This is a genomic window from uncultured Psychroserpens sp., assembly GCF_947492715.1.
Taxonomy (GTDB): domain Bacteria; phylum Bacteroidota; class Bacteroidia; order Flavobacteriales; family Flavobacteriaceae; genus Psychroserpens.
On sequence record NZ_CANLNS010000009.1, the window covers coordinates 1 to 57,671 of the forward strand.

Genomic DNA, 57,671 nt, shown 5'->3' on the forward strand with positions numbered 1-57,671 from the left:
ATGAGCAAACGAAAGTTTGCCTATGCAATGTATTACCAGCATATCCAATTGGGATCAGCGCAGCTAATCCTTCAAGGTTGTCGAAGCTTGCTTCAGTAAATTTGTACGATAGTATTATAATTTCTTTATAAGAAAATGTAATAATAGTGATGTTAAATGCGTTAATTTTATGAGATTTTTGATTCTTCAAACAACAAATCCAAAACATTTTATTTAAATTCGTCATTGTAAAGATTTCAAATTGAGTTAAACAACGTTAAACCTCACGACTCAATTGGGATTTTTATTTTTTAATTACAATTTTTTTATATCTTTAACACTTTAACTAATAAAAATTAAGAACAAGAACGATGAAAAGACTATTTTCTATCTTAGCCATAGCATGTATCATGGCTTTCGGTACTGTTAACGCAAGTACAAATGCTTACACAGTAGAAGCTGCAACTACAGCAGTTACCACTTCATTTCAAGACGAAACTCCAGCAGCAGCTGACGAAGAAAAATCTTTTACGCAAGAAGTAAAAGAACGTTTTATTGAAGGTGGTCCATTTTTTATGGGAATTGTATTGCTATGTTTAATTCTAGGATTAGCTATTGCTATTGAAAGAATTATCTATTTAAATCTTGCAACTACAAATTCGAAGAAATTAACTGCTAATGTTGAAGACGCTCTTAATTCGGGTGGAATTGAAGCAGCAAAAGAAGTTTGTAGAAACACAAAAGGTCCTGTTGCATCTATATTCTATCAAGGATTAGACAGAGCAGATGAAGATATTGATGCTGCTGAAAAAGCTGTTGTAGCTTATGGTGGTGTTCAAATGGGACAATTAGAAAAGAATGTATCTTGGATTTCATTATTTATCGCATTAGCACCAATGCTTGGTTTCATGGGAACTGTACTTGGTATGATTGATGCCTTTGATAAAATTGAAGCTGCAGGTGACATGAACCCTTCATTAGTAGCAGGTGGTATTAAAGTAGCCTTATTAACAACAGTATTTGGTCTGATTGTTGCTATTATATTACAAATCTTTTACAATTACATTATCTCGAAAATTGATAGCATCGTTAACGATATGGAAGATGCATCTATCTCACTAATGGATTTATTAGTAAGACATAAGAAATAAGAAACCAATTATTAAATCGAACATAATATGAATATTCAAAAAATAATCAAAATTGTTGCTTTAGTAATAGGTCTAATCGCAGTATTCTTCCTAGTAAGAATTATGATGTTAGGTGATGAAGCTATTGAAACAGTGCCAGATAACCAAGCTGTATTAGGTTGGTTTGCAAATTTGGCCTATGTAGTTTTAGGAATTGCGACAGTATCTGCAGTTGTATTTAGTTTAGTAAACTTAGTAAGTAGTCCAGATAAACTTAAAAAATCTTTAATCTCTGTAGGCGTTTTTGTAGCTGTTTTGGCAGTTGCATGGTTTGCGTCATCTGGAGTTGAAAGAGCATTGGACGACGGTAAAATATTAACTGCTGGTGAATCTCAAATGATTGAAGCAGGAATCAAGGCATTTTATATTTTAATTCTATTAGCAGCAGGCTTAATGTTGTTCTTTGGAGTTAAAAAGATGCTAAGTAAATAAAACAAATTATGGCAAAACGATCAGCACCAGAAGTTAATGCAGGATCTATGGCAGATATTGCATTCTTACTTCTTATATTTTTCTTGGTAACGACAACGATTCCTAAAGATTCTGGAATTAATCGTAAGCTCCCTCCAATTGAGGAAAACGATGAAGATGTTATTATTAAGCAAAAGAATATTTTTACTGTTTTAATTAATGGTAAAGATCAATTATTAGTTGAAGATGAACTAATGGAGCTTAAAGATTTAAGAGCAGCGGCTATTGAGTTTTTAGATAATGGAGGTGATGGTTCTTGTGATTACTGTAATGGAAAGAAAGATCCAGCATCATCAGATAATCCAGATAAGGCCATTATTTCATTAAAGAACGAGAGAGAAACGTCGTATAAACAGTATATTTCGGTTCAAAATGAATTGGTAGCGGCTTATAATGAATTACGTAACAGAAGAGCAAAATTAATAGGACCTAGAAGAGGATTTCCAGATATGGATTTTGTGAAGATGGAAGAGAATTTTAAAGACGCTAAGTTCACTGGTAATAGAGAGAAACTAAAAGAGATTATTGAGGAAATTAGAACAGAATATCCAGAAAAGCTCTCTGAAGTTTACACTAAATAAAACACAAGAAAATGTCTAAATTTAAAAATAAAAAAGACGATGCTTTACCAGCGGTAAACACAGCATCTTTGCCAGATATTGTTTTTATGTTGTTATTTTTCTTCATGGTTGTAACAGTTATGAGAGAAGATACATTACTCATTGAAAACAAATTGCCATTGGCCGATCAGGTAGAAAAATTGGAAAAGAAATATCCAATTAGTTATATCTATGCAGGTAGCCCAACAGCCTCTTTTCAAGAACGATATGGAAAAGAAGCGCGTTTACAACTTAACGATAAATTTGCTGAAATTGGCGAAATAGAATCTTTTATTAATGCCGAAAGATTGGCTATAAGAGAGGAGTTGAGAGATTACTTAACGGTATCATTAAAAGTTGATAGCGAAGCAAATATGGGTATTGTTGGTGATATTAAGCAAGAACTTAGAGAGGCTAATGCCCTTAAAATTAATTATGCAACAGGTTCTGGTAGTGCATTAGACAACTAACTACGAGCCTATTAATTATAAAAAAAAGCATCCATTTAATGGATGCTTTTTTTATTCCATCTACTCAAAATTTTTTACAGACTATTGAGTTATATTTGTATCATGAAGCAGGTTTTATATTTAATAATTTTACTAATGTGTATGCAGTCACTGGACGCTCAAGAAGTGATTTCAAGTGAAAACGCATCAGACTCTATCGTCGATAAGAAATACAGAGAGGATCAATTTTATATTTCTGTAACCTACAACCTGCTTGGAAAAAAACTCGATGGTGTTTCTCAAAATGGATTTTCGAGCGGATTTCACTTTGGGTTTATTAGGGATATGCCCATTAATGTAAAGCGTAACAAGGCCATAGGTTTGGGCTTAGGTTTATCAACAAACTCCTATAATCAAACCCTACTTATTGCTGAAAATAATGGCAGCTTTAATTATTCTATATTAGATGATGACGAGACATCGTTTAGTAAGAATAAATTCACAACCTATCTCATTGAAGTGCCTTTAGAATTTAGATGGCGAACGTCAACACCAACCAATTACGATTTTTGGAGAATATATGCAGGTATTAAATTTGGCTATGTTGTATATAGTTCCTCTAAATTTAATGGAGAACCTAATGATATTCAATTGACTAATATTGATGATTTTAATAGGATTCAATATGGTCTAACACTGAGTGCTGGATATTCTAATGTGAGTTTTCATTTGTATTACTTACTCAATCCCATTTTTGATTCTAATGCTAAACTCAGCACTACTGGTCAGTCCATTGAGATGAATGCCATTAAGATTGGACTTATATTTTATATTCTTTAAAAATGTAAAGTTAAATCCAATAATTTAACAAGAGTAATTGTGGTAATAAGCCCACAAAAAAACCTACAATTAATTCTGAAGGTGTATGAGCTTTTAGATGTAATCTTGAGGTTGCAATTGCCCCTAAAATGATACACATTAAAGCAATAGTGCCATTAATGTTTATCTTGAAATGAATGGCTACAGCAATGGCGAACATAAAAAAACCTGCGGAGGCTATCATATGAATACTAGCTTTGAATTTCAATAAAACAAGAACAAGACAAGTGATTGTTGAAATAAGAATACCCATAAAAAAGAAGTATAATTCGGGTAATTCATCAAGAGGTAATACTCTAATCAGAACAAGTGCAATGATAAAACTATTAATGATAAGCGGAATTCTACGTTCTGAAACATGCTCTAAGTGAAAAGATTCTACCTTCCTGAGTGTTTTTAAGAGGTAAAATAATAGAATAGGTAAAACAATGGTGAGAATAGTAATAGAAAATACTTTCGCCTTCATTCTAGGTTCAGGAACAAAGCGTGGTGTTTTTGAGAAATAAAATACAACACCCAATAACGGCATCAATAATGGATGAAAAATATAAGATATACTTTTTAGAAATTGATCTGAAATGCGTGTCGTAAGCTGTTTACCTTCAATCATATTTTCTTACGTAATCTCGCTACTGGAATATCTAACTGCTCGCGATATTTAGCAACAGTTCGGCGAGCTATCGGATAGCCTTTTTCCTTAAGAATAGTTGCTAATTTTTCATCGGTTAATGGCTTTTTCTTGTCTTCCTCTTCAATAACTGTTTCTAGTATTTTTTTAATCTCACGAGTTGATACCTCTTCACCTTGATCATTGGTCATAGATTCACTAAAAAATTCTTTAATGAGTTTTGTTCCATAAGGTGTATCTACATATTTACTATTGGCGACACGCGAAACTGTAGATACGTCCATATCAATCTCATCGGCAATGTCTTTTAAAATCATTGGCTTTAACTTGCGTTCATCGCCTGTAAGGAAGTATTCTTTTTGATAATGCATGATAGCACTCATCGTAACAAAAAGAGTCTGTTGACGCTGTTTAATAGCTTCAATAAACCATTTAGCAGCATCCAGTTTTTGTTTGATAAATAATACGGCGTCTTTTTGAGATTTACTTTTGTCTTTAGATTCTTTATAGCCTTTCATCATGTTGCTATACTCTCGAGACACATGCAGTTCTGGCGCATTTCTGCCATTAAGCGTTAATTCTAGTTCGCCATCTACAATTTTAATTGCAAAATCAGGAACGACATGCTCAACTATCTTATTGTTTCCAGCGTAAGAACCACCTGGTTTTGGGTTAAGGCGCTCTATTTCTTCTATTGCATCTCTTAATTGAACTTCAGTGATGTCAAATTTTTGAAGTAATTTTTTATAATGCTTCTTTGTAAATTGATCAAAGGCTTTATCGATAATAGCGATAGCAAGCTCAACATCTGGATGTTTATCTTTTCGGTGTAATTGAATACTTAAACACTCTTGGAGGTTTCTAGCACCAACACCAGCTGGATCTAATTGATGGACCTTAAGCAATACTTTTTCAATAGTTTCTTCGGTAGTAAATACATTTTGAGTAAAGGCCAAATCATCCATAATATCGCTCAATGAACGTCTTATATAACCACTTTCATCAACACTTCCAACCAAAAACTCTGCTATTTCTCGCTGCTCATCACTAAGCCTAAATGTATTTAGTTGATTTCTCAAATGCTGCGTAAATGATGTTCCTGCAGCATAAGGGACATTTTTTTCTTCATCATCAACGCTATAATTATTGGCCTGTGTACGATACTCAGGAATGTCATCATCACTCAAATATTCGTCAATGTTGATGTCTTCTGTGTTGATGGTTTCGTTGTCATCATACTCATCGCCTGAGTTGTCAAATTCATCAAACTTGTCTTCATCTTTAGAATCTTTCCCTGTATCCAAGGCAGGATTCTCTTCTAATTCTTGTTTTATACGTTGCTCAAATGCTTGTGTAGGCAGCTGTATCAACTTCATAAGCTGAATTTGTTGTGGGGACAACTTTTGAGATAATTTAAATTGTAAATATTGTTTGAGCATAATCTAAATTTGGTACAAAGTAAAGTTAAAAAAACTATTGATAATTGCTTGCAAAAACAGTGCCCTTTTATAATAATTTAAAAGACCTACCAGATTTTAAATCTAATAGGTCTTATAAATAAATTTATATACTGTGATTTAATTAAAACTCGGCATTTTGAGGAGTTCTAGGATAAGGAATAACATCTCTAATATTTCCCATTCCGGTAGTGAACATAACCAAACGCTCAAAACCTAATCCAAATCCAGAATGAACAGCTGTTCCGTATTTACGCAAGTCTAAATACCACCACAATTCTTCTTCTGGAATATCTAGTGCTTTCATTTTTTCTTTTAAAACCTCCAAACGTTCTTCTCGTTGTGAACCTCCAACCATTTCTCCAATCCCTGGGAATAAGATATCCATAGCACGAACCGTTTTTCCATCTTCATTTAAGCGCATATAAAATGCTTTTATATTAGCTGGATAATCAAACAAAATTACTGGACATTTGAAGTGTTTTTCAACTAAGAAACGTTCATGCTCACTCTGTAAATCTGCACCCCATTCTTCAATAATATATTTGAATTTCTTTTTCTTATTGGGTTTACAGTTTCTTAATATATCAATAGCTTCCGTATAGCTAACACGTTTAAAATTATTGTCTACAACAAACTTTATTTTTTCAATCAAACTCATTTCTGAGCGTTCGGCCTGAGGTTTGGTTTTTTCTTCGTTGAGTAAACGTGTTTCTAAAAACTCAAGGTCTTCTCGATTGTGTTCTAAAACATAACTCAATACCGATTTCATGAAATCTTCAGCCAAATCCATATTTCCAGCTAAATCCATAAAAGCCACTTCTGGCTCAATCATCCAAAATTCTGCTAAATGACGAGTAGTATTAGAGTTTTCAGCTCTAAACGTTGGTCCAAAAGTATATACCTTTCCAAGAGACATAGCATAAGTTTCTGCTTCTAATTGCCCAGAAACTGTTAAGTTAGTTTCCTTTCCAAAGAAATCTTGCTTGTAATCAACATGGCCTTCATCATCCAAAGGAGGATTTTTAGCATCGAGACTGGATACGCTAAACATTTCACCAGCACCTTCGGCGTCACTTCCAGTAATAATTGGTGTATGCATGTAGTAGAACCCATTCTCATTAAAGTACTTATGTACGGCAAAAGACAATGAAGAACGCAAACGCATAACAGCGCTAAATGTATTGGTTCTTGTACGTAAATGTGCATTTTCTCTTAAGAATTCGAAGGTGTGTTTCTTGGGTTGAATTGGGTATTCATCAGGATCAGAATCACCTAAAATAACAATAGACGACACTTGTATTTCTACTTTTTGCCCTTTTCCTTGACTTTCAACTAGGTCACCTTTAATATGAACTGCAGCGCCTGTTGTAATGCGCTTTAATAAGGCTTCATCGGTATTTTCAAAATCAACTACACACTGTATATTATTTATCGTCGAACCGTCATTTAAAGCAATAAAACGATTGGCTCTAAATGTTCTAACCCAACCTTTAATTTCTATAGGCTGAAATGTAATATCTTGTGTTAATAGTTGTGAAACTGTATAGCTCATTATTCTGAAATTTTATGCAAATATAATTGTTATAGGTTTAATTCTCTTCGGAAGTTTCATCTTCCTCTGGGATAATATTTATTGAAGGCTTTCGCATCACTTCCTTATTAGCAATGCTACGTTCAAGAGATAATAGTAATGACGGAAGTAAAAGTAAATTGGATAGCATAGCAAACAATAAGGTCGCAGATACTAAGGCGCCCAGAGCCACAGTGCCTCCAAAACTTGATGTTGTAAATACGATAAAACCAAAGAACAATACTATAGAGGTGTAGAACATGCTCACACCTGTTTCACGTAATGCTCTATAGACCGATTTGCGTATTTTCCAATGGTTTGCTTGAAGTTCTTGTCTGTACTTCGCTAAAAAATGAATGGTATCATCAACAGATATACCAAAGGCAATACTAAATACTAAGATTGTCGATGGTTTAATAGGAACGCCTAAATACCCCATTAATCCAGCTGTTATGACTAGTGGCAGTACGTTAGGGATTAATGAAACGATAATCATTCTAACAGATCTAAACATATAAGCCATGAATATTGAAATCAAAATAATGGCAAGCGACAACGATATGGCTAGGTTTTTCACTAAGTATTTTGTGCCTTTCTGAAATACTAAAGCCTTTCCAGTCATGGTTACATTATAACGATCTTTGGGCTGAAATACCTTATCAATTTTATTCTGAAGATCTTCCTGAATACGCTCCATTTTATCAGTGCCAATATCTTTCATGAACGTCGTAATTCTGGCATATTGCCCAGTACTGTCTACAAAGTTTTTTAAGAGATCAACATCTGAAGATGAGTTTTTAATATAGGAAGAAATAAAAAGTTGTTCTTGACTAGTAGGTAACTGATAGTATTTAGGGTTACCATTAGTGTAAGCTTGTTTGCTATATTTTACAAGGCTAACTACAGAAATTGGTCGAGATAGTTCTGGAGTTTCATCAATGAGGTCTTCAATTTGCTCCATTTTTTTCAGCGTACTCAATTTCATAACCCCTTTTTTACGCTTGGTATCTATCATAATTTCAAGAGGCATAATTCCATTAAATTCCTCTTCAAAAAATCTAATGTCTTTAAAAAAAGCCTCTTCTTTTGGCATGTCTTCTATAAGACTACCCGAGATTTCTATTTTATATATTCCAATAATACTGGCAATAATAAGTACTAAAGACGTCACATAAATGGCAATTTTTTGCTCTCTTACCATACGCTCAATCCAATTTACAAAACCACCAATCCAGCGTTTATTTAAATGTTCGAGGTGACGATCTTTTGGATAAGGTAAAAACGTATAAATTATTGGAATTACTAAGAGGCATAGTATAAAAATTGCAAGAATACTTAACGATGCAACAATACCAAACTCTTTCAAAAGTTTACTTTCAGTTAAAATAAAGGTTGCAAATCCAGATGCTGTAGTGACATTAGTCATGAGCGTTGCATTACCAATTTTCGTAATTACACGCTGTAAAGATTTTACCTTATTACCATGGAGTTTTACTTCATGCTGATATTTGTTAATAAGAAATATACAGTTAGGAATTCCAATAACGATAATTAATGGAGGTATTAATGCAGTAAGTACTGTAATCTCATAGTTTAGCAATCCTAAAATTCCAAATGTCCACATGACGCCCACGCAAACAACAATTAGCGAAATGAATGTTGCTCTAAAAGATCTAAAAAAGAAAAAGAAAATAAGTGAGGTAACACCTAACGCAAGCCCAATAAAAAGCCCGATTTCATCTACAATATTTTGAGAATTTAACGTACGTATGTAGGGCATACCTGAAATTCTTACATCCAGGTCGTTGGCATCTCTAAAGGCTTTGATTTTTTTATCTAGCGTGAGCATGATAAAATCTTTCCTTGCAGCCGTATTTACGATGTCTTTTTTTAGATAAATAGCTGTTCTAATGGTTCCAGTCTCAGTATTAAAGAGGAAGTTGTCATAGAACGGATATTTTTCAAAAAGCTCAGTTTTTAATAGGTTAATTTGTTCTTGAGACGAAACAGAATCTTTGATAAAAGGAACAAGGTCAAACTTTTCGGCCTCATTATTTTTCAGAAGTTTTTGAAGGTCTTTAATAGACACTACGGTCTCTACTTCGTCATAGGCTTTAAAATCTTCAGAAAGTTGGTTCCAAGCATTTAACTTTTCAACGGTGAAAAGCGTAGAATCTTTAACCCCCAGAACAATTAAGTTTCCTTCTTCTCCGAACACATCAAGAAACTTGTTGTAGGTTATATTAACCTCATGGTCATCAGGAAGTAAATTAGCTTCGGTATAGGTAAAACGCATGTTATTCCACTGCGAACTAAAGAAAATAGTAGCCAGAATAATGGTAATAAGAATACCAATTTTGTTTCGCAAAATTAGTCGCGCAACAACTTCCCAAAAATCCTTCGTAAACAATTTAAACATGTGCTTTATAAAAGAAGCGCAAAGTTAGGAAAAACCTAGTGATTGTGTGTAAAAAATAAGATTTATTAACACTCCTTTTTTTTTTGAAAATATCTAGAAATATTATTCTGGATTTAACATTTCGATATTAGAATAATAGTGTAAATATCTATAACTTGAAATAAAAATTAAATTGTATAGGGTTTACTTTTATAAATCACGGATTTTAGTGTTGTTTTTACTGTTGCTCACAACGAATTTGTTGGCGCAAACCAGTAAATCATACACGCATAATTCGTTGGCAGAAAAAGTTTACTTACAACTAGATAATACCGTTTACACCACTGACAAAACCATATGGTTTAAAGCTATTCTCATTAATGCTGGAACTCATCAGACAGCTTATTCCAGTGGTGTTTTATACGTTGACTTAATAGATTCAAAACAGCACATTGTTAATTCTAAACTCATTAAAATTAAAGATGGTATAGGTAATGGTCATTTTGAATTAGATAGAAGCTATAAGCCAGGAATGTATTTGATTAGAGCTTATACCGAATGGAATAAAAATTTCAATTCAGATTTTATTTATGAAAGGGAAATTCAAATATTTTCTGAAAATAAAAACGATAAGTATCATAAGCCAATTGAAAATATTAGACGAGTAGATAGTCATGCCATCACTCAAAGGTTTAAAGCCAATTTGTATCCAAAGCTAATTGACCCAGAGCATAAGAAAAATTTAATGGTTTTTGTAGCTCAAGATGGTCAAGTAGATACGCTTGTTTCAAAGAGAGGTAAAGACGATAGCTATGTTTTAGAATATGAAATTTCAAATCAATCCAAGCATGTAGAGTTAAGTTTTTTAACTGATAATAAACGTTCATATACAACGACGTTTTCAACACAATTAGGCTTTATAGATTTACAATTTTTTCCTGAAAGTGGAAACCTTATAAGTGGTTTGTCCAATAGAGTAGGTTTCAAGGCAATTGGAGCAGACGGTAGAGGTGTTTTTGTTGAAGGACATGTTTTGAATGAAACTAATGAAATTATAACATCCTTTAAGAGCAACACGTTGGGAATGGGAAGTTTTATGTTGGACAACGTAGATAGCGCTACACAATATAAGGTGCAACTCAAGTCCGATAATAATGTTTTAGAAAACGTATATTATTTACCACCAGCTGTGCAATTAGGTTATCTGATAAACGTGATTTCTAAAAACGATAAAATCTATGTAGCCGCTAAAACTAACATTAAAGGCAACAATTCAATAGTTTTGAAAGGAATGTCTCGCGGGTTTGAGTATTTGAAACAAGAGGCTACTTTAATTAATGGTAGTTTTATTTATGTATTTCCAAAGGCATTATTTCCTGAAGGTATTATTGCTTTTACATTGTTTGATAATACAAATGTACCTGTGGCAGAACGTTTGTTTTTCAATCATGATATAAGTAAACGGCTAATGGTTAATGCGACATTTGAACAAAAAAGTAGATACCAGAGAGATAAAATAGATTTAAGTATTTCCACTCAAATACCAGATAAAATTTCTGTTGGTGCCAATGTCTCGGTGTTAGTTTTAAATAAAGAAAACCTAGATAGTAACCATCAAAATATACGATCTTATTTTTTATTGAGTTCTGATTTGAAAGGCCCTATAGAAAATCCAGGATTCTATTTTCAGGATGGGCACATTGAAGATATTGATTTTTTGATGTTAACTCAGGGCTGGCGCAGATACAAATACCATGACGCTATAAGGAAATTGAATTATAAACTCGAAAAAAACTTAAATGTTTCTGGAATAGTAACGCCTAAAAACTCCAAAAATAAAAACAGTCCTATTGAATTGATGTTAATGACTTTTGATAAACAACGCTCGGTTTATACAACAGATGTTGTGGCTCCTGGAAGTTTTGAGTTTCAACTAAATGATATATACGGAAAGGAGCAGGAAATTGTAATTCAAGCTCTTGATAATACCGAAACAGATAAGAGTGATTATAATATAACTTTAAATAAGAAAACAGAACTTCCAGTTGACTTTGTTATAAATACTATAAGTGGAGTCAAGGATAGTTTAGTGCAAAAGATTGTAGAAAAAAATAGAGAATTTAAAAGCAAACAAGAACAATACTACTTTAATACGTTTGGCACAACCAAATTAGATGAAATTGTTATCAATGGCTATAAGATGACACCCATGAGAAAAAAGATGGCTGACAATTATGGAAACCCAAATGCGGTAATTGACGGCAAAGCTCTAAGAGCAGCAGAAAGCGAACTATCAACAGGTCTTTTTAGTGTGCTTTTTAGTAGTAGTTTCAGAGATAAGATTATTATCACCAGAGGCGTTACAGGAGATCTCAGTGCAAAAACAGCTAAAGGAGGAAGAGGTCATGTGACCTTATTTGTTGTAGATGGAGAGCCAGTGACCGAAGTCAATATGCCAATGCTTCAATATTTGTTGGTAGATGAGATTACGAGTGTTGAGGTTATTAATAATGCAAAAAAATTAAAAAAATTATACAGCATTGTCATGTCTGCACCTCCTCCACAAGGTCGTTTTGAGGGCAGTATTATAGCCATTTATACGCGTTCTGGTAGAGGTTTATTTGGTGCTATTAGAACTTCAGAAGAGAAATTAGAGTTAAATGCGATACCTGTGTTTTCTATTGAAAAAGAATTTTATGTGCCTAAACACGATTCTAATCATGTCTATGATTTGTCTGTTCCTGATTTTCGATCTACGATATTCTGGGAACCACAGTTAATAATAGATGATAAAGGAGTCCAAAATCTTAGTTATTATCATTCAGATAATGTAGGAACATTTCAAATTATTATCGAAGCCATTTCTAAAACAGGCGAAATAGGATATCAGGTCCTTAGTTATACTGTCGAAGAGCGCACTAATTGATCTATAGACTCACATTAAAGGTGAACTTGGCTGCAAAATTATCGGCCCATGATGGCAGGTGATATCCGCCATAACGATACGCGAAACTTAAACCAAAACCAAAGAGTAGTTTGTTAAGTTCTATTCCTGCTTCAGAGTATCCTTTAGATAACGTATTAAATTCGATACTTTCATGACGATTAATGTTTTTCATGTCACCAATAGCAAATCTAGAAATAAGGACGAGTTGTGGTCTATAGCGTTCAGTAATTTTAAAAGGCCGGACAAAGTGTTTTAGTTGCAGTGTGGTAAAACGATCAGAAAAGAACTCATTAAAATACATCGTTTCAAAACTGTTGATTCCTGCTACCGAAAAGCGTTGTAGAACGGTTTCTTTGGTAATATTATTTGGGTAGGCATGATATAGATGTGTTAAAGGTGTGTTGCCTAAAGCAAGTCCAGATGTTAAAATAGCTTCGGTAAATACCTTGTCGTTAAAAATAAAGCGATGTACTGTTCTAAAATCGGTTTTAAAAAAATTAAAATCTCCTTTAAGAACATTCCTAAAACCTTGAGTGAATTGAAGTGAAAATTTCGGATAGCCACTTTTAACTTCTTTTACTTGACCATTGTCTTTTTCAAAATCACTAAATGGGCTCCATTGTAAGGATACTTTCGCTGTACTTAAATCAAAGGTCTCATAAGATGTATCGTCAATTGTATAGAAATAGTTGTAGGTTGGGTTTATTTTACTAATTGCAAATTGGGTTTCAGATAACAAATGATTTGAGAACTGATGTTCAACAGAAATAGATTTTGTTATGTGCTTATGGAAGAGGTCAATATTAAGTAATCTTGGTTCAAAAAAGGAGAAAAAACGTTTATCGGTTAAAAACGTAGAACTGCCCGTTTCTTGAAGGTCATCGATATATGTTAAGTTAATCCATGTATTTGTCGCTTCATTTACTCTAAATCCGCCACCAATTTTATACTTGAAACGATGATCTCTAAAACCATAAACAACATAGCTGTTTATGCGATATTTTTTAGAAAAGCCACTATTTGTTTCACCACCTAAACCAGTTCTAAATCCTTCATATTGATTAAATTTTATAAGATATTTTAGATCTATGTTGAGGAATTTAGTTGGAAAAAATCCGTTACCTAGTTGCTTTAAGAATTCTCTTTTATTTAAAGAATCATTTTGAACCTTGGTCGAATCGTTTTCTGGAATTGGATGTTGTGAATATAATGCACAAGTAAAGAGCATAAATAAAATTAAGCAATAAGTCTTATGCATGTAATGATGAATAAATTTAAATTAATAAAAAAAGCGACGTTAGGTTAGTCGCTTTTTGAGTTTTATACTGTCATGATTTCATTTTCCTTGACTTCAAACGTATTGTCTGCTTGTTTAACGAATTTGTCTGTCATTTGTTGTATATCAATTTCGGCATTTTTTTTCTGATCTTCAGAAACATCATCAAGTCCCTTAATCTCATTATTGGCATCTTTACGCGCATTTCTAATACCTACTTTTGCATCTTCAGCTTCTGCTTTTGCTTGTTTTGATAATTCACGTCTACGCTCCTCTGTTAAAGGAGGAACATTGATAATGATACTTTCACCATTACTCATTGGGTTAAATCCTAAGTTGGCGATCATAATGCCACGTTCAATTTCTTGAAGCATACTTTTCTCCCAAGGTTGAACAGTAATTGTTCTACCATCGGGTGTATTAACATTAGCCACCTGACTTAAAGGTGTTTGTGCACCATAATAATCTACTGTAACACTTCCCAACATGGCAGGACTTGCTTTTCCAGCTCGAATATTACCAAATTGCTTTTCCAGATGCTTAATAGCATTATCCATAGCTTCTTGAGCCGTATCTAATATAAATTTTATGTCTTCGTTCATAATTTAAAAACTTTAATCTGTAAAAGGCTTAACAAAAAATGAGCCAAAATTATAAATTAACTTTAGTACCAATATTTTCTCCAGAAACTACTTTAAGTAAATTCCCTTTTTTATTCATATCAAAAACGATGATCGGTAATTTGTTTTCCTGACTTAATGTAAAAGCTGTTGTGTCCATAACTTTAAGTCCTTTTCTCAATACATCATCAAAGGTAATGTGATCAAACTTTATTGCATCTGCATTTTTTTCTGGATCGTCATTATAAATACCATCTACGCGAGTTCCTTTTAAAATAACATCAGCTTCAATTTCAATTGCGCGTAAAACAGCTGCCGAATCTGTCGTAAAATATGGATTTCCTGTTCCTCCACCAAAAATCACAACACGACCTTTATTGAGGTGACTCATTGCTTTTCTTCTAATAAAAGGCTCAGCAACCTCGTTGATTTTAATAGCCGTTTGTAGGCGTGTTTTTACGCCAGCATCCTCCAATGCATTTTGTAAAGCCAAACCATTAATAACGGTAGCAAGCATTCCCATATGATCACCTTGAACGCGATCCATGCCATTCATTGCGCCAGCAACACCTCTAAAAATATTTCCACCACCAATAACAATGGCAACTTCAACATCTAAGTCTGTTATTTCTTTGATATCTTTGGCATATTCTGCTAAGCGTTCGGGGTCAATACCATATTGACGAGAGCCCATAAGAGCTTCACCAGATAATTTAAGTAGGATTCTTTTGTACTTCATTATTTACATTGAAAGTTTAGCAAATATAATCATTATCTTTTTTTAGTAAAGTAGAAACTTATAAATAAAAAAAACCACTACTCTGTGTTAAAGTGTAGTGGTTTTTTTATGAGGTTCTTGTTTTTCTAGGAATAAATTATCCTACTGTAGCACGTTTAAATCCAGTAACAGAAACGTCACCATAAGATTCAACATACTGAGCAACAGTTTTCTTTTCGTCTTTAATAAACTTTTGATCTAATAAACATTGTTCTTGATCTAAAGTCGTGTTATCAGAAATAAAACGCTCCATTTTACCTGGTAAGATTCTATCCCAGATTTGTTCTGGTTTACCTTCTGCTTTCAATTCTGCTTTTGCAGCTTCTTCAGCTTGTGCTAAAACTTCAGGAGTTAACTGAGCCATAGAGATGTACTGTGGTACATTCTTTAAAGTCTTACCTAAACGTCCTAATTCAATATTATCTTTTTCGATAACAGCAATTCTAGCTTCAGTTTCAGAAGCAACATATGCAGGATCAAAATCTTTATAAGATAATGTTGTAGCTCCCATTGAAGCAACTTGCATAGCAACATCTTTAACTAATACCTCTACATTGTCAACCTTTGCAGATAATCCTACTAAGGCAGCAATCTTGTTGATATGAACATACTGTCCAACGTAAGGTGCATCTAATTTTTCAAATGCTGTAATGTCTAATTTCTCTCCAATAACTCCAGTTTGTTCTGTTAACTTTTCTGCAACAGTCATTCCTCCAAAGTCAGCAGCTAAAAATTCTTCTTTAGTATTGTAGTTTAATGCAACATCTGCCAATTCGTTAGCTAATGCTACGAAATTTTCGTTTTTTCCAACGAAATCAGTTTCACATCCTAATACGATAGCAACACCTGATGTGTTGTCTGCATTAATTTTTGCGATTGCAGCACCTTCAGATGAATCTCTATCAGCTCTTTTTTCTGCAACTTTTTGTCCTTTTTTACGAAGTACTTCAATGGCTTTGTCAAAATCGCCTCCAGCTTCAACTAAGGCTTTTTTACAATCCATCATACCAGCTCCGGTAGCTTGTCTTAATTTATTTACTTCTGCAGCTGTAATTTTTACAGTATTTTCCATTGTTTATAAAAATTTAAAAAAGTCGTTTAATTTATATTTCCTAATGAAAACAATTAAACGACTTAATTATATTGTGTAATTGTTTTATTTATTCTTCTTCGTTAGCGGCAACTGGTGCAGCTACTTTTGGTTCGGCTTTTTTCTCAGCCTTTTTCTCAACTTTTACTTCTTTTTTTGCTGCTGGTGCTTTGTCGTTTTTAGCAGCATCTCTTTCTGCTTTGTCAGATTTTCTTTCAGCTAAACCATCTGCAACTGCCGACGTTACTACTGATAAAATTTTGTTGATTGACTTTGACGCATCATCATTAGCAGGAATCAAGTAATCTACTTCACGAGGATCAGAGTTTGTATCTACCATTGCGAAGATTGGAATGTTTAATTTCTGTGCTTCTTTGATAGCAATGTGCTCACGCTTGATATCTACAACAAATAAAGCACCTGGTAAACGTGTCATGTCAGAGATAGAACCTAAGTTCTTTTCTAATTTTGCTCTTTGACGATCTACTTGTAAACGCTCTTTTTTAGATAATGAGTTGAATGTTCCATCTTTCTTCATACGATCAATCATAGCCATTTTTTTAACGGCTTTTCTAATTGTAACGAAGTTAGTTAACATTCCACCTGGCCATCTTTCTGTAATGTAAGGCATGTTTACAGCGCCTGCTTTTTCAGCAACGATGTCTTTAGCTTGCTTTTTTGTAGCAACAAATAAGATTTTCTTTCCAGAAGCTGCAATCTTGTGAAGGGCTTCAGAAGTTTCTTCAATTTTTGCTGCTGTTTTGTAAAGGTTGATGATATGGATACCGTTACGTTCCATATAAATGTAAGGAGCCATGTTTGGATCCCATTTTCTTGTCAAGTGACCAAAGTGTACACCTGCTTCAAGTAAGTCTTTTACTTCTACTTTTTCCATTTTGTAATAGTTTACGTTCTGTTAAATTAGCAATGGTTGAGTGGTTGCTTTTCGCTCGCCTTAACCATTTAGATGCTAAACTGTACCTGAACTCGTTTCAGGATTTTTTTAATTGTTACTGAATAAAAATTCAGCGGTTTTAATTTAAAGCTGTTCTGACGATTAACCATCAGAACAGCTTTGAGATTTTTATATTCCGAAGAAAATTCAGAATAATAAAAAAGGATAGGATTAACGTTTCGAGAATTGGAACTTTTTCCTTGCTTTCTTCTGACCGAACTTCTTACGTTCAACCATACGAGGATCTCTAGTTAATAATCCTTCTGGCTTTAATATTAGTCTGTTTTCTGCATCAAGTTCGCACATTGCACGAGATAATGCTAAACGGATCGCTTCGGCTTGACCTGTAATGCCACCACCATAAACGTTTACTGTAATATCAAAGTTGCCATCGTTGTTAGTCATAGCTAAAGGTTGGTTTACTTTATACTGCAATGTTGCAGTAGGAAAATAAACCGCCATGTCTTTTTTGTTTACCGTGATCTTGCCTTTTCCTTTAGCAAGGTACACACGAGCAACAGCCGTCTTTCTACGACCGATTTTGTGAATTACTTCCATTAGTTAACTTTGTTTAAGTCGATTGCTTTTGGCTTTTGAGCTTCATGTTTGTGCTCAGAACCAACAACAACATTTAAATTACGGAATAAATCTGCACCTAATTTGTTTTTAGGGAGCATTCCTTTTACTGATTTTTCCACGATTCTTGCAGGATCTTTTCCAAACAATTCATTCGCAGTTAAACTTCTTTGACCACCTGGATACCCTGTGTGACGAATGTACGTTTTGTCATTCCACTTGTTTCCTGATAAGTTGATTTTTTCAGCGTTGATAACAATTACGTTATCTCCACAATCAACATGTGGTGTGAAGTTAGGCTTGTGTTTACCTCTTAAAAGTATTGCTACTTTAGAAGCTAAACGACCTAGCGTTTGATTCTCAGCGTCAACTAAAACCCACTCTTTATTAACAGTAGCTTTGTTTGCTGAAATCGTTTTGTAGCTTAATGTGTCCACACTTATTAATTTTGTTATTAAACATTCCTCTCTTAAAAAAGAGTTTGCAAATTTACGATTAAATATTTGATTACCAAATCCTATTTAGCCAATATTTTGAGAGGGATTAAAAATAGTTTTATTTTTGTATTGGCTTGATAGATACCTTATTCGTTAAAATTTTCTGAAACCTGATGATTTAATGCAACAAAGGCTTTAAATTGAAGTCTTTAGAATAAAGACTAATCAATCAAATCAATGAAAATCTCTACACTAATCACTGCATGTTTCATTTGCAGTTCACTAACCATTTTTGCTCAAAACGAACCATCCAATACCAAAAGAGTCTATACAACCTCGGCTATTAAAGATTTAGACGCACCTACTATTGATGGTGTTTTAGATGAAGACGCTTGGAATATTGTAGAATGGACTTCAGACTATACAGAATTTCAGCCCGATGTTGGAACACCACCAACAGAGCAAACAAAAATGAAAATCATTTATGATGATAAAAACCTCTATGTCGCATTTAAATGCTATCAAGCCGATCCTAGTACCATAGAAAAACGTATGGGACGCCGTGATGATTTCCCAGGAGATTGGGTTGAAATCAATCTTGGAAGTTATAATGATGATCGAACGGGTTTTTCGTTTACCATTTCAGCATCTGGGGTAAAAGGTGATGAATTTATATCTGATAATGGAAATTTTGATGGCAGTTGGAATCCTATATGGTATGCTGATACAAAAATTGATGATGATGGTTGGACTGCCGAAATACGAATTCCTTTAAGTCAGTTGCGTTTTGGAGATCTTGAAGATCAGGTTTGGGGCTTACAATCAACGCGACGTTATTTTAATAATGAAGAGCGATCAACATGGCAACCTCTACCTGCAAACCCTCCAGGATGGGTAAGTGAGTTTGGTGAACTACGTGGACTTGTGGGTTTAAAACCTCAAAAACAATTGGAAATTCAACCCTATACTGTTGTGCAATTAGATACCTATCAAGCCGAAGCAGGAAATCCTTTTAGAGACGGAAGTGATACCAAACTTACGGGCGGATTGGATGCCAAAATTGGTATTACAAACGACCTTACGGTTGATTTGACAATTAATCCAGATTTCGGACAAGTAGATGCAGATCCTGGAGCCATTGCATTAGATGGTTTTGAGATTTTCTTTCAGGAACGACGACCATTTTTTGTAGAGAATAAAAATGTTTTTGATTTTAGAGTGGGAGGCGGAAGAGATAATGTATTCTTCTCAAGACGTATTGGCCGAACACCTCAAGGCTTTACAACGGCCGATGGTAGTTTGGGTGAATATGAGGACATACCAAATTTTACAACAATTCTTGGTGCAGCAAAATTTAGCGGTAAGACGAAAAATGGTTGGGCTATTGGCCTTTTAGAAAGTATTACAGCTAAAGAGTATGCCGAGATTGAACTAGATGATCGTGAGGATGTTATCAATAGCTTGCCCGAAGTTGGTGAACGACGTGAGGAACTCGTCGAACCATTTACTAATTATTTAGTGGCAAGAGCGCAGAAAGATTTTAATAATCGTAACTCTTATATAGGTGCCATTGTAACATCTACAAACAGAAAGTTGGAAGGGAATTTAGATTTCCTGAGAAAAAGCGCTTATACAGGAGGTGTCGATTTTAGACATAACTGGAAAAACCGCAGGTACTATATTCAAGGGAATCTTACATTGAGTAATGTTAATGGAAGTAAAGAAGCCATCACTAATACGCAAACGTCATTAACACATTTGTTTCAACGATCTGATGCCAGTCATGTGGATGTTGATCTTAACAAAACCTCATTAACAGGTTCAGGTGGACGACTGGAGTTTGGACAACGAGGTAGCGATAAATGGCGTTATACTATTGGCGGAAATTGGAAGTCTCCAGAATTAGAACTCAATGATATTGGGTTTTTAAGACAAGCAGATATCATCTCTCAATATGCTAATGTGAGACGCTTATTTAATAAGCCTACAAGTTGGTTTAGGAGAGCCAATATTGGTTTAGAACAATTTACTCAATATGATTTTGAAGGGAATTATAACAGGGTTCAGTATGAAATGAGCGGAAATATTAACTTCATAAATAACTGGTTTGCCGATTTTGGTGCTGCTCATAAACCGAGAATATACAGTAATACAGTATTGAGAGGAGGTCCAAGATGGCGATGGAATGAAGAGAATTTCTGGTATATGTTTATTGGAACCGATCAACGCAAGAAGCTAAGTACGACTGTTGGTTATGTGAACTCTAGAGCAAAACAAAACAACTTTTCATTGGATCGCTATGAATTAAGATTTAGATACCAGCCTTTAAATTCATTGAGTATGTCTTTAAATTTTCAGTATGAGGAAAATCCGAATAGAACCCAATATGTCACTCAATCTGATTTTAACGGAACACCTCGATATATCTTAGGTGAAATTGATAACGAAAGTTTGAGTGCTACCTTGAGAGTTAACTATAATATCAATCCTAATTTGACCATTCAGTATTATGGACAGCCGTTTATATTTAAAGCGAAGTATTCTAACTTTAATTTTGTGAATAATCCAACAGCCGAAAACATTAACGATCGTGTTACTTGGTATGATTCTAATCAAATTTCTCAAGAAGACGGTTCGTATGTTGTGGATGAAGATGCTAATGGAACTGCAGATTATAGTTTTGGTGACCCTAACTTTGCGTTCGTACAATTTAGATCTAACCTTGTTGTGCGCTGGGAATACATACCAGGTTCAGAGGTTTTCTTAGTATGGTCTCAAGGTATTAACGGACTAGGCGACGTTAATAATTCATTTGGTAGTATAATTGACAATCAAATTTTCAATCAGAAACCAGAAAATACGTTCTTAATAAAAGCGACTTACCGTTTTGTGTTGTAGAAAGGTTACCGAATTCGGGCTTGTAGTTCTGAGATTATGTTTGCATATACGCGAAGCACACGATCCCATTCTCTAAATAGTTGGTCACTCTTTACACTTGTTAATGGTAATCCAGATTGCTCACTTACGAGTTTTACTTTAAATACTGTTGGGTTGTCTCCAGTTTGTTTTACGATAACACGTGTTCTGATAGAGTTTTGCAGGAATGTTTGTAAAGACCAAGCCGTGCGCACATATCCTGTTTCTTTATCGGTCATTTCGATGACATCAAAATGAGATAATATAATTTGATTGATTAATTTCCACGCTTTATCTTTTGAAGTTGAATTACATACTAGTTCGATATCAACATTAGCAATATCTGTTTGAATAGAGGCGTTATAAGCGTCATCCACTCTTAACTCTAGATAATATGATTTAGGTGGACGTGGCATGTTTTTACGATTGCAGAATTCAATTTTTTCAGTCAGAAAACCTATTTTTTTTACAATAACCGTAATACAATCTTTTGAGGGTACTACAAGTTCCATACTACCTTTGCCTAAAAGTTTGCCGTTCACATGTATTTCTGCATCTGTTTCAGAACAACCGAAATCGATTTTCTTTTTACCAAAAAGAGCAGTGCCATTTTTATGTGAACTTGCGTAATTAGACGATATTCCGAAGGAAAAACATAATAGAAAGAGTAAAGATTGTTTAGTCATGACTATAGGATTTTATGGTTGATTATTGTCAACCAAATTATAATCTATAAGTCTGAGATGAAATACCTAATTGTAGGTATGCGCTTTTATAAATTTTTTAAAGCGTAATTTACCAAACCAGTATTGCTCTTTATGCCTAGTTTTTTATGTATGTTTTTTCGATGAGTGTCTATAGTGTATTTGCTCAGTTTTAAATGTTTTGCCATTTGCAACGATGTTCTTCCTTTTACAATGAGCTCTAGAATCTCGGTCTCACGCTTAGTTAATAGTTGGTCATTTGGAATTAAATTTTCCTTATGAAACCAATCTTGAATGTCTTTTGGTAGATTCTTACTAAAGAAATAATGGCCTTTCATAACAGTATGAATGGCTAAATGGAGCTCAGATTTATCTATATTTTTTGTTACGTAGCCTTTAGCTCCAGCTTCTAACATTTCAATTACATCAATAGTTTGATCAAACATGCTTAGAGCCAGAACTTTAAGTTTTGAATAATCTTTAGAGACCGTTTTGGTTAAACTAATACCATCCATAATTGGCATTCTAATATCAGTAAGAATGATATCTGGTAGAATACCATGCTTTAAAAGTTTTAAAACCTCAAGTCCATTGTTAGCCTCTGCAATAATGTCTATGTCAAAAGATTTTGATAGAATAGACTTTATACCATCTATAAAAAGTTGATGATCATCTGCTATGATAATTTTAATAGTCATAACGGAATGTTTAAAATAACTGTTGTACCGTTTCCTTCAGAGGTGTCTATTACAAATTCACCTTCAATTTTTTCAATGCGTTGTTCAATATTTATGAGTCCGATTCCAGATTTAGAAGCGTTGAGATTAAACCCTTTACCGTTATCTTCAACCATAATGGTTAGCATATTGTCTTGTTCAGAGAATTGGATGATAGCCTCATTAGCTTTCGAATGTTTGATGATGTTAGTTAATAGCTCTTGAATAATTCTAAAGATTTGAATTTCTAAAGTGTTTTCAATGCGTTTGTTTACATCAATATTTATAACTTTTATGTCAATTTTTTTTGACTTTGAAATTTGTTTTGCGATAACTTTTGTCGAAGGAATCAATCCTTTATTTATTTGTGCACCGAAATTCTTATTTTTTGAAATATTTCGAATTTCATTATAAGTATCGTTCATTAATTTTTTAAGTCTATTGTAAAACCCTGAAAAATCCTCCTTGTCATCATAGCTCTCAAGATATAATTTAAGCGTTGCAACTTTACTCCCTAAATTGTCGTGTAAATCGGCAGCCATTTTTGATCGTTCTAATTCTTGAGCATCTAATATGGCGTCAATACCTTCTAGTTCTTGAGATTTTAAAAGTTGGTTGAAATCTTGTTCCTGAATCGTTAAGTTTTGCCCCATAATAATACGTTTACGTTTAGAATTTTTCTGTAAAAAGTAAATGAGTAATAGCATGAATACTAATGCCGATAAAGCAGCTATTAGAAAATTTCTATTTTGTTTTCTTTTGTAATTGGCTTCAAGATTATCAGTTTGGAGTTGCAAAATCTCTTTTTCTTTCTTTTCCGTTTCATATTTGGTTTGAACTTCCATAAAGTTTTTCTGACTTTCAGAATTCAGGATGCTATCATTTAGCAGGTTCGATTTTTCCGAATATTCTAGTGCCTTGTTCATTTGCCCCAAACCTTTATATGCCTCTCGCAAGTTGTTATATACAAAAACCAGTTGTTTGCCTTTAATTTGTCGAGCTGCTTTATTAAAATAACTTATGGCTGTTGGATAGTCCTTATTTTTTAAATGGATATAGCCCAAGTTACTTTGTGCTATTTCAATACCAGATTTAAGGTTGAGTTCATTTTTAAGTGCTAAAGTTTTTTCAAGATATTGCTTCGCTTTTTCTGAGTCTTTGTTTAGATAAAGATCACCAAGGTTATTATATATAATTGATAATGATCGCTTATCACCAAGTTTGGTTGCTAATTGCTCGGCTTTAGCGTTGTAATCAATAGCTTTTAAAGTGTCACCATTCTTATAATACTGTGTGGCTAAATTAGGCAATGTAATGAGCCTAAATTGTGTCTGTTTTAAATTTTCAAAAATCTGAAGTGCCTTTTCACTGTACTCAATAGCTTTTGGAAAAAGCTCTAACTCGGCAAAAGCACTTGCAATGTTACTATAGCATTTTGCTGCATTTAAAGAATCATTGGTTTTTTCAAAAAAACTGGCACTCTCTGTTAATATAGATACGGTTTTATTATAATCACCTTGACGCAGTTTAATGGCGCCAAGACTAATATTTACAACAGCTACGCGCTTGTCATCATTTAATTTTTGAAGCAGTCTTTTAGTGGTTTCAAAATAGTATACAGCAGAATCTAACTGTGCTGTAAAAAACTGAAAACGTCCTAGTTGATTGTTAGTTTCTGCTAATAGAGAATCGTTTAGTTTGTATTGAAAAGCCTTTTGAGCAAATACTTTTCCTTTATTAAGATCTATACGTTCATGAAGTTTTGCGAGTATTAAATTGGCTTTGGCAACTTCATAAGCATTATGTGAAGATTGGGTAATCGTTTTAAGACTGTCAATTTCTGTGTTTTGAGCACTTAGAAAGAAAGACATAACATAAATTATGACGACTAGGTTTTTCATGAATCAATTAATAGCTGTTTTAAAGTTACTAAATATTTTATGTATGATTGAGACCTGCTCTTGGCTATTGTTTCAAAAGTAGGTACTCATGATTCAAATTTATATACCTAACATTAGGTATATGAAATACAGATGTCTGCCTATAACTTTGTTTTGAACCTTAAACTAAACACTCATGAAAATTAAACTTTTAATGTTGTTGCCATTATTTATACTCCTTCAAGTAGGTGGGTGTAGCGATGATGACAGCGCTGACGATACAGGTAATAATTTTATCAATTTTCTTGGAACTACCAATGATGGGAATGGCGGTTGTAATGTACAATCTGATGATGGTCTTGATGTTAGCTGCACATATACAGCATTTTATCAAAGAGATGGTCTGTCGTATACAATTGCAGTAACTCATAATGGTGAATGCAGAACGGCAACGTTTAATATGAGAGACAATTTAGATCAACCGAGTCACGCTTATTTCCTTTTACAAGTAGCATCAAATGGCGTCGCAATAGATAATTATTTAGGTTTCTCAGGAACTGTAGACCTTGTTGATACTGGGGTAAGTTCGAGCATAAGATTTAATGGTACAGTCGTCAATACTGTCACTGGAGAAGAAGAGGCTATAGAAGGCTTTGTGCAATGTCCAATATAAAGAAATTACTATGAAAGCTATTAAATGTGTTATAATGATATGTTCGTTTTTTTGCATGGTATCATGTGAAGATGAGATTAGAGATTTGCTTGACGATCCAGAAATAGATATTAACGCAAGTTTTGTGATACCTATTACTGTGGATGTAGAGGGTTTAAATAACCCTAATCAGCAAATAACCTTTAGTGAATTAGGGGTCTATGACCTTTTAAGTAATCCACAAATTGCTGAAGAAGTTGGAGAGGCTGATCGTATAGAACGAGTTGTCGTTAATTCTATCACTTACGAGTTTAAGAATTTTAGTGGCAATGTAGATGCTGATGTTGGGGGCTTATTGTTGTTTATCGTGAATTCTGAAGCAGAGTCATTTAATTTGCAAACCGTAAATGCCGCCGAATCTGATTTGTTTGAGACTGTATATAATTTGCCAGGAAATTTTGAAATAATAAGTGACAAAATAACCGAAACCAAAACTGTTTTTTTTAATTATAATGGAAACGCAACGCACAATCCGGTTGCTTTTACATTACAAGTAATTATTAATGCTACAGTTACATTAAGATTAAATATTAATGATTTATAAGATGAAGACACTAAATTTATTTTCCTTCTTTTTCTGTTTTGTAATATATTACAATAATGCGCAGTCTGATTTTTTAGGACTTGTTAGTATTGATCATGGCATTGCTCATTATAGTTACTATGATTCAGATAAGAGAGCCCCAAAATTGATAAAGGTTGATGCCCAAGGAGGTGTCATAGAAACTTATTTAAAGCTAGACGATGGCTGTATTGAAAACTACCGTTTTACATGGAAGTTCAATAAAAATGTGAGTAAGTTGGTTCTTGGTGAAGAAGTATTAGGAACTATATCTGGACAGCGCATGTCTGGGAGTTGTTATAATAATACGGCCTACATAACGATATCTGGTTCAAATAATGGATCTACTTTATTAGGTAATACACGTCCGGCTTATGGCAGCCTATCTGCGTATGCCAGTAGGGCTCATGCCATAAATCGCAATAACAATAACCAGAGCAACCCACTTAGCATCGAAATAAAAAGATCCAGTGTGCCCGATGAAGGTTACTTTACAATTAGAATTGCTTCAACTACAGATGCGAGTAATAAAGATGTATTTGATTATGAGATTAGATATAATTACAAAAAGAACTTTACACAAACTAATGAAAATAGAACTGTAAATTGCTTTGGACTTTATGATTTTGGGGTCACCATTGGTATGTTGGAATATGGTTCACTTAAAAATGACAAACCTTCATTTTTAGTAGGTATTATAGATAATTCAATTGCTTTGGCTAAAGGCGTTGGATGTATAGATACAAGTTATTTGGAAAGTTTAAAGTCTAGACTGTCTGTAGCATCAAGTTCGAAATTGTTTTATGCTGAAATTAGCAGTTACCGACAAAGGTTACCAGCTGAAATTTTATCTAATTGTAATTAAATAATAAATAGGAAAGTAAGTTTGTTTTTAATACTATTAGCTATATTTCTTAATTGCAAAATGCCATTGAAGTAGTTTGAACAAATCAATATTAATATAAAGCTTACGAGGTTTAGAGTTCAATTTTTCCTTAAACCGAATAGCAGATTTATTAAAGTAATTGCTTACACTATATTTTGTAGTAATGTTGCGTTCTTCTAGATGTCTATAACATGCATATCGTAAATAAGGCGCTAAGTTTCTTCCTCTAAAAGATGTTAACGTAAACATATTTAAAAGGTAGGCCTCATTAGATTTTAATTTGAATACGCGCTTTTTTATTTCAAAATCATTTAATTCAATGAACATATAAGCTGCAATCTGATCGTTGTGAACAAGTCCTACACATTCTTGTCCATCTGCAAAACTTTGATGGATCTTGTTTTCAGAGATAGAATCAGCCTCTGCAATAACAACAGTAAGATCTTGTTTCTCTAAACGCTTGAAAGTGAATTTTTCATCGGTTCTCAGTTTAGGTTCTTCTGTATGAATAACTTCCTCTTGGACCCAATAATAAGGCATAATATCTATACCAATTTTAGCAAAAGCATGCCTTACACCTTGAAGAAATAGCCCGTTCTTAACCAAGTCGGCTATAACTTTAAAACTATAAGGAGATTTCTTTTTCGTCGAGTCCATGACTGCTGTATTATTTGTAATGACGTCCATAGCTTCCGTTTCCAGGTTCTAAATTCATTTTAACTCTAAACTCTTCAGGAGACATAATCTCGCGTTCATTGGCTTTTGCAATAACATGTATGCGCTCCAATAATTCAGAGTTTGTAGCAAGCCTTGTTCTGGCTGTATCATACCATATGTTATCTTCAATACCAACTCTAACACCGCCACCTACGGCAATAGCAAGTGAATTCATTTTAAGCTGGCTATTTCCTATTCCTGCCAAGCTCCAATGCGAATTACTTGGAAGGTCATTAATCATAACACCAGTATGTAGTATATCGGCTTGAGCACAAGCTATATTTCCAAATAGTAAGTTGAAATAATAAGGTGCCTGTAATAAATTTTTACGTTCTAGATATTTAGCATAATTAATCATACCTGCATCAAAAACTTCCAATTCAGGAACTATACCGCGTTCTTTCATTACTCGCGCTAAATCCTGAACCATTTGAGGTGAGTTTATACTTGCTGTTGCATTAAAGTTTAATGAACTCAAGGTTAAACTTCCCATATCTGGTTTTAGGTCTCCATCAAGAAATAAAGCGTCAGATCGTTGTTCAAGTTCTTTAAAATCTCGTCCGCTTAAGGATACACATAATACAAGATTAGGCGCATATTTACGAATTCCAGAAATGATTTCGGCGTAGATTTCCTTTTCATAAGTTGGCTTTCCAGTAATGGCATCTCTGGCGTGCAGGTGTACCATGGTAATCCCAATCTCATTAGCTTTGTGAACATCTTCAATAATTTCGGAAGCAGTTACAGGAACGTGAGGCGTCATGTCCTTAGTAGGAATCATGCCAGTTGGCGTGAAATTGATAATTAACTTATCATCCATTGTAGTAGGTTTTTGTTTAGTGGCTTCGAATATATGTTAATTCTTTAAAAAAGACCTAAATCATAGATTTTCAGTTGAAATTATCGGTTGAAATCCTGATTTCATGCTGCTTTTTCTAAAAAAAACAGCAATTTTTCCATTTTTATTCAATAGATAATTTTGCCTAAACCTGCGATAATTCATCTGTTGTAAATAGAATTTTATGACTTAATTGTTTTACAACGTTGGGCTTTTAGTAGTTTTGCAGCTTTAAAATTTACATTATGATTTCAGTAGATAATTTGGCAGTAGAATTTAGTGGACATACACTTTTTAGCGATGTGTCTTTTACCATTAACGAGAATGATAAAATTGCGTTAATGGGAAAAAATGGAGCAGGAAAATCTACCATGATGAAAATTATTGCTGGTGTTCAAAAAGCAACTCGCGGAAATGTAAGAACACCAAAAGAGGCTATTATTGCCTATTTGCCTCAGCATTTATTAACGGAAGATAATACAACTGTTTTTGATGAAGCTTCAAAAGCATTTAGTCATGTGTTTGAGATGCGTGATGAAATGGAAGCCTTAAATAAAGCCTTAGAGACAAGAACCGATTATGAGTCTGATGAATACATGAAAATTATTGAGCGTGTGTCTGATTTGGGTGAAAAGTATTATGCTTTAGAAGATGTAAATTATGATGCCGAAGTTGAAAAAGCACTTAAAGGTTTAGGCTTTAAACAAGCAGATTTTATACGGCAAACCAACGAATTCTCTGGAGGCTGGCGAATGCGAATTGAACTTGCAAAAATATTACTTCAAAAACCAGATTTGATTTTATTAGATGAGCCAACCAATCATATTGATATTGAATCGGTGATTTGGTTGGAAGATTTTTTGGTGAATAAAGCCAATGCCGTCGTCGTGATTTCACACGATAGAGCCTTTATTGATAATATCACTAATAGAACTATTGAAGTGACTATGGGACGTATTTATGATTATAAAGCGAAGTATACCCATTACTTGCAATTACGTGAAGATCGTAGAGCGCATCAAATTAAAGCCTACCAAGAACAACAGAAATTTATTGCTGATAACATGCAATTTATTGAGCGATTTAAAGGCACATATTCGAAAACGAATCAGGTCTCGTCGCGTGAACGTATGCTTGAAAAATTAGAAATTATCGAGATTGATGATATTGACACATCAGCTTTAAAATTACGTTTTCCGCCAACGCAACGTTCTGGAGATTATCCCGTAACGGTTAAAGAGGTGTCTAAATCTTATGGTGAACATGTGGTGTTTAAAGACGCAAACATGTCTATTGCAAGAGGTGAGAAAGTATGTTTTGTAGGACGAAATGGAGAAGGCAAATCGACGATGATTAAAGCCATTTTGGGAGAAATTGATGTGAATGGAACATGCGCTTTGGGACACAATGTTAAGGTTGGTTATTTTGCCCAAAACCAAGCAGCTTTATTAGATGAAAATTTATCTATTTTTCAAACCGTTGATGAGGTTGCGAAGGGCGATGTAAGAACGCAAATCAAAAATATTCTTGGTCGTTTTATGTTTAAAGGCGATGATATTGATAAAAAAGTAAGTGTACTGTCTGGTGGCGAAAAAACCAGATTGGCAATGGTAAAACTTTTGTTAGAACCAGTGAACTTACTTATTCTTGATGAGCCTACAAATCACCTCGATTTAAAATCTAAAGACGTACTTAAGGAAGCACTTCAAAATTTTGATGGTACGTTAATACTAGTTTCTCACGATCGGGATTTTTTACAAGGCCTTTCTAAAAAGGTATTTGAATTTAAAAATCAACGTGTTATTGAGCATTTTGAAACCATCGATGATTTCTTATCAAGGAATCGTGTTGAGAGTTTGAAAGGTCTAGATTTGTAGGTTCTGATATTTTATTTCTGGAGTTTTTACATAATTAAGTTCAAACTTATATTCATGTTCATTTTGCCTTGATGCACTATTTATTTTAGAATGTCTGGTAGACATTTTAAACTAAATACAAAACCAAAAATTCAAGCTAATCTGAGGTGTTAATACATTCATTTTGTCTTGAAACAAAAAGAACCAAAAAATCAAGTCAATCTGAGGAAATTCCTACGGAACATTCGCTTTCGGAATTTCGTGCTTAAAGCTTTGCTTTGCATCTTCATTCCTTCCCTCATTATTTCTGCATTTCAAGATTCCGACTTTGTCGGAAATTGGGACTTGAATCTTCACTAAGTTTTTCTCAATGATGATTTTTGCTTACTGCTTTGCTTGCGTTAGGGATAGAGGCATCTGTTGAAGCTCTTTTTTGTTGTTGCATTGAGCAACAAAAAAAGCGACTGCCGAAAGCGCGACCCTTGGGTAACGCCCAAAATAATTGTCTTATCAAACAAAGGCATCTATTTTTACCTATTTTTGCAATGTTATGCAAGACGAGTTGAGACTTTCAAGTTGGTTACCTACCACAAATAAAGAGGTTAAAATCCGCGGATGGGATGCACTAGATGTTATCTTATTTAGTGGTGATGCTTATGTGGATCACCCAACATTTGGTCCTGCCGTTATTGGACGTTTGCTAGAAAGCCTTGGCTTGCGTGTTGCTATTGTTCCACAACCTAGTGTGACGGATAATCTTCAGGATTTTACAAAACTTGGTGCGCCCAAATTATTTTTTGGGGTCACAGGAGGGTGTATGGATCCTATGATTAGTAACTATAATGCGAATAAGAAACGTCGTGATAAAGATGCCTATACACCAAATGGTGATATTGGATTTCGTCCAGATTATGCCACAACAGTATATTCTAAAATTCTAAAAGAAAAATGGCCTGATGTTCCAGTGTTGCTTGGCGGCATTGAAGCGTCTTTACGTCGTGTCACACATTATGATTATTGGAGTGATACCTTAATGCCAACCATTTTAGAAAGTTCTAAAGCCGATATGTTGGTTTATGGAATGGGAGAGCAACCCTTGCGAGAGGTTGTGCGTTTGCTACAAAAGGGTGTGCCGTTTTCTAGTATTACAACTATTAAGCAAACAGCCGTACTTTTAAATAAAAATGCTAAAATCCCCAAGAATAGTAATTGGGAAGATGTTGAAATTGCATCGCATGAAGTTTGTTTAAGTGATAAGAAAAAATACGCGGCTAATTTTAAGGTTATAGAACAGGAATCAAATAAATTGGCTGCGCGACGCATTTTTCAAAATGTGGGCGATAAGACCTTAATGATTAATCCGCCGTATCCAACGATGACCGAAGACGAAATCGATGCGTCTTTTGAGTTGCCTTATACACGTTTACCACATCCAAAATATAAGAAGCGCGGACCAATTCCTGCGTTTGAAATGATCAAGTTTTCGATTAATATACATCGTGGTTGTTTTGGTGGTTGTAGTTTTTGCACCATTTCGGCACATCAAGGAAAATTTATAGCCTCCCGAAGTCAGGAATCTGTTTTGCGAGAGGTTGATATTGTTGCCAATATGCCTGATTTTAAAGGTTATTTGTCTGATATTGGTGGCCCAAGTGCCAACATGTATAAAATGAAAGGTAAAATACAGTCTATCTGCGACAAGTGCGTGGCGCCTAGTTGTATTTCTCCTGTGATTTGTAGTAATTTAGATACGTCTCATAAACCGCTAACCGATTTATATCAAGCCGTTGACAAGCATCCTAAAGTTAAGAAGTCGTTTATAGGTTCTGGAATTCGCCATGATATGTTAGTGCCAGAATTCAACAAAAATGCAGATCCAAAAGAACTTGATGATTATACCGAAGAGGTCATGACCAAGCATGTGTCTGGGCGATTAAAGGTCGCACCTGAGCATACCAGTGATCCTGTATTGAAACTCATGAGGAAGCCTTCGTTTAAGTATTTCCATAAGTTTAAAGAGCGCTTTGATAGGATTAATATCAAGAAAGGTCTGAAGCTGCAACTCATCCCTTATTTTATTTCTAATCATCCTGCTTGTGAAGTGGAAGATATGGCCAATCTTGCTGCCGAAACCAAAGATATGGGCTTTCAGTTGGAGCAAGTGCAAGGCTTTACGCCTACGCCTATGACAGTTGCAACTGTTATCTATTATAGCGGGTATCATCCTTATACTTTAAAAAAGGTAAATACGCCAAAATCACGTAAGGAAAAAGATGAGCAACACCGTTTTTTCTTTTGGTACAAGGACGAAAACAAAGCGTGGATTAGAAAGACCTTAAATAAACTGGGTCGCCAAGATTTACTCAATGTACTACTGCCTAAAAAGGACGAAAAATGGCGTAAAAACAAGCCTACAGGTGAAACTAAAAATACCTTTAATGATGCTGTGCCTTTTAACCAACGGAAAAATAAGGTGAAGTATAAAGGGAAGAAAAAAAGAAGAAGGAAATAGTTATTTTTTTACTTTCATCAAATCTGGTAAATTAGTTGTAAATGGTATTGACGATGCCCTTCCAGATTTATAATTATTTAGGTCTTTAAAATTCCAAGAAAGATTTTCAAATTCTTTATCAGAACATTTTTTTACAGAAATTACTAGGTAGTTTTCTTGTCTAGGATTTGGATAATTCAATCGTTTTAAAGTAGCATTATTTGTTACTCTGTATTCAGGTTTTTGTATTGTATAAAGTCTTGAAGAAGAATTATCATTTTCCATATGAAGTAATAAATATTTTGCATTTAAAGTTTTCTTATTCAATTTCAATGCACCTCTATTGCTATCCATTCTAAAGTTATAGAGAGATTTATCATTAATCCATTTCAAATGATTTTCAGATTTACAATATCCAACCAAAACATAAGCTTCATCTGGAATTAGCTTTTTACCATTAACAAATTCAGGAAGAGGCTCATTTAATGGCATTGACTTTCCATCTTTTGTTATTTCATAAGTTTTTGAAGCAATGTTTTCTCTTTGAGATGATCTATTTAATAAATGATTAATGATTTTGTCAATAAAATCACTCAACTCTTTTGAGCCATTATTAGTTGAACTTGGTCTTATAGCAAAAGCTCCTAAACCAGGAATTATTTCATGAAACCCTTTTTTTATATATTTATTGTTATTGCCGGGATATAAAATATATGCTCCTCCAGTTCTTCTTATTGCATCTTTATAAGCGTGCATTTTGAATAGATCTACGTTTTTGTATTCACCTTTTCTTTCAGATTCTTCTTCATCAATTCTTGATTCTTCTAATTTTCCTGAATAATTTACCTTGTATTTTGCATCAAAATGAATATGAACAATTAACTCTTCTGCTTCAGCATTTTTTTCTGTAATATCTTTTGGCCAAAAGGACAAAGTGTAATCTGGATACATATTTTTAGTATAACTACCTTGTTCTTTTGAAGCATGTTTTTTGTTTCCTTTAAATGTTTGATTATAAGAAAATTTAACATTCAACTTTCTGTTTTCAAAATCACAGATACCACTTAATGCTGTATGTGTTCCCGATTTAATGATAAAATTAAGACCGTTATCAGTTTTTTCAATTAAGTTCTGATAAAGTTCTCCATTGTGCTCTATATTACTGAGGTTAAATTTGGTTCTGAATAAGTCGTACAGCAAAAAAAACAACCAATATTCATATAATTTGGAAATATCTCTTTTGCCAGCATCATAAACATCGTTTCCGCCTGTCCAAGTGAGTTTAGCCGCTAAGTCAAATTTTAACCAGGATTTTAATAATTCTCTATAGCCACTTTTTCTTTGAAGCACAGGACTATTAAAATTTAAACTTGTAGGTCTAGAAATTTGTTTAAAGAAGGAATTATTTAATTGTTGTTCTAAGGTGTTAGATAAATGTTTTGCTTCTTTGTTTGCTCTTGTTTCATTTTTAAATCTGCTTAAACAGTTTTCACTGAAATGAAGATAAGTTTGTAACGCATATTTAATAAACTGGTTTTCCGCATTATCTATGATTTCAACTTTTTTATTATTGACGATATGTGAAGGTATATTTTGAAGAGGGTTTTTGTACAATGGATGAGAGTTAGGCACAGGAATTCGATTTCCTCTATTCACTAACTGTTTGATGGTGTTTTTTGTAAATTTTTTTACACTTCTTATATCGGCTAACTCGTCATTATCTGTCCAATCAGTTTTTGGATTACTTATTATTTTTTGAATGGCTTCTTCAAATTCTTTATTTCCAATGATGGAATTTATAAAACAAAATTGTTGGTATAAACTTTCACTCTCTTTATTAAAATCAGTCTCAAAATGTTGTTGTATTGGTGAATTAACCTGTAATAATAATTCAGTGCATTTTTCTGTTATGCTTTCTAGCATAAACCTATAATTTTCCCTGTAACTTTTATCTAGATTATCTGAGTTAAATTTAGTTGCTAAAACCTCTAAATAAATATATTCTCTGGTTAGATGTTTTTCTTTATGATGCAGGTTTAGTTTTAGAGTTCCAACATAATAACTTGGGTTAATTCTTCCGGAATGTTTTTCTCTATTAGATTGCGTTATTATACTCTTATTATCGCAGCTTAATCTATAGCCTTTTTTATTGAAAGCGTACTCATAACTTTGGCTTTCTAAAATTTGAAAAGGCGCTTCTCCAAATGTATTGGCTTCGAGTTCTTCAATTTTGTAAAGTTTACTATAACCCTCAGGAAATATGTTTAATTCTAAATCTTTAGAAATATGGTTTAAAGGAATAGATATGTGTTTTACCTCTGCCATCAATTTTAAGCTTCTGCATAACTGGCAAATCCATTTTCTACAGCATTATTATACATACGCATTATCTTTTCAAAAGATAATTTGTATTTGATGTTGTCATCGGTTTCAAAATTTATTTTATCATAATTATTAAAGTAATTATCATCAAATTTATCATCTACTTCAACCAAACAAAACTTAGCTAATGGTTTAAGAATACGAGTAAGTTTTGTTCTTGAACCATGAAGTTTTGGTAACATTTTTTGCATAATTGTAATGTCTATTTTGTCATTTTCAGCAGTTAACCCAAACGTTTCTAGTTTGAAAATTAATTTTGAGATTTCAAAAGCAGTTCTGTAACCAAACTCTGCACCAGATTTTTGAAGCTCTTTGAAAAACTTATGTATCTCTATTTGTTGGCCCTCTGTCAATTGGTAGTCTTCATTTTTAGTTGCGATAGTTACAAAATCAGAAGCCATATTAGTACCTTTCCCTTCTAAATTTTTTAAGTCAACACTTTTTGGCTCCTTTAAGAAATCTGCTATATTTCCTTCTTTTACTCTAAACTCTATAGTGTTTGCCCTATCTAACACTTTAGGGCTAAACATATATGTAGTCTCATCAATGTTAACAGTACCAACTATAAATAAGTTAGGTGGTAATTTTATGGTTTTAGGAATATCGTTGACTTTATCATGGATTTTGTGTAACGGAATTACATTTTTAGATTCCATGGCACTTAAAAAGTCTGCAAAATAGCGCTCTACATGACTTAAATTCATTTCGTCTAGAATTAAAAAATAGGGTCTGGTTTCGTCAATTTTTGCTCTTAATAATAAATCTAAAGCATCGTTATCTGGCTTTACATATTCATCATTTTTTAGGGCATTTGGATATCCTAAAAGCGGTTCTCTATTTGTCCAATCTGCACCTACAGGTATTAACGCATATTGGTTTTCATTTTCGCAAATCCACTTTGCAAAGGCTTCTGCCAATTTTGTTTTACCAGAACCAGAGAGACCACTTAATAACACAAACGGTTTTGTTGCTAAAGAGGCAATGTATCTGGTGATTTGTTTAGTATTATAATTGAGACCTGTAATTTTACATGCTTCTTGAAAACTATTAGCATCAAATTTTAGCGCTTCTAAATTATCGAAAAATAAACTATCAGTTGATTTAATCTTCTCAATAAATTCGTTCAGAAATCTTAAGTAATTATTCTTTCCTAAAACTGCTTCTGGAGCACCTCTACTTGTAGCTTGGCTATATCTTATCCATTCTTGGTTATTTGAATTTAATACCAAATCCCCAATTTTATTCAATGATTTTTCAAGATTCCCATAGTCAATTGTAAATAGACTATTATGAAAATATGCTTTATTCCAGAAATTTAAGACTACTTCAGTTACTAATCCATCATATGATTTTTTGTAATTTGGTTCTTGATTTATCCAATTAATAAATGACTGTTTGATATTAAATTTTGGAGTTTTAAAGCTAGCATTACTAAATTTTTTTGGGAGTTGTTCTATAAACTTTTTCGTAGATTCTTTATCTGAGAATTTAGAATAAAAATTTTCAGATGCATTTTCATAGAGTTGATTTTGACTATTTAAATTAGCTAATTCTTTTATTTCAGAAGGTAATAGGTTGTTTAAATTTATATAATCTAATAAACTTAAACCAATAGAGGTTTTAAGCTCATACAATCCTGCTTGATTAGGAGTTCCTTTGGTTAAACCGCCTAAATTATTTATAAATTGTGGAAAGTAATAAAGATCAGCTTTAGTAATGGGGGAGTTTAAACCTATTACCTTTATATTTACTTCTTTTCTCTCTTTTATCGTATTTTCAATAAGTCCTATAGCGTGTATACCATTTTTATAGTTATTATATTTTGGCAAATTATTTTGCTTAAAATACTTGCTTTTGTTAGAATAATCTCCTCCTATGTGAAGAGCTATTATATCTCCTGTCTTTGCTAAATCAAGATTATTGGGAATGTTATACAAAGTGTGTTTTTGTAAAATTCCATCGGATAGTTTTTTTAATAAATTGTAAAAGTTTAACTCATTAACATTTTTTGGACAACTTATTTTAGCATAGAAGAAACTGGTTTTATTCATTTTTATAAATATTTTCTATCGACGGGTAGTTCATTATTCCAAAATTCTGCATATGAATCAGTTTTCATTATGTCAATTTTGTAATTATTTTCATCTTCTTTAATAATAATTACGCTGTCATATCCTAAATCATTTAGCATTTCAATTGTTGCAATTTCCCCCTCTTTAAGCTGCAATGCTTTTCTTAGTAACCATTCGCCAAGACCTTTATTGGATTTGGTCATCAATCCTTTGCCTTTGTTTATTTTCTTTCCACCAATTTCAATCTTTGATGTTTGGCACATACTTGCTTTGAAAGTTTTTCTATTAGGAAGATGTAAATTGAAATGATTTTTGTCACTCTTGATTGAAGGGAAAAAATTTGGAAATTTATGGTGTATTTTAGCAGGAACTGGAATGTAAATTTCGTTTTTATTTCTCTTTCTACCTTTGGCGTGCCATTGATTTAAACCACTTTTTTCGTATATGTACTTTACTCCGTTCTTTATTCCATAAAGAGGTAGAATAATATAATCTTTTCCCTTAATAAGAGAATCAGTTATTTCTTCAGGAAATAGATCTAGTAATAGGCTGTAAGGGTCTTCAATTATGTCAATCTTTAATTTGTAAGCGTGCTCAGGAATTATAAATTTTCTATAAAGAGTACTTTTGGAATAGTTATAAGTATAAAAATTCTTGCCATCATAAAATTGTAAGCTAGACTTATTTTCTTTTACAGATTCAATATTTCGAATATCAATATGATTGTAATCTGTTTCAAAGAGAATTAGTTCTTTTTCCCTTCTGGCTACAATGTGGTAGATTGAAGATTTTATATCATATAGTCTTTTGGCTAAATTAATTCTATCATTTCTATATTTTCCTAACTTTATTGCAAGTTCCTTTCCTTTGTAATTCTTTAAACGCTCAGATAGTTTATTAAATTCTGCAATTTTTTCAGTTTTAGTATTGGTTTTTGATATAAAAGTTTTTAGACCAATTCCAACTGAATTATAATCAGCATCAAATGCAACGTCAGATCTGGATAGGTTATTTGCAACAAAACTTCTGCAAAATATGTTTTCGGCTACTCTGTAATTTATTAACGGTATTGAATTATCACTAAAAAGACCAGAAAGCTTAGAAACTGCAGAAAGTAATTTTAAATATTCTCCGTTATTTTCAATATCTATTTCTGCAAATGATTTCATACAATTTTTATTATCTCTTTAGCAATTCTTTCTATAACTGTTGTTGTTACAGAGTTTCCAGCTTGCATGTAAAGTTTACTGTTTGCAAGATTTGGTAGAATATAATTTTCCGGATAACCTTGGAAAGAGAAACACTCTCTTGGAGTTAGTTTCCGGATACCATAATTGTCTTTTATTAGCGGTACGTTATGACCTCCTGTTCCCATGTTTGCAGTTAATGTAGGACAAACATTACTCTTATTTTCTCTCACATAAACTCTCCTCCATTGATAAACCGTATCTTTTGAGGTCATAGTTTTCTCTAATTCAGGGTAATATTGGTGAGTTTTTGGATAATAATATTTTTCTTCTTGTTTACCTTTTTCCAGAATATCATGAATTGTTTTAGTGAGCTCGATTTCTTCCGGAAATTTAAATTTAGTATGTTTTTTAACTTGCTTAGGGTCAAATGCTACAATGAATATACGTTCTCTGTTCTGTGGTATATTGGCGTGAGTCATAGAATTTAATACTTCAGAATAAACTTTGTATTTTAATTTTTTCTCTAAAATTTCAACAATAGTTTTAAATGTTTTCCCTTTATCATGTGAAACTAAATTTTTCACATTCTCAAGAAAAACTACTTTAGGTCTATGCTTTTCTATTATGTTTTCAACATCAAAAAACAATGTTCCTCTAGTATCAGCAAAACCTTTTCTGTAGCCTGCAATTGAAAAAGCTTGACATGGAAATCCAGCACATAAAACATCAAACTTTTTTGGTATAAAACTTTTAGTCCTTTCTTTGGTGATATCACCGAATGGAATTTCGCCAAAATTTTCTCGATAAGTTTTTTTTGCCGCATTGTCCCATTCACTGGTGTAAACACATTTTCCGCCAACATTTTGTAATGCTAACCTAAAACCACCGATACCAGCAAATAAATCTATAAATTTAAATGAATAATTTTCAGGTGTTGGAAATGGCACATTTTTCACTTCAAACAATAACTGTTGCAGAGCCTCTTCTTTTTCTATAGGAGAGTTCTCGTCTAATTTATATTGTAGAAAGTTTTTGAAAGCTTTTATAGCCTCTTTTTTGTAATGTTTTGAAACTCCATTGTCTAAATTATGTAAATAGTGAGTTATAAGTGCTTGTCCTTCGGGTTCAACTAGTCTTATTTTATAGTTTTTACCTTCAAATTCTTGAATGCTTACGCTCTGTTTTTCCTTAATCAAAATCCAAAAAATGTATATTAAACAAATGTAGTATTTTTTTAAAACACATTATATTTTATTTATTAACTGCGACTGTATCGATATGTTTAAGATGCTTAAAGCCAATGAAGCTCATATTGTTTACAGTAGAAGATTTTTCAATATGTGTTCTTTCTAAGTTTTCACGAACGACGTCTTTTGTTGCTAAACCACAAATTGTGAAAGTAATATGATCTTTTTTAATCACAAAAAACACAGGTCTTTTTATATTGTCAATGTTTATTAAAGGCAGAGAACCGAATTCAAATACATGAACATCTACTAAATCTCCATTTAAGTTAATTTTTGGTTGAAAATCTTTTAAGTTGATGGTAGTAAAATCAACTATGGGAAGATTTAAATGTTTTTGAATAGAAATTAAGCCACCAACATTCATCATTGTTTTCTCAAAAAAAGCTTGTCCTTCATATCTGTCTCTTAATTGATTAAGGTTATCTAACCCTAAATGTTTCATGACAGATTCCCTAATCAAAATCTCATCGTTTCTTGTAAATCTTATTTGAGGGTAAGTTCTTAAGAACTCACCAATATATTTTAAAAATAATTTCATTCTTCTTCTTTAATTTCTAGAAAAACAAATCTACAAAAATATAGAGCTTAATTAATATTATCTCAACCTATTATTTCCGAACGAGATTACATAGTTTAAATAAGTAGTTAATAAGTGTTTTGGAACTTGTAAGAAAAATATTACTTAATGCGCCTCCAACCAATTATCTCCAATATCCATATCGACTTCTAGAGGAACGTCTAATTTGTAAGCGCTTTCCATTTCGGTTTTAATAAGTGTTTTAAGCGATTCTAACTCAGGTTTATAGGCGTCAAATACGAGTTCATCATGTACCTGAAGCAGCATTTTCGATTTGTAATCTCCTGCTCTAAGTTTCTCATGAATATTAATCATCGCTATTTTAATAATATCGGCTGCACTTCCTTGAATCGGAGCGTTTACGGCATTACGCTCTGCTGCACCTCTAACCACTGCATTACGTGAGTTGATATCTTTTAAATAACGACGACGACCTAAAACCGTTTGTACATAACCGTTATCCCTTGCAAAATCAACCTGCTCGCTCATATAAGCACGTAATTTTGGATAGGTTTCGTAATAGGTGTCAATGAGTTCTTTAGATTCAGAACGCGAGAGATTCGTTTGATTGCTCAATCCAAAAGCAGACACACCATAGATAATTCCGAAATTCACGGTTTTAGCATTACTACGCTGTTCTCTGGTCACTTCGGAAAGCGGAACATTAAATACTTTTGAAGCGGTTGAGGCATGAATATCTTCGCCTTGTTTAAAGGCTTCAATCATCGTTTCTTCTTTGCTAAGCGCTGCGATAATACGCAGTTCTATCTGAGAGTAATCGGCTGCAAGTAAGGTGTAATCCTCATTTCTAGGAATAAAGGCCTTTCGCACTTGTCGTCCGCGTTCAGTACGAATTGGAATGTTTTGCAAATTCGGATTGTTACTACTTAGACGTCCTGTAGCGGCAACAGTTTGCATATAATCGGTGTGCACTCTGCCTGTAGACGCATCAACCTGTAATGGTAAAGCATCGACATAAGTGCTTTTTAATTTTGATAAGCCTCTAAAGTCTAGAATATTTTGAATAATCTCATGATCTTTCGCTAGGTAACTTAATACATCTTCAGACGTAGAATATTGTCCAGTTTTTGTCTTTTTAGGTTTGTCTACCAATTTCATTTTTTCAAATAAAATCACACCTAATTGTTTTGGTGATGCAATATTGAATTCTTCACCTGCGGCCTCATAAATTTTCTTTTCGAGATTAGCAATATCTGTGTTGAGTTGTTCAGACAGGGAGTTCAAGAATTCTTTATCTAGGTTAATGCCTTCCAATTCCATGGTTGCCAAAACTCGAACTAGAGGCAACTCAATGTCATCAAATAATGTTTTGGTATTGGCTTCGCCCAATTCTTTTTCAAAATGCTCTTTAAGCTGTAGGGTTATGTCGGCATCTTCAACGGCGTATTCCGTTTGCTTTTCTAAAGGAACGTCGCGCATTGATAGTTGGTTTTTTCCTTTTTTTCCCAGTAACTCTGTAATAGATATAGGCGTATAATTAAGATAAGTTTCAGCCAATACATCCATATTATGTCGCATGTCTGGATTGATGAGGTAATGCGCTAACATCGTATCAAAGAGTTTGCCTTTAACATCAACATCATATTTGGCTAAAACTTTAATGTCATATTTTAAATTTTGCCCAATTTTTTGAATAGCTTCATTTTCAAAAAACGGACGTAAGATTTCTATGAGTTCTTGTGCTTCGTTTTTATCTTCCGGAAAAGGGATGTAAAAGCCCTTTCCAACTTCCCATGAAAATGCAATGCCAACGAGCTCTGCAGTTAATGGGTTAAGACCAGTTGTTTCGGTATCAAAGCATACAGAGGTCTGGTTCAGTAAATTTTTAACAAACAGCTTTGTTGCCATACCAGGAGCAATACTTTGATAAAAATGTGCAGTGGTTGCTGATGTTTTTCTTGTGTATTCTGAAACCGCTTCGGTGCTGTTAGTATCATCTCCTCCAAATAAAGAAAATTGCCCTGCTCCAGCATTAGCAGAGGTTTTAGGCTTTGGTGTTGCTTTAGACTTCTCAACTGCGCTCGAAGTGACAGAGTTAGGTTTAGTTGACGTTTCTTCTTCCGTAGAAAATGTTTTTAGGAAATTATCAGTTAACCTTCTAAATTCTAAATTCTGAAATATCTCTTTTACTTTTTCGATATCTGGATGGTCCAGTTCAAAATCCTTAGCATTGAATTCTACTGGAACGTCGAGCATAATGGTTGCTAGCTTCTTTGATAATAAACCCAATTCACCATTAGCTTCAACTTTTTCTTTCATTTTACCTTTGAGCTGATCTGTATTAGCGAGCAAGCCTTCCATACTACCAAACTGATTGATAAACTTCTTAGCCGTTTTTTCACCAACACCAGGAAGTCCTGGGATATTGTCACTAGCATCTCCCATCATGCCTAAAAAGTCAATCACTTGCATAGGATCTGTCACTTCAAATTTTTTCTGCACTTCAGGAATGCCCCAAGTTTCATAACCGCCTCCAAAAACAGGTCTGTACATAAAAATGTTCTCGGTTACTAACTGTGCAAAATCCTTATCTGGCGTCACCATATACGTTTTATAACCTTCTTTTTCAGCCTGTCTTGATAGGGTTCCAATAACATCATCTGCTTCGTAGCCTTCTTTCACCATGATTGGAATATGCATGGCTTTAAGAATCTCGTAGATATATGGAACTGCTGTTTTAATGCCTTCTGGTGTTTCATCACGATTGGCTTTATAGGCCTCGTACATTTCTATACGGTCTGCACTTCCTCCTTTGTCAAAGCAAACAGCTAGGTGATCAGGTCGTTCACGTTTAATCACATCCAATAAGGAATTCATAAAACCCATTATGGCCGAGGTGTCTTCACCTTTTGAGTTAATTCTTGGATTTTTTATGAAAGCGTAATACCCACGAAAAATTAGGGCATAAGCATCAACTAAAAAAAGACGTTTCTGATCTGACATGTTATATCATATTTTATTTAAGTAAACTTCGTAAAACGCTCTTTTTTCATTTCTGCCTCAAAATAAAAAAGAAAAGTAGCTATGGCTATGTTTAATTTTTATTTTTTCACATATTCTAAAAAAATCATCATTTTACGTATAAGTTGACCTAAACAAAAAATGATATTGAGCTTTTTTTGAAGTTTATAAAGCTACAAAAACTTATGCGTTTATATGGAACAAATTAAACTACAATTTGTAATTTTCCGCAGTAAAAAATATTACAATGAAAAATTTCTCAATAGCCATTCATGGAGGCGCAGGAACATTAGTAAAAGGACTAATGACTCAAGAATTGGAGTTGCAGTATAAAGAAGCATTACAATTGGCTTTAAACAAAGGATACACTGTTTTAAATGATGGTGGCAATGCCATTGATGCGGTTGAAATCGCTGTAAAGTCATTAGAAGATTCACCATTGTTTAATGCTGGAAAAGGTTCGGTTTTTACCGCAGAAGGAACGCATGAAATGGATGCGAGTATCATGGAAGGAAAAACCTTAAACGCTGGAGCTGTGTCTTTGGTAACTGGTATTAAAAACCCCGTGTCCTTGGCACGTGATGTTATGGATAAAAGCTACCATGTGTTTTTAGCAGGTGAAGGTGCTATGGCTTTTGCGAAGCAGCATAACTACGACCTTGAAGAGGCTAGCTATTTTTATGATGAGGTACGTTACCAACAATGGCAAGGGATAAAAGATAGTGAGAACTTTCAACTAGATCATAGTGTAAAAAAGGATGGAAAGTTTGGAACGGTTGGAGCCGTAGCTTGCGATCAAGATGGAAATATCGCAGCAGCAACATCTACAGGAGGCATGACCAATAAAAAATGGGGACGCGTTGGTGATAGCCCAATGATTGGTGCTGGTAATTATGCTAACAATAAAACCTGCGCAGTATCATGTACTGGAAGTGGCGAGTTCTTTATTCGAGGTGTTGTGGCTTATGATGTATCATGCTTAATGGAACACAAAGGATTGAGTTTGCAAGAAGCATCGGAAGAAGTTATAAATAAACGTGTTCTTGATATTAAAGGTGATGGAGGCTTAATTGCTGTAGATGCCGAAGGAAACATTGCTATGCCTTTTAATACTGAAGGGATGTATCGTGCCTGTAAGACATCAAAAGGCGACGAACTTATTGCAATTTATAAGTAGGGGTCTTTTTGAATAATTTAGACCAGTTGATTGGTAAAAAGTAAACAATCATTATCCAAACAAAAATAGCGTTCAAAACGAACAAAGTTGTTCTATGATTATATAATAGGATATAAAGAATAACATCAATCGCAAAGAGAAGCATAAAAAAGTTTGGCGTATTCAATAATACAAACTTTAATGCCTTGTGATTAAACAGAACCTGATCTTTATGTTTTAATTGTAGCCAAAAGTGCTGCCCTTCATTATTCGGTGCCCACGTTTGTTTTTTGTCCATATCCAAAACCCTAAAAAACTGCTTTAATACGTTTGCGCTTTTTTGTCTATACACAATATTTAATTGCGCTTTTGTAATACTATTAAAAGCTAATAAAGTAATTACTAGCGATTCTAGGAAATGACCAAATCTAAAAGAGGTTAAAGTGAACAAGGTGGTGTGAAATACAATGATAAACCAAACTGTTAATCTTCGCGTTTTTTTGAAAAGTATAAAAATGGCTATAGAAAACTCAGTAAACATGGCAATATAAGACAATAGTTTTGCCAATACCATTTTTGGAAAGAGTTGAGACATGTATAAATATGGAGGGTTTTCTCTTGCTGTTCCTAACCAGTTATCCATAAAAGCACCAGACCACCAATCCGGTTCAAGAAATTTATTTATTGAAGCGCCAAAATAGACTAAGCTCAATTGAAGCACAAAAAGATATGGAGGATCCTTGTCGTTACTTAGCCCGGCTAAAATTAATGCACAAGCACAAATAAAGTTATGGTTAAAAAAAAGAGGTTTTGAGGCTAAAATGCTTAAAATAATGACACAACCATTAATGAGGCTAGCTGTTCTAACGTTAATATTGAATAACAATGCAAATGCGCTAAGGCCAAATATGATTTTTAATGAATAATTAAAGACGTTAGGATAAGTATTGAACATATCTAATCCTGGTATAAAAGGAATAAACGGATCTGATATTTTAAAAAACATGTGATGCGCAATTAATAATAGCAGCAGTAGTTTACACATGAGTAATACGTTAGAATGCATTTTAGTGCCTTCAAACTGAAATAGTCTTAATATGAACGTTTTTAAGTAGGTCATCGTTTATATATCCATTCCTTTTCGTCGTGGCCGTTCGTTGAGTATTTTACAATAACTTGGGCATTATCTGTTTTGCCATAGGTGTCTTCATATTGAGAAATAAGAGAAAATATATTGTCAATTGAGCGTTGTTCCCAACCTTTCATTTTATACCTATAGCGAGCTTCCGCTTCTTGTTGTGAAAGGGTCTTTCCGTTAATGGTAACAAAGGTTTCAAATTTCGTATGGCTATCGTAAGGTGCCCAGCAGAAAAAACGTTCAGGTATGAAACGAGCATGAACAACAGCTCCCACCTGAAGTAAGAGAAATAGGATTCCGAAGTAAAACCTAGTCTTCATAGGTTTAAAGCTAAAAGAATTTGGTGGCTATGTCAAAAAAACTAGATAAAAGGAGCTTCAATAGGAAGAACCGTTACCTTTCTGTTTTTAATGTCATATTGATCGCCATTAGATAATACATGAACGGTAAGATTAGCCATGGTCATGGGAGTACCTTCTTGTAAAACTTTTTCATTGTTATGTGTAAGCTGGCTCCCATCAAAAACAATCACCATTCCAGAGCCAATAATAGTACAGTCATTTCCATTTTTAATAATAAGACCAGTGTCTTCTGCCAATCCTAAACCAACCAAATTTGGAAATTTAGCAATCGCTTCACTTTGTCTTCCAAAACGTCCACGTTTAATAAAGTGTGTATCAATAATTAAACTAGGAATTAAACTTAAACCTTGATACATGTTAACAGCGCCTTTTACAAAAGCCTCAGAAGCACTACCACCTGCAATCATTTCATTGGACATAGCCATTGCACCAGCACTCGTTCCTGCGATTACAAAGCCTTCTTCATTTTTATAACGTTCTAAAAGGATGTCGTGAATAATTGTGCCTCCAATTTTATCGGTAATTTTAGATTGATTACCTCCTGAAAACATAACGCAATCTGCAGATTTTATGAGATCAATAGATTCTTGCTTTTCAGAGTCTTCTTTACTTCTAATATCCAAAACACTTACATTTTTGCAACCTAAGGTTTCAAAGGCCGATAAATAATTATCGCCAACTTCTTCAGGAATACTGGACGCTGTAGGTATAACAACAATTTTTGAGTTTACACCACCAGACTCTCTCACAACATGGTATAATATACCTTCGTCAATGAATTCTAGCGTGTACATTTCGTTGTGTTCTAGACCTTTGTCTTCGTTTCCTCCTATAGGAATAAGTGTCCCTTTTATCTTCTGCATAAAAATCTTCCTGTATATTGAATATTGGGCAAAAATAAACTAATTTTTTTATTGAAAAATGTTATATTTATAATCTTTCACTTAAAAAATCAACCAAATGGATATACGTAGTATAAATGCAATGCGAGGACCAAACTATTGGTCAATTAGACGACATAAATTAATTGTAATGGTTTTAGACCTTCAAGAAATGGAAGAATTACCTTCCAATAAAGTTGATGGTTTTTATGATCGTCTTAAAGCTATGTTTCCTGGCATGTATGAGCATCGTTGTTCTGTTGGAGAACCTGGAGGATTTTTTCAACGTGTAGAAGAAGGCACATGGATGGGGCATATTATAGAACATATTGCTCTAGAAATCCAGACATTAGCTGGTATGGATGTAGGCTTTGGAAGAACAAGGGGTTATGGCGAGGAAGGAGTCTACAATGTTGTTTTTGCGTATATGGAGGAGTCTGTAGGACGCTATGCAGCAAAGGCTTCTGTGAGAATATGTGAAGCCTTAATAAGTGGAGAAGCATATGATTTGTCTGATGATATTCAAGAGATGCGCGAATTGCGTGAAGCCGACCGCCTTGGACCAAGTACTGGTTCTATTGTAGAGGAAGCAGAAGCTAGAGGAATTCCATGGATTAGATTAAACAAATACTCTTTATGTCAACTAGGATATGGCGCTAACCAAAAGCGAATTCAGGCCACTGTAACGAGTGAAACAAGCAGTATAGGCGTTGAACTAGCCTGTGATAAAGAAGATACAAAATACTTGTTGGAACAAGCCGAAGTGGAAGTACCTCGTGGAGATATTATTCGACGAGAACGTAGTTTAGAGGAGGCTTGTCGATATGTTGGCTATCCTTTGGTAATTAAACCAATAGACGGAAACCATGGACGAGGGATAACAGTCGATATTCAAAACTATGATGATGCATTGGTTGCTTTTAGACACGCAAAAGACAGTTCTAAAAGTGGTGCTATTATTATTGAAAAATTCATTATTGGAGAAGATTATAGGCTACTGGTTATTAATAATAAACTTGTTGCGGCCGCAATTAGAACACCTGCCCATGTTGTGGGTAATGGAAAATCTACAGTTCAAGAACTTATCGATGAGGTAAATAGTGATCCACGTCGCGGTTATGGTCATGAAAAAGTATTAACACAAATTACTACGAACGAGCTTACACGAAAACTTATTAAAGATGCTGGTTATACATTAGATTCGGTTATTGCTGAAGGCGAACGACTTATTCTAAAAGACACGGCAAATCTAAGTACAGGAGGAACGGCAGAAGATGTAACTGATATTGTGCATCCTGCAAATGTATCAATGGCAGAGCGTATTTCTAAAATCATAGATTTAGATATTTGCGGTATCGATATCATGACAACAGATATTTCAAAACCTTTATCTGAAACTGGTGGAGCTGTTCTTGAAGTGAATGCAGGACCTGGTTTTAGAATGCATTTAGCACCAACCACTGGGTTACCTCGAAATGTTGCGGCTCCAGTAATTGACAAACTATTTCCTCAGAAAGGAGATACTGGTCGTATCCCTATTATTGCAACGTCTGGAACAAATGGAAAAACAACCACAACACGCCTAATTGCGCATATTGCAAAAATGAAAGGGTATCGCGTAGGTTATACAACAAGTGATGGTGTTTATATTCAAAACAGGTTGTTAATGACAGGAGATTGTACTGGACCAGCAAGTGCCGAATTTGTTCTCAAAGATCCTACCGTTAACTTTGCTGTTTTAGAATGCGCTAGAGGCGGATTATTACGAGCAGGATTAGGATTTAAAAAATGTGATGTAGCCGTGGTAACTAACGTTGCGGCAGATCATTTAGGCTTAAAAGGAATTCATACGATAGAACAATTAGCTAAGGTAAAAGCTGTTGTTCCTGAAACCGTATTACCAGATGGTTATGCCATCTTAAATGCCGATGATGATTTAGTCTATGATATGCGTCGTAATGTGGATTGTAATGTTGCTTTGTTTTCAATGGATGAAACTAACCCAAGAGTAAAAGCATTACAACGTCTTAATGGTATTACAGCTGTTTATGAAAATGGCTTTGTAACTATTTGTAGAGGCGAATGGAAGATGCGTTTAATGAAAGCCGAGCACATTCCTTTAACTTATGGTGGTAAAGCAAAATTTATGATACAAAATGTCTTAGCGGCTGTTCTAGCAGCCCATGTACAAGGCATTAGTATAGAAGATATGAAAGCAGCCTTAGAAACTTTTATTCCTTCGGCTTCACAAACACCTGGACGTCTTAACTTATTTAAGTTTAATAATTTCACGATTCTGTTAGATTATGCTCATAACCCAGCAGGAATGAGAGCACTTCAAAAGTTTACAGACGAATTAGAGGCCACTGTAAAAGTGGGTATTATTGCCGGTATTGGTGATAGACGTGTTGAAGATAATAACGAAATGGGAGCTATTGCTGCTGAAATGTTTGACGAAATTATAATCCGTCAGGATAAACGTTTAAGGGGAAAAACTGAAGAAGAACTTATAAAGATGCTTGATGATGGAATTAAAATGAAAGATCCTAATAAGAAAACCATGATTATTCCTTCAGAAAAAGAAGCGATTACATATGCTGTAAAAAATGCTGTTAAGGGGTCTTTAATTATTTTATGTAGTGATGTTATTCCAGATGCCTTAGACTTGGTTAAAAAGTTTAAAGAACAAGAGGCTAAAGGAGAATTAAACTTCGCTTAGAAAGGATATATTTAGATATGAAAACAAAAAAATCCGAAACGTTAGTTTCGGATTTTTTAAATGTCTTTAAAACGAATTAGCAAAGTTTTACAGTTTTTACTTTAATCTGTAAACTTTTTCTATATGCTTTTATACTAATTATATCTGAACTTTTCTTTCTGTTTATTTTTAATAGTTGAGCTTTAACTGCAGAAGCAGCTCTTGTCTCTTTTTTTATTTCTTGAGTTTTACCTTTATTTTCGATCACAGTTTCAACAGTATCATTATTTTTGATATCTACATTAGTATCCTGACCTACAGAAAGTAGAGGTAACATTGTAAAGGCTAATATGGTTAATACTTTTTTCATAATCGTCGAGGGTTTTTAATTTTAAACTCAGGTCAAAGAAACACAAGAAATGTAGTGATTATGAATATTTTAGATAAAACGGTTGATTTTTAGTTAAGATGAAACCGTTCGTAAAAAACATCGACGAAATGCACAAAAACGGCTCGCAGCCCAATAAAAACGTTTAGGATTAAATGACAGATTATTCAGATAACAGGTACTTTGAGTTGTTTAACAAACAAAAAGCTCATCAATTTACATTAGGAAATACCAATTATAAGGAGCGCATTAGAAAACTTAAAGCATTAAAGCGTGCTATTGAAAAAACCTACAGGCAAGACTTAAGAGATGCTATGTTTAAGGATTTTAAAAAACCACAAACTGAAGTTGACCTTACAGAGATTTATTTAGTAATTAAAGAAATAAAGTATGCGTGTTCAAACTTAAAGTCGTGGTTAAAGAAACAGCGCGTAGATACACCATTAACCTTATTAGGGACCTCTTCTTATATTACTTATGAGCCAAAAGGTGTATGTTTAATAATATCACCTTGGAACTATCCTGTAACCTTAACCTTTGGCCCATTGGTATCTGCCATTGCGGCTGGCAATACAGTTATTTTAAAACCTTCTGAGATGACTCCAAACACATCTGCAGTAATGCGCGAGATTGTTGAAAGTATCTTCTGGGAAAGCGAAGTAGCGCTTATTGAAGGTGAGGTAGATGTTGCTCAGGATCTTTTAAAATTGCCTTTTAATCATATATTCTTTACTGGATCTCCAGCCGTTGGAAAGATTGTAATGTCGGCCGCTTCAAAACATTTATCCTCAGTAACTTTGGAGTTAGGAGGGAAATCGCCTACTATTATTCATGAATCTACAAATATCAATGCAGCGATTAAGAATATCGTATGGGGAAAGTTTCTCAATAACGGACAAACTTGTATCGCTCCTGATTATGTAATGGTTCATGAATCAATTGAAGATGAATTTATAAATGCCTTTAAGGCTAAGGCACTAGCTTATTATTCAGAAAACCCAAAATCATCAGAATCATTTAGTCGTATTGTCAATAAGAAACATTTTGACCGTCTTGTTGCAAGTATTGAAAATGCTAAATCGTTTAATGCTACAATTGAACTGGGTGGTGATTATGATGAAAATACAAATTATATTGCACCAACGCTAGTGTCTAATGTAGATGAGGGAGCACAGTTGCTACAGGATGAGATCTTTGGACCAGTACTTCCCATAAAAACATATAAATCAACCGAAGAGGTTATCAATTATATCAATTCAAAAGAAAAACCCTTGGCATTATATATTTATGCTAAAAATCGAAAGTTCATTAATACAATAATTAAAAACACCAGAGCAGGTAGCACATGTGTTAATAGTAATGCACTCCAGTATTCTAACCATTATTTACCTTTCGGTGGTTCTAATAATAGTGGTATTGGAAAAGCCCATGGTTTTTTTGGTTTTCAAGAATTTTCTAATGCACGTTCTGTCTTAAAAAGACATACCGCAGGGCCTTTGTACTTACTATTTCCGCCTTATAATACATTGAAGGAAAAAATAGCCAACTTAGCTGTTAAGTGGTTTTAAGCCTTGTTAAAATAGTCAGATTGGATTTGTTCATTCACGCCATCTTGAAATTTAGTCATGCTAAACCATTGATGTATTGAATAACTTCCTGTTTCTCCTTTTTTATTTACAGCAATATATCCGACTTGGAAATTTTTATAATTGCTATTAGGTTTATTTACAATCCTACTTATAGCCTCTTCGCAAGCCTCTTGAGGTGACTTTCCTTGTCTCATAAGTTCTACCACTAAAAAACTTCCAACAGTTTTCACGACTTCTTCACCTAAGCCTGTAGCAACACAAGCACCAATTTCATTGTCTACAAATAAACCAGAGCCAATAATTGGAGAATCACCAACACGTCCACCTAATTTATAAGCAAGTCCGCTAGTGGTACAAGCACCAGAAATGTCACCATTTTTGTCTATGGCCAACATGCCAATAGTATCGTGGTTTTCGATATTGATAATTGGTTTGTATTCGCTTTTTACTTTCCATTCTTCCCATGCCTTTTTTGAAGCATCTGTTAGTAGATCTTCAGCTTCAAAACCTTTAGACAGGGCAAACTGCTTAGCACCTTCACCCGCAAGCATAACATGTGGTGTGTCTTCCATAACCTTCCTAGCCACAGAAACCGCATGTGTAATGTCTTTGAGATATACTACAGAACCACAATTTCCATGTTTATCCATAATACATGCATCTAAAGTGACATTACCATCACGATCGGGTAAGCCTCCTTTTCCAACAGATTGTCCTTTTTCATTCGCCTCTTCAACCCGACAACCTTGTTCAACAGCATCTAGAGCAGTACCTCCGGCTTCTAGGACTTCCATTGCTTTTGCTGTGGCATCAATAACATGCCATGTTGCAATAACTAAAGGTAATGAACCGTTAGAACCGTCTGTTGTTGCAGGTGCAACTGTTTTTTTATCTTCCGAAGTTTTTTCGACACAACCTATTAAAGTATTTCCTACTGCGAGTCCAACACCTGTTAATGACGCATTTTTAATAAAGTTTCTTCGTTTCATGAGACTATTTTTTTAGAATTTTTATAACCATACCATAAGATATAGGTATAGCAAATTATGATAAAGAACAAGGCGTACTTAAAGCCTATTTCATCAGTTAAATAACCATATAAGGGAGGAATTAATGCACCTCCAACAATAGCTGTACAAAGTAATCCAGAGCCTTTAGGTTTAAGTGCACCAATACCATCAATAGCTAGCGTAAAAATGGTTGGAAACATGATAGAGTTAAACAGTCCAACAGCTAAAATACTCCACATACTTACTAATCCCGTGGTGCTTATTGAAATGAGAATAAGGACTATGGCCAACGCAGCAAAAACACCTAGAACTTTTCCTGGTTTCATAATTTTTGTGAGATAGGAACCTACAAAGCGTCCAATCATTGCGCCAGACCAGTAAAACGTAACAAATACACCGACAATAGCTTTATTGTCGTTATCTGTTAGTCCAGAGTTTAAGATGCCTTCAGCTATAGATTTCATTACACTATTTTCTTTAATGACTTCAACCAAATTCATATCTAAAAAATAGTTCACGAGGTAACTACCTATTGCTACTTCTGCACCAACATAAAAGAAAATACCAAGTACGCCTAACATGAGGTTTTTGTTTTTAAAGGCATCTGCATAAGTTCCAGAGGATGTTTCACTTATTAGTTTGGGGAGTTTCGCAAAAAAGAAAATACCAGCTATAAAAATGATAAACAAGGCGAGTCCGAGAAATGGTTTTTGAACGGCCGAAGCCTCGCTAGCTAAGTAGGTTTCTTTTGCAGTTTCTGTTAATGCTGCAATTTCGTCTTTTGTTTTTATTGTATCACTCAAAATAAATAAGGCTCCAATTGCGGGAGCAATCGCTGTTCCCAGAGAATTAAAGGCCTGTGATAAATTTAAACGACTTGATGCTCCTTTTTCTGAACCTAAAACCGCAACATAAGGATTTGCTGCCACTTGAAGAATGGTCATTCCTCCAGCTAAAATAAAGTATGCCAACATAAAGACTCCAAACGTTCTGTAGGAAGCAGCAGGATAAAACAGCAAACAACCTAAAGCCATTGTAAATAGTCCCAATATAATACCACGTTTATATCCAATTTTAGATAAGATATAACTGGCAGGTATTGAGAGTAAAAAGTAAGCGCCAAAGAAAGCGAATTGAACCATTCCTGCCTGGAAATACGTAAGTGTAAATAGTTCTCTTAGGCGTGGAATTAAAGAATCTACTAATACCGTTATAAATCCCCAAAGGAAAAATAGTGTCGTTAGTAAAATAAAAGATGATCGATATGATTTTTGTTGGTTCATAAATTGGCTCTTATTTAATTGAAATTTCATCTACAAATAGCCAACTTCGGCCATCGTGTGGGTAACCTAAATGCCATTTGGGAAGTTCTCCTAATTTTTTAGCAATCACTCTGATATAGCGATATTTTTTCGATGTGTTACTGAAATCTAATTGTTGTATTGAAACATCCTCTGAAGGTTGTGCAGCATCAATAACCCGTTTAGGCGCAAAAGGTTTAAATAGTTTTCCATCATTGGACACTAGGCAACGGACTTCAGTAGGATAGAAAATCCATGAGCGCTGGTCTTGTAAAAAACCAACTGAAATTGTATTGATATCCCTAGAACTGCCTAAGTCAACGGTTGCAATAAGATCTTCATCAAAATAACCTTGCCACGTTCCTGTTCTAAAATCTTGAGTTCCCCTAATACCATCTATAAGAGCGTCGTTGCCTCCAGCATTATATTGATTGGCATATGTTGTTCCAAGATGTATAGATACATTTGGATCTATTTTGTAGAATTTTGTTTCAATAAGTGCGCTTTTGATGTTGTTTTTTTCTGAGTATACAACCATTGTAGTGGGATCCGAAATTTTAAACGGATCACTATACTTAATATAATCACCTTCGTTGAGCTTGTAATAAATAATAGCATCTGAATCTGCATTTTGCAATACAACTTCAGTATCTCCTTTAAAAGCTACATCTCCTTTGGCGATAAATGGAGCAGGAACAATCACGTGCTCCTTAATTTGGGTTTTAGGCTCCTGGCCATCTCTACTTCCCCAAACAGCAGGATTGTCGGTCATTTTGAATTCTAAAGTGCCTCCATCCATAATGTCATTATGAGAAATGAACGTCTTATCAAGGGCTTTTCCGTTAAGGTATGCATATTCAATATAGATGTTTCTATCACTTAAATTATCTGCAACAATAGTAAATTGTTTTCCGTTTTCTAAGTTGATAGTTGCTTTATCAAACAGCGGAGTGCCAATGATATAATCATTGCTAGAAGGTGTTACAGGATAGAATCCCATTGATGAAAAAACGTACCAAGCACTCATTTGTCCACAGTCTTCATTACCCGAAATACCATCAGGTTCATTGGTGTAGAGTTCTGTTAAAATTTGATGAACCTTCTCTTGGGTTTTATGTGGTTTGTTTACAAAATTATAAAGGTAAGCCATGTGATGGCTAGGCTCATTTCCGTGAGCATATTGCCCTATTAACCCTGTTATATCGGCTTGGTTACGACCAGAGGTTTCGCCTTTAGCGGTAAACAGGTCATCTAATTGTATTTCTAATTTATCTTTTCCACCTAACAAGGTCATAAACCCAGATATGTCTTGAGGGACATAAAAACTGTATTGCCATGAGTTGGCTTCGGTATAGTTGAAGTTAACTTCATAAGGATCAAAAGGGGCAAACCATGTATTACGAAAACGTCCGCGCATAAATTTACTTTCAGGGTCGTAAATGTTCTTATAGTATTGCGCTCTTTTCGAATACAATTCATAATCATCAGTTTTCCCCATGGCTTTAGCCATTTGTGCAATGGTCCAGTCATCGTAGGCGTACTCTAATGTTTTGGAAACTGATTCACTTTCTTCTTCCACAGGAATGAACCCGAGTGCTTTGTATGATTTAAGTCCGAGTTTATCTCTAGTAGCCGAATGTTTCATTGCTTCTAAGGCCTTTTCAGTATCATAATTGGTTATGCCTTTTAAGTAGGCATCGGAAATCACAGGAACAGCATGATAGCCAATCATACAACCTGTATAACAAGCCGATAGATCCCAAATAGGCATTATACCACCTTCATCATATTTGGCTAAGAACGTATTTATAAAGTCATTGGTGCGCTCTTGTTCGATAATAGTATATAAGGGATGAGCAGCTCTATAAGTGTCCCAAAGAGAGAATACTGTATAGTATTCAAAATCTCCCGTTTCATGAATTTCTAAGTCCATACCTCGATAACGCCCATCTACATCTTGATAAAGGTTTGGAGCAATCATAGTGTGATATAACGACGTATAAAAATTGGTTTTATAATCATTGTTTTGAGATTCAACAACAAGTTTATCGAGCTGATTTTCCCAGGCGTTCTGGGCATCGGTTTTAATGTGGTCAAATGTCTTATTGCCAATTTCTTGTTTTAAGTTGTTGAGAGCTCCATCATTATCAACCGCCGAAATACCTATCTTAACATAAATTGGGTCATTGTTGGGGTTGTTGAAAGCAATGGCAGCTTGTTTACTCTGATATTTATAATTTTTAGAAACCAAGGCGCCTTGATCTTGATAGGTGATGTTTTTTATAGGTTTTGAAAACTCAATTGTATAAAATAATCTTTGATCTGTTGCCCATGCTTTTGAGTGTCTAAAACCAGAAATAGTAGAGTCGTTTATTTTCTGAATTTTATAATCTAGGAGCTCATCTCGATGATCGAGTTCAAGAATTACATATTGATTTTCGGATGATGGAAATTGGTATTTGTGCATACCACTGCGTTTTGAAACCGTAAGTTCAACATCAATATTGGTAGAATCTAAGTGTACCTTGTAATATCCCGGCTGGGCAATTTCATTATCGTGAGAAAAATGAGCACGATAACCAGGTTTTCCGTCACTACCGTTATTAAAATTAATGCTTGTGGTTGGCATTAATAAAATGTCGCCGTAATCACTAACACCAGTACCGCTGAGGTGTGTATGAGAGAAACCATAAATGTAATTATCACTATAGTGATAACCCGAACAACCATCCCATCCATCGAGTCTAGTATCAGGGCTTAATTGCATCATGCCAAACGGCATTGTGGCTCCTGGATATGTGTGTCCATGACCACCTGTACCAATAAAGGGGTTAACATATTCAATTAGAGGTTTGTCTTTTTTGGCAATTTCGATTTGAGGTTTCGTTTCACAGCTAATTAGGAAAAAAGTTAGTAAAACGACGAAAAAAAGATGTTTCATGGACGGTGTTTTTAATCGAAACGGAAGATACTAAATCTTAACGTATCGTTAAATATAATTTATCAACTAAGTTGCTTTTTAAAATGAGTTATCTTTGAAAAAACTTCATTATATGGTACGTTGGATTATATTTATCTTAATCTATAGTCTTTTTTCATTTTACGGATTTCAAGCGGTTAAAACAGTAACCAAGGTAAGTTGGTTGCATTATTTATTTATAGCTATTGCGATTGTTATTGCTGGAAATTTTATTTACCAGTTTTCAATTGGCTCAGAAGGTCGTGTACTTAACCCTTCAAAGAGTTATGCTTTTGGGTTTTTATTAGCTTTTATGTCGTTAAACTTGGTTATTGTTCCAATTCTTTTAGGAGAAGATATTGTTAGAGGAGCGTTAGGTTTATATGATAAGTTAGTAACGAAAGATTCATTTTATTTACCATCTCGAAGAAAGTTTATTAGTCAAATTGCTTTGGGCTTGGCTGCCATTCCATTTAGTTCCCTTCTTTACGGAATGTATAAAGGGAAGTATCGTTTTAGAGTTTTGAATTACACTTTACATTTTGAGGATTTACCAGAAGCCTTTGATGGGTATCGCATTACACAGATAAGCGATATTCATTCAGGTAGTTTCGATAATCACGAAAAAATTGAATATGGTGTCAATCTTATTAATGAGCAAGAATCGGATGTTATTATGTTTACAGGAGACATGGTTAACAATAAAGCGTCTGAAATGGAACCATGGAAAAATGTTTTTGGTACTTTAAAAGCAAAGGATGGTGTGTTTTCTGTATTAGGGAATCACGATTATGGAGATTATGTGAGGTGGCCTTCCGAGGCAGACAAAGTTAAAAACCTTAATGATTTAAAAACAATTCAAAGAGAAATGGGCTATGATTTATTGCTCAATGAGTCTCGTTTTTTAGAGAGAGACGGACAGCGAATTGCCATAGTTGGTGTGGAAAATTGGGGAAAAGGTGGATTTAAAAAGGCAGGAGATTTGAAAAAGGCTTCTCAAAACGTTGCTGCAGATGATTTTAAAATTCTTATGAGCCATGACCCCAGCCATTGGGAGGAAGAAGTTATTAAGGACGATTATCACTATCATTTGACATTAAGCGGACATACACATGGTATGCAATTTGGAATTGAAATCCCAGGCTGGATTAAATGGAGT

46 protein-coding genes (1 of these 46 running past the window's edge) are annotated in these 57,671 nt (G+C 34.0%); 16 read left to right on the forward strand and 30 right to left on the reverse strand.

Annotated features, from left to right (window positions below; translation table 11 throughout):
• Nucleotides 1-226 (reverse strand): hypothetical protein (locus Q0787_RS17575; protein ID WP_298904334.1); only part of this gene is annotated, 226 nt, incomplete at its 3' end.
• Nucleotides 227-350: 124 nt separating this feature from the next.
• On the opposite strand from Q0787_RS17575, the gene Q0787_RS17580 reads away from it, so the two are divergent.
• The 5 genes from Q0787_RS17580 (at nucleotide 351) to Q0787_RS17600 (ending at nucleotide 3,528) form a co-directional block, all read left to right on the forward strand.
• On the forward strand, nucleotides 351-1,130 hold the full coding sequence (locus Q0787_RS17580) for a MotA/TolQ/ExbB proton channel family protein (protein ID WP_298904335.1): 780 nt from the start codon (nucleotides 351-353) through the stop codon (nucleotides 1,128-1,130).
• Nucleotides 1,131-1,157: 27 nt separating this feature from the next.
• Nucleotides 1,158-1,601 (forward strand): hypothetical protein, encoded by a 444-nt coding sequence (locus Q0787_RS17585; RefSeq protein WP_298904337.1) that lies wholly within the window; start codon nucleotides 1,158-1,160, stop codon nucleotides 1,599-1,601.
• Between the two features lie 8 nt (nucleotides 1,602-1,609).
• Nucleotides 1,610-2,221 (forward strand): biopolymer transporter ExbD, encoded by a 612-nt coding sequence (locus tag Q0787_RS17590; RefSeq protein ID WP_298904339.1) that lies wholly within the window; start codon nucleotides 1,610-1,612, stop codon nucleotides 2,219-2,221.
• An 11-nt stretch (nucleotides 2,222-2,232) separates the two neighbouring features.
• The gene (locus Q0787_RS17595) at nucleotides 2,233-2,709 is read left to right on the forward strand and encodes a biopolymer transporter ExbD (protein WP_298904341.1); all 477 of its coding nucleotides are present in this window, start codon (nucleotides 2,233-2,235) and stop codon (nucleotides 2,707-2,709) included.
• Nucleotides 2,710-2,850: 141 nt separating this feature from the next.
• Nucleotides 2,851-3,528, forward strand: coding sequence for a porin family protein (locus tag Q0787_RS17600; protein WP_298904343.1), 678 nt, complete (start codon nucleotides 2,851-2,853; stop codon nucleotides 3,526-3,528).
• 10 nt (nucleotides 3,529-3,538) lie between these two features.
• Here Q0787_RS17600 and Q0787_RS17605 read toward each other — a convergent pair whose 3' ends face one another.
• The 4 genes from Q0787_RS17605 to Q0787_RS17620 form a co-directional block, all read right to left on the reverse strand.
• On the reverse strand, nucleotides 3,539-4,177 hold the full coding sequence (locus tag Q0787_RS17605; RefSeq protein ID WP_298904345.1) for a hypothetical protein: 639 nt from the start codon (nucleotides 4,175-4,177) through the stop codon (nucleotides 3,539-3,541).
• Nucleotides 4,174-5,634 carry an RNA polymerase factor sigma-54 gene (gene rpoN / locus Q0787_RS17610; protein WP_298904352.1) on the reverse strand — a complete coding sequence of 487 codons (1,461 nt, stop codon included), beginning with the start codon at nucleotides 5,632-5,634 and terminating at the stop codon, nucleotides 4,174-4,176. Before rpoN ends, Q0787_RS17605 begins: the two co-directional genes overlap by 4 nt.
• A gap of 142 nt (nucleotides 5,635-5,776) precedes the next feature.
• Nucleotides 5,777-7,210: an asparagine--tRNA ligase gene (gene asnS / locus Q0787_RS17615; protein WP_298904505.1), complete on the reverse strand. Its 1,434-nt coding sequence runs from the start codon at nucleotides 7,208-7,210 to the stop codon at nucleotides 5,777-5,779.
• 34 nt (nucleotides 7,211-7,244) lie between these two features.
• Entirely contained in the window at nucleotides 7,245-9,644 is a 2,400-nt protein-coding gene (locus Q0787_RS17620) for an efflux RND transporter permease subunit (protein ID WP_298904354.1), read from the reverse strand.
• 277 nt (nucleotides 9,645-9,921) lie between these two features.
• Here Q0787_RS17620 and Q0787_RS17625 point away from each other — a divergent pair, with 277 nt between their 5' ends.
• Nucleotides 9,922-12,549 (forward strand): hypothetical protein, encoded by a 2,628-nt coding sequence (locus Q0787_RS17625; RefSeq protein WP_298904356.1) that lies wholly within the window; start codon nucleotides 9,922-9,924, stop codon nucleotides 12,547-12,549.
• A 1-nt stretch (nucleotide 12,550) separates the two neighbouring features.
• Here Q0787_RS17625 and Q0787_RS17630 read toward each other — a convergent pair whose 3' ends face one another.
• From Q0787_RS17630 to rplM, 7 genes are all read right to left on the reverse strand, one after another.
• Nucleotides 12,551-13,798, reverse strand: a complete 1,248-nt coding sequence (locus tag Q0787_RS17630) for a DUF5686 family protein (RefSeq protein WP_298904358.1) — start codon at nucleotides 13,796-13,798, stop codon at nucleotides 12,551-12,553.
• A gap of 92 nt (nucleotides 13,799-13,890) precedes the next feature.
• A complete protein-coding gene (frr, locus tag Q0787_RS17635; RefSeq protein ID WP_298904360.1) occupies nucleotides 13,891-14,448 on the reverse strand; it encodes a ribosome recycling factor in 558 nt (185 codons plus the stop codon).
• A 49-nt stretch (nucleotides 14,449-14,497) separates the two neighbouring features.
• Nucleotides 14,498-15,205: a UMP kinase gene (pyrH, locus tag Q0787_RS17640; RefSeq protein ID WP_298904362.1), complete on the reverse strand. Its 708-nt coding sequence runs from the start codon at nucleotides 15,203-15,205 to the stop codon at nucleotides 14,498-14,500.
• Between the two features lie 136 nt (nucleotides 15,206-15,341).
• Nucleotides 15,342-16,316, reverse strand: a complete 975-nt coding sequence (gene tsf / locus Q0787_RS17645) for a translation elongation factor Ts (RefSeq protein ID WP_298904365.1) — start codon at nucleotides 16,314-16,316, stop codon at nucleotides 15,342-15,344.
• An 88-nt stretch (nucleotides 16,317-16,404) separates the two neighbouring features.
• Nucleotides 16,405-17,229, reverse strand: a complete 825-nt coding sequence (gene rpsB / locus Q0787_RS17650) for a 30S ribosomal protein S2 (protein WP_298904366.1) — start codon at nucleotides 17,227-17,229, stop codon at nucleotides 16,405-16,407.
• Nucleotides 17,230-17,460: 231 nt separating this feature from the next.
• A complete protein-coding gene (rpsI, locus tag Q0787_RS17655; protein WP_298904368.1) occupies nucleotides 17,461-17,847 on the reverse strand; it encodes a 30S ribosomal protein S9 in 387 nt (128 codons plus the stop codon).
• Nucleotides 17,847-18,302 (reverse strand): 50S ribosomal protein L13, encoded by a 456-nt coding sequence (gene rplM, locus Q0787_RS17660; RefSeq protein ID WP_230934935.1) that lies wholly within the window; start codon nucleotides 18,300-18,302, stop codon nucleotides 17,847-17,849. The genes rpsI and rplM overlap by 1 nt, the downstream gene beginning before the upstream one ends.
• Nucleotides 18,303-18,539: 237 nt before the next feature.
• Here rplM and Q0787_RS17665 point away from each other — a divergent pair, with 237 nt between their 5' ends.
• On the forward strand, nucleotides 18,540-21,200 hold the full coding sequence (locus tag Q0787_RS17665) for a DUF5916 domain-containing protein (protein ID WP_298904369.1): 2,661 nt from the start codon (nucleotides 18,540-18,542) through the stop codon (nucleotides 21,198-21,200).
• A gap of 5 nt (nucleotides 21,201-21,205) precedes the next feature.
• On the opposite strand, the gene Q0787_RS17670 is transcribed toward Q0787_RS17665, so the two are convergent.
• From Q0787_RS17670 to Q0787_RS17680, 3 genes are all read right to left on the reverse strand, one after another.
• Complete coding sequence (locus Q0787_RS17670) at nucleotides 21,206-21,904, reverse strand: hypothetical protein (RefSeq protein ID WP_298904371.1); 699 nt, start codon at nucleotides 21,902-21,904, stop codon at nucleotides 21,206-21,208.
• A gap of 86 nt (nucleotides 21,905-21,990) precedes the next feature.
• A complete protein-coding gene (locus Q0787_RS17675) occupies nucleotides 21,991-22,620 on the reverse strand; it encodes a response regulator transcription factor (RefSeq protein WP_298904373.1) in 630 nt (209 codons plus the stop codon).
• On the reverse strand, nucleotides 22,617-24,539 hold the full coding sequence (locus Q0787_RS17680; RefSeq protein ID WP_298904375.1) for a sensor histidine kinase: 1,923 nt from the start codon (nucleotides 24,537-24,539) through the stop codon (nucleotides 22,617-22,619). Before Q0787_RS17680 ends, Q0787_RS17675 begins: the two co-directional genes overlap by 4 nt.
• A gap of 175 nt (nucleotides 24,540-24,714) precedes the next feature.
• On the opposite strand from Q0787_RS17680, the gene Q0787_RS17685 reads away from it, so the two are divergent.
• The 3 genes from Q0787_RS17685 to Q0787_RS17695 are packed head-to-tail and all read left to right on the forward strand — an operon-like array spanning nucleotide 24,715 to nucleotide 26,657.
• Nucleotides 24,715-25,191, forward strand: a complete 477-nt coding sequence (locus Q0787_RS17685) for a hypothetical protein (RefSeq protein WP_298904376.1) — start codon at nucleotides 24,715-24,717, stop codon at nucleotides 25,189-25,191.
• 10 nt (nucleotides 25,192-25,201) lie between these two features.
• Entirely contained in the window at nucleotides 25,202-25,774 is a 573-nt protein-coding gene (locus Q0787_RS17690; protein ID WP_298904378.1) for a hypothetical protein, read from the forward strand.
• 1 nt (nucleotide 25,775) lies between these two features.
• Nucleotides 25,776-26,657, forward strand: coding sequence for a hypothetical protein (locus Q0787_RS17695; RefSeq protein ID WP_298904379.1), 882 nt, complete (start codon nucleotides 25,776-25,778; stop codon nucleotides 26,655-26,657).
• 36 nt (nucleotides 26,658-26,693) lie between these two features.
• Here the strand turns inward: Q0787_RS17695 and Q0787_RS17700 are convergent, their stop codons facing one another.
• Both Q0787_RS17700 and Q0787_RS17705 read right to left on the reverse strand, forming a co-directional pair.
• Nucleotides 26,694-27,365, reverse strand: coding sequence for a GNAT family N-acetyltransferase (locus Q0787_RS17700; RefSeq protein WP_298904381.1), 672 nt, complete (start codon nucleotides 27,363-27,365; stop codon nucleotides 26,694-26,696).
• Nucleotides 27,346-28,215 carry a 3-keto-5-aminohexanoate cleavage protein gene (locus Q0787_RS17705; RefSeq protein ID WP_298904383.1) on the reverse strand — a complete coding sequence of 290 codons (870 nt, stop codon included), beginning with the start codon at nucleotides 28,213-28,215 and terminating at the stop codon, nucleotides 27,346-27,348. The genes Q0787_RS17700 and Q0787_RS17705 overlap by 20 nt, the downstream gene beginning before the upstream one ends.
• 263 nt (nucleotides 28,216-28,478) lie before the next feature.
• Here Q0787_RS17705 and Q0787_RS17710 point away from each other — a divergent pair, with 263 nt between their 5' ends.
• On the forward strand, nucleotides 28,479-30,110 hold the full coding sequence (locus Q0787_RS17710) for an ABC-F family ATP-binding cassette domain-containing protein (protein ID WP_298904385.1): 1,632 nt from the start codon (nucleotides 28,479-28,481) through the stop codon (nucleotides 30,108-30,110).
• 529 nt (nucleotides 30,111-30,639) lie between these two features.
• Nucleotides 30,640-32,601 carry a YgiQ family radical SAM protein gene (locus tag Q0787_RS17715; RefSeq protein WP_298904386.1) on the forward strand — a complete coding sequence of 654 codons (1,962 nt, stop codon included), beginning with the start codon at nucleotides 30,640-30,642 and terminating at the stop codon, nucleotides 32,599-32,601.
• On the opposite strand, the gene Q0787_RS17720 is transcribed toward Q0787_RS17715, so the two are convergent.
• The 6 genes from Q0787_RS17720 to polA all read right to left on the reverse strand — a co-directional run bounded on the left by Q0787_RS17720 (nucleotide 32,602) and on the right by polA (nucleotide 43,012).
• Complete coding sequence (locus Q0787_RS17720) at nucleotides 32,602-34,905, reverse strand: DUF2357 domain-containing protein (protein WP_298904388.1); 2,304 nt, start codon at nucleotides 34,903-34,905, stop codon at nucleotides 32,602-32,604.
• 5 nt (nucleotides 34,906-34,910) lie between these two features.
• Nucleotides 34,911-37,013, reverse strand: coding sequence for a hypothetical protein (locus Q0787_RS17725; protein WP_298904390.1), 2,103 nt, complete (start codon nucleotides 37,011-37,013; stop codon nucleotides 34,911-34,913).
• 2 nt (nucleotides 37,014-37,015) lie between these two features.
• On the reverse strand, nucleotides 37,016-38,203 hold the full coding sequence (locus tag Q0787_RS17730; protein WP_298904392.1) for a restriction endonuclease: 1,188 nt from the start codon (nucleotides 38,201-38,203) through the stop codon (nucleotides 37,016-37,018).
• Complete coding sequence (locus Q0787_RS17735; RefSeq protein ID WP_298904394.1) at nucleotides 38,200-39,420, reverse strand: DNA cytosine methyltransferase; 1,221 nt, start codon at nucleotides 39,418-39,420, stop codon at nucleotides 38,200-38,202. The genes Q0787_RS17730 and Q0787_RS17735 overlap by 4 nt, the downstream gene beginning before the upstream one ends.
• A 55-nt stretch (nucleotides 39,421-39,475) precedes the next feature.
• Nucleotides 39,476-40,009 (reverse strand): hypothetical protein, encoded by a 534-nt coding sequence (locus Q0787_RS17740; protein WP_298904395.1) that lies wholly within the window; start codon nucleotides 40,007-40,009, stop codon nucleotides 39,476-39,478.
• Nucleotides 40,010-40,153: 144 nt separating this feature from the next.
• Complete coding sequence (gene polA, locus Q0787_RS17745; RefSeq protein ID WP_298904397.1) at nucleotides 40,154-43,012, reverse strand: DNA polymerase I; 2,859 nt, start codon at nucleotides 43,010-43,012, stop codon at nucleotides 40,154-40,156.
• A 265-nt stretch (nucleotides 43,013-43,277) separates the two neighbouring features.
• On the opposite strand from polA, the gene Q0787_RS17750 reads away from it, so the two are divergent.
• Nucleotides 43,278-44,207 (forward strand): isoaspartyl peptidase/L-asparaginase family protein, encoded by a 930-nt coding sequence (locus Q0787_RS17750; RefSeq protein WP_298904398.1) that lies wholly within the window; start codon nucleotides 43,278-43,280, stop codon nucleotides 44,205-44,207.
• Here the strand turns inward: Q0787_RS17750 and Q0787_RS17755 are convergent.
• The 3 genes from Q0787_RS17755 to Q0787_RS17765 are packed head-to-tail and all read right to left on the reverse strand — an operon-like array spanning nucleotide 44,188 to nucleotide 46,549.
• Nucleotides 44,188-45,306, reverse strand: coding sequence for an HTTM domain-containing protein (locus Q0787_RS17755; RefSeq protein WP_298904399.1), 1,119 nt, complete (start codon nucleotides 45,304-45,306; stop codon nucleotides 44,188-44,190). The two genes, Q0787_RS17750 and Q0787_RS17755, sit on opposite strands and share 20 nt — an antisense overlap.
• Nucleotides 45,303-45,644 (reverse strand): hypothetical protein, encoded by a 342-nt coding sequence (locus tag Q0787_RS17760; RefSeq protein ID WP_298904401.1) that lies wholly within the window; start codon nucleotides 45,642-45,644, stop codon nucleotides 45,303-45,305. Before Q0787_RS17760 ends, Q0787_RS17755 begins: the two co-directional genes overlap by 4 nt.
• A gap of 41 nt (nucleotides 45,645-45,685) precedes the next feature.
• Nucleotides 45,686-46,549, reverse strand: a complete 864-nt coding sequence (locus Q0787_RS17765) for a cyanophycinase (RefSeq protein ID WP_298904403.1) — start codon at nucleotides 46,547-46,549, stop codon at nucleotides 45,686-45,688.
• 97 nt (nucleotides 46,550-46,646) lie between these two features.
• On the opposite strand from Q0787_RS17765, the gene cphA reads away from it, so the two are divergent.
• On the forward strand, nucleotides 46,647-49,286 hold the full coding sequence (gene cphA, locus Q0787_RS17770; RefSeq protein WP_298904405.1) for a cyanophycin synthetase: 2,640 nt from the start codon (nucleotides 46,647-46,649) through the stop codon (nucleotides 49,284-49,286).
• Nucleotides 49,287-49,362: 76 nt separating this feature from the next.
• On the opposite strand, the gene Q0787_RS17775 is transcribed toward cphA, so the two are convergent.
• Nucleotides 49,363-49,635, reverse strand: a complete 273-nt coding sequence (locus Q0787_RS17775; RefSeq protein ID WP_298904407.1) for a hypothetical protein — start codon at nucleotides 49,633-49,635, stop codon at nucleotides 49,363-49,365.
• Between the two features lie 173 nt (nucleotides 49,636-49,808).
• On the opposite strand from Q0787_RS17775, the gene Q0787_RS17780 reads away from it, so the two are divergent.
• Complete coding sequence (locus Q0787_RS17780; protein ID WP_298904409.1) at nucleotides 49,809-51,221, forward strand: aldehyde dehydrogenase family protein; 1,413 nt, start codon at nucleotides 49,809-49,811, stop codon at nucleotides 51,219-51,221.
• Here the strand turns inward: Q0787_RS17780 and Q0787_RS17785 are convergent.
• From Q0787_RS17785 to Q0787_RS17795, 3 genes are read right to left on the reverse strand one after another with little or no spacing between them, the layout of a single operon-like run.
• Nucleotides 51,218-52,231, reverse strand: coding sequence for an isoaspartyl peptidase/L-asparaginase family protein (locus Q0787_RS17785; protein WP_298904411.1), 1,014 nt, complete (start codon nucleotides 52,229-52,231; stop codon nucleotides 51,218-51,220). The genes Q0787_RS17780 and Q0787_RS17785 overlap by 4 nt on opposite strands.
• Nucleotides 52,228-53,535, reverse strand: a complete 1,308-nt coding sequence (locus Q0787_RS17790) for a sugar MFS transporter (RefSeq protein ID WP_298904413.1) — start codon at nucleotides 53,533-53,535, stop codon at nucleotides 52,228-52,230. The genes Q0787_RS17785 and Q0787_RS17790 overlap by 4 nt, the downstream gene beginning before the upstream one ends.
• Nucleotides 53,536-53,545: 10 nt before the next feature.
• Nucleotides 53,546-56,494: a GH92 family glycosyl hydrolase gene (locus Q0787_RS17795; RefSeq protein ID WP_298904415.1), complete on the reverse strand. Its 2,949-nt coding sequence runs from the start codon at nucleotides 56,492-56,494 to the stop codon at nucleotides 53,546-53,548.
• Nucleotides 56,495-56,606: 112 nt separating this feature from the next.
• Between Q0787_RS17795 and Q0787_RS17800 the strand changes: the two genes are divergently transcribed.
• Nucleotides 56,607-57,671 carry the 5' portion of a metallophosphoesterase gene (locus Q0787_RS17800; protein WP_298904507.1) on the forward strand. It continues 162 nt past the right edge of the window, so the window shows 1,065 of its 1,227 coding nt (coding positions 1-1,065); the start codon lies at nucleotides 56,607-56,609; its stop codon lies beyond the right edge, outside the window.

What these genes read in the sequence shown, in the direction of transcription:
- Q0787_RS17695 (WP_298904379.1), top strand. Translation starts at nt 25,776, where the DNA reads ATGAAGACACTAAATTTATTTTCCTTCTTTTTCTGTTTTGTAATATAT.
- Q0787_RS17585 (WP_298904337.1), top strand. Translation starts at nt 1,158, where the DNA reads ATGAATATTCAAAAAATAATCAAAATTGTTGCTTTAGTAATAGGTCTA.
- Q0787_RS17710 (WP_298904385.1), top strand. Translation starts at nt 28,479, where the DNA reads ATGATTTCAGTAGATAATTTGGCAGTAGAATTTAGTGGACATACACTT.
- Q0787_RS17580 (WP_298904335.1), top strand. Translation starts at nt 351, where the DNA reads ATGAAAAGACTATTTTCTATCTTAGCCATAGCATGTATCATGGCTTTC.
- polA (WP_298904397.1), bottom strand. Translation starts at nt 43,012, where the DNA reads ATGTCAGATCAGAAACGTCTTTTTTTAGTTGATGCTTATGCCCTAATT.
- Q0787_RS17730 (WP_298904392.1), bottom strand. Translation starts at nt 38,203, where the DNA reads ATGAAATCATTTGCAGAAATAGATATTGAAAATAACGGAGAATATTTA.
- Q0787_RS17605 (WP_298904345.1), bottom strand. Translation starts at nt 4,177, where the DNA reads ATGATTGAAGGTAAACAGCTTACGACACGCATTTCAGATCAATTTCTA.
- Q0787_RS17750 (WP_298904398.1), top strand. Translation starts at nt 43,278, where the DNA reads ATGAAAAATTTCTCAATAGCCATTCATGGAGGCGCAGGAACATTAGTA.
- Q0787_RS17790 (WP_298904413.1), bottom strand. Translation starts at nt 53,535, where the DNA reads ATGAACCAACAAAAATCATATCGATCATCTTTTATTTTACTAACGACA.
- rpoN (WP_298904352.1), bottom strand. Translation starts at nt 5,634, where the DNA reads ATGCTCAAACAATATTTACAATTTAAATTATCTCAAAAGTTGTCCCCA.
- Q0787_RS17755 (WP_298904399.1), bottom strand. Translation starts at nt 45,306, where the DNA reads ATGACCTACTTAAAAACGTTCATATTAAGACTATTTCAGTTTGAAGGC.
- Q0787_RS17785 (WP_298904411.1), bottom strand. Translation starts at nt 52,231, where the DNA reads ATGAAACGAAGAAACTTTATTAAAAATGCGTCATTAACAGGTGTTGGA.
- Q0787_RS17700 (WP_298904381.1), bottom strand. Translation starts at nt 27,365, where the DNA reads ATGGACGTCATTACAAATAATACAGCAGTCATGGACTCGACGAAAAAG.
- Q0787_RS17590 (WP_298904339.1), top strand. Translation starts at nt 1,610, where the DNA reads ATGGCAAAACGATCAGCACCAGAAGTTAATGCAGGATCTATGGCAGAT.
- Q0787_RS17685 (WP_298904376.1), top strand. Translation starts at nt 24,715, where the DNA reads ATGAAAATTAAACTTTTAATGTTGTTGCCATTATTTATACTCCTTCAA.
- rpsB (WP_298904366.1), bottom strand. Translation starts at nt 17,229, where the DNA reads ATGGAAAAAGTAGAAGTAAAAGACTTACTTGAAGCAGGTGTACACTTT.
- pyrH (WP_298904362.1), bottom strand. Translation starts at nt 15,205, where the DNA reads ATGAAGTACAAAAGAATCCTACTTAAATTATCTGGTGAAGCTCTTATG.
- Q0787_RS17765 (WP_298904403.1), bottom strand. Translation starts at nt 46,549, where the DNA reads ATGCAGAAGATAAAAGGGACACTTATTCCTATAGGAGGAAACGAAGAC.
- Q0787_RS17760 (WP_298904401.1), bottom strand. Translation starts at nt 45,644, where the DNA reads ATGAAGACTAGGTTTTACTTCGGAATCCTATTTCTCTTACTTCAGGTG.
- Q0787_RS17600 (WP_298904343.1), top strand. Translation starts at nt 2,851, where the DNA reads ATGCAGTCACTGGACGCTCAAGAAGTGATTTCAAGTGAAAACGCATCA.
- Q0787_RS17740 (WP_298904395.1), bottom strand. Translation starts at nt 40,009, where the DNA reads ATGAAATTATTTTTAAAATATATTGGTGAGTTCTTAAGAACTTACCCT.
- Q0787_RS17595 (WP_298904341.1), top strand. Translation starts at nt 2,233, where the DNA reads ATGTCTAAATTTAAAAATAAAAAAGACGATGCTTTACCAGCGGTAAAC.
- Q0787_RS17630 (WP_298904358.1), bottom strand. Translation starts at nt 13,798, where the DNA reads ATGCTCTTTACTTGTGCATTATATTCACAACATCCAATTCCAGAAAAC.
- Q0787_RS17720 (WP_298904388.1), bottom strand. Translation starts at nt 34,905, where the DNA reads ATGGCAGAGGTAAAACACATATCTATTCCTTTAAACCATATTTCTAAA.
- Q0787_RS17675 (WP_298904373.1), bottom strand. Translation starts at nt 22,620, where the DNA reads ATGACTATTAAAATTATCATAGCAGATGATCATCAACTTTTTATAGAT.
- Q0787_RS17665 (WP_298904369.1), top strand. Translation starts at nt 18,540, where the DNA reads ATGAAAATCTCTACACTAATCACTGCATGTTTCATTTGCAGTTCACTA.
- Q0787_RS17690 (WP_298904378.1), top strand. Translation starts at nt 25,202, where the DNA reads ATGAAAGCTATTAAATGTGTTATAATGATATGTTCGTTTTTTTGCATG.
- rpsI (WP_298904368.1), bottom strand. Translation starts at nt 17,847, where the DNA reads ATGGAAGTAATTCACAAAATCGGTCGTAGAAAGACGGCTGTTGCTCGT.
- Q0787_RS17620 (WP_298904354.1), bottom strand. Translation starts at nt 9,644, where the DNA reads ATGTTTAAATTGTTTACGAAGGATTTTTGGGAAGTTGTTGCGCGACTA.
- Q0787_RS17715 (WP_298904386.1), top strand. Translation starts at nt 30,640, where the DNA reads ATGCAAGACGAGTTGAGACTTTCAAGTTGGTTACCTACCACAAATAAA.
- frr (WP_298904360.1), bottom strand. Translation starts at nt 14,448, where the DNA reads ATGAACGAAGACATAAAATTTATATTAGATACGGCTCAAGAAGCTATG.
- Q0787_RS17795 (WP_298904415.1), bottom strand. Translation starts at nt 56,494, where the DNA reads ATGAAACATCTTTTTTTCGTCGTTTTACTAACTTTTTTCCTAATTAGC.
- tsf (WP_298904365.1), bottom strand. Translation starts at nt 16,316, where the DNA reads ATGGAAAATACTGTAAAAATTACAGCTGCAGAAGTAAATAAATTAAGA.
- cphA (WP_298904405.1), top strand. Translation starts at nt 46,647, where the DNA reads ATGGATATACGTAGTATAAATGCAATGCGAGGACCAAACTATTGGTCA.
- Q0787_RS17725 (WP_298904390.1), bottom strand. Translation starts at nt 37,013, where the DNA reads ATGAATAAAACCAGTTTCTTCTATGCTAAAATAAGTTGTCCAAAAAAT.
- Q0787_RS17780 (WP_298904409.1), top strand. Translation starts at nt 49,809, where the DNA reads ATGACAGATTATTCAGATAACAGGTACTTTGAGTTGTTTAACAAACAA.
- Q0787_RS17680 (WP_298904375.1), bottom strand. Translation starts at nt 24,539, where the DNA reads ATGAAAAACCTAGTCGTCATAATTTATGTTATGTCTTTCTTTCTAAGT.
- Q0787_RS17775 (WP_298904407.1), bottom strand. Translation starts at nt 49,635, where the DNA reads ATGAAAAAAGTATTAACCATATTAGCCTTTACAATGTTACCTCTACTT.
- Q0787_RS17705 (WP_298904383.1), bottom strand. Translation starts at nt 28,215, where the DNA reads ATGGATGATAAGTTAATTATCAATTTCACGCCAACTGGCATGATTCCT.
- Q0787_RS17670 (WP_298904371.1), bottom strand. Translation starts at nt 21,904, where the DNA reads ATGACTAAACAATCTTTACTCTTTCTATTATGTTTTTCCTTCGGAATA.